Raw genomic sequence first — 57671 nt, 5'->3', positions numbered from 1 at the left:
GTCGGTTACACCAGTGACAGTCTTCAGGAAGACTCATGGCTGTGTACCTTCTAGTCTTTTCGATGTGTGGTGTTGCTGCGTGCGCTGGAGAGCTTCAGCTGCTATCGCTGTCCAGTCATCCTCGTCCCAGGCTGCGACCAACTTTTGATAGGACGCGCCGTCGTCCCGGACTGCAGCGAGTACAGCGGCGATTCGATCAGCCAATTCAATAGGCACGCCCTGGCTTTTGCGATCAGCCACGAACGCCGCGATATCGGCTTGATCAATTAAACTCAGTTCACGGGCCCGAATAATGTGGGACGCCAGCTCACCGCGCCCCGGCCAGGGTTGATCGCGTTCAACCACGGCGCACGCAGCCGCGTTTTCAAGAGATATGTCCTGCAGTAGTGCTTCATCGGACGACGTCAAATGGATAACGGGGACCGCCGCAACATCATCCGGATAAGGCACAGATTGCAACTCGCCCTTCGAATCGAGTGCGAGCCAATCGACAGCGGTTACCGGAGGAACCAGGCGGTGTCCTCTCTCATGCCCGGCGAGTAGCGGCAGCACGCGCGGGTCCCAGAAGCGCAATATGTGTCTTTGGCGATGTCGGTCGGTCTTGACGGACCCGCGAGCCAAGCACTGGGCTAACTCGGCGGGAGATCGGGTATCCGCAAGTAGCCAAGCGCATATTGATCTTCTAAACGGTGCCGTTGTCTTTTGCATCTCCTCAACGGCCAGTTCCACCGACCGATTAATGGCTCTTTCTTGTCTGATCGGATCCTGGATCGGGCACAGATAGGGTTTTTTACCCAATTCGATATCAGGATGGTTAATCGGCAAGACATATCGTCGCAGCGACGCCATTGTTGGTTCATCCGCAAACGGGTCACCAAGCGTGGGATCAACCATTAGATAGAGTTCGGCGTCGGGTCGTTCCGACTGATGAGCTCTCAGTCTCATAATCGCGAGGCCAACACACTTGTCAAAATCGACTGCCATCAGGGCTCCTTTAGGCCAGTGCGCCGCCTTTTCCGGCCGCACTCTGATTTTGTTGCGCGCAACCTCTGAGCTCCGTCTTGGCAAACGATAGCGATTCCGGCGTACCACTCCCCGGCCCGGTCAACACATGCTGCCCGGCATGGAATTTAACCGCCCCCGGTGCGGTGAGGGTGATATTCGCGCCCTTGATCTCCAGCCCGCTGCCCGCGGCGGTGAGCAGGATGTGTTTCATCGCGCTGACGTTCACGTCGGCTTGCGTGCTTGCGATGGTGACGGACTGCTCGGCGGCGAGTTTTGCTTTCGCGCTTTGCGCCTGGGCGGTGACGGGGCCGGTGGCGGCATGCAAGGCGATGCCGGTTTCCTGGTTGGGTTTGCTGCCGCCTGCGGCCCGGCCTTGGGTGTACAGGCGCAGGCCCAGCGCCACGGCGGCGACGTGGTCGTTTTGCGTGGCGATATTGATATCGCCGGCGGTGGCGGACAGGGTTTTGCCGGCGCTGACGATATGGTCGTGCGGCGTGAGCGCGGCGATGCCGGCCGGGGCACTGGCGATGAGATCGGGCCGGGCCCAGGCGGGTACGTCGCCGCTGCCGCCTAACGTGGTCTTGATCGCGGCTTCCGCATTCGGCGTGGTCGTACCGGTGCCCGATGCGGTGGCAGCGATCGATTCCTGCGTGTCTTCGAGGGCGTTCAGTGCGGGCCGGTCGGCAACCTTGGGGTCGCCTTCGACCGTGGCCTGTTGTGCGTCGGCGGCTTCGGCCAGGCTTTTGACGAGGCCATGGGCCTGGCCGAGAGCTGATTGCGCGCCGTCGGCACGCATCTGTTCGGCGCCACGTTCAGTGGTGAGCAGCACGCCCTGCCCGGCGCGCAGGCTGCCGTAGGCCTGGGTGGTCAGTTCGGCGCCGTGGCCGCGGTCGGTGCCGCGCTGGTTGTCGGTCTGGTGTTTGAGATGACCGAGTGCCAGCGAGGTGACGTACTCGGTGGTGGATAGCTGGGTGCGCAGCTGTTTCGGCGTGGCGTCGAATACAAGCTGGTTGTAGCCGCCGGTGCCCTGCCCGCTGGTGGATAGCGCCTGGGTCTTGAGACCCGACAGCACGGCGGGGTGCGCATGTTCGCCGGCTTGGCCGGCGAACCACGCAGGGGCGTTGCCGGTGACGGCACCGACCGCGCCGCTGACGCGATTGTGCTGGGCGTCTTGTTCGCCTTCGCCGTTGTAAACCGCGCCGGTGACCACGGGGCGATCGATATCGCCTTCCAGGAAACGCACGATCACTTCCTGGCCAACGCGGGGCACGAAGTGGCTGCCCCAGTTGGCGCCGGCGATGGCGGTGCTCACCCGAACCCAGGTGCCGGCGGCGTCGCTGGCGGGGGCGTTGTCGTCGCCAGCCGGATGGGCCTGCTGGTTGTGCGCACTCGCACCGCGCTGCCAGTGGAACTGGACCTTTATGCGGTGATCGCGATCGGTATGCACCGGTGCGCCGGGCGGGCCGACGACAATCGCGGTCTGGGTGCTGCGGATCGTGGGCTTGGGGTGCAGGCGTAGGCCGTGGCCGTCGGTCAGCGCGGGGCGATAGACGGTATCGGCCGGGATGGCGGTGAAGGCGTTGTGGTAGAAGTCGTCGTCTTCGTCGGCGTTCTGGGTGCTTTCGGAGACGGGCAGCTCGCCCTGTTCGTGGATGCCGCCATCCGCCCGTGCGGCACGGCCATGCCAGGCGGGCGGTGTGGCTTCGGCGCCGCCGAGTTGGCGTTCGGCCTCGGCGAGGATATCGGCGGAGAGATTGTTCTTGATGCGGTGGTGCACCCGTGTGCACAGGCTGGGCGCATCGCCTCGGGCGTGATCGACGAGCACGAAGCGCTCGCCGGGGGCGAGCTGGCGTTCCACGCCTTCGCCGTCGATCACGCTCTGACCCGCGATCCAGGCTTCGCGCTGGATATCGGCCAGGCGCTGACCGTATTCGCGGGTGGGATAGGCGTACTGGCCGGGGGTGTCGTCGGCGTCGATCGCAATCGGGCCTTGCGGGCCGGCGGCCGATACGGCGCGGGTATCGCGGGTGCGATAGTCCCAGCTGGTCATACGCAGCTGCGGGCTATGGCGCTGTTCGCGTGGCCGCCAATGCTGGATGGCGTCCTGGGTTTCGGTGGCATCGGCGCGATGAAAACGGATCGGCCGGCCGTCTTCAGGCTGAAAAGCGCTGTTGTGATCGGCGATGACCAGCGTATGCGTGCCCAGCGTATCGGCGGATCGGTCGCCGCTGTGTTCGAACCAGTAGTACAGGCCCTGGCTGGCCAGCAGGCGCTGCACGAAGGCGAGATCGGTCTCGCGATACTGGGTGGTCAGGCTACGCTCGGGATAGACGCCGCGGTCGGCCAGATCCCAGCGCCAGGCCGGCACCAGCGCGCCCTGGCCGCCGTAGTCCGAAAACACGGATTCGACGATATCGATCAGGCTGGCATTCTGGAAGACGTAGCTGTCGGTGCGGTAGGCCAGAAACGCCAGCCAGGGTTCGACCACAAGCCGGTAGCGGGCCGCGCCCTGATTGGAGCCGATGCGTTCGAAGGCGGTGATATGGCCGTGCCAGGGGCGCAGTTCAGTGCGCGATTCGGCGGTCATCAGTTCCAGCAGCACGGGCTGGCCGATGAGCTCTTCCAGAGCAATGAACGGGTCGGTCGAGAGCGCGGTAAGCTCGAAGCGATAACCCGCACCGTCGCTGATGGCTTCCAGGCCGTCGACGCGCTCGGGCAGCAATGCCGCCCCGGTACGCGGGGTATGCAGTCGCAGCAGGCGGTCCGTCTGGGTGACCCCTGGCAGCGCATTGGCGAGCATGTCGACAAGTGGATTCATGGCGAAAGAGTTCGCTGGCCAGGCCGGGTACGTACTAGCGGACGTGGATCGCCTGGGCGCGCATACCGATCCACGGCCCGTGGAAGTTTCAACAGTGCGCTCATGAGGTAGGGACTCATACCGCTACCCTCGCGGCGCAGACCAAGCCGCGGATTTCGTCGGCTACGGTTCGCATTTGCTCGGTGAACGCCTTGCGCCGGCCATCGCGGTGGCGCACCCGTGCCGGCTTGAACAGTTCGCCCATCCATACAAGGATATCGGCCGCGTACGGCGTGAGTTGTGTGCCCACTGCCAGATTATTGAGATAGCGCACCCAGTGCGGCGTATCGGCAGAGCTCGCTTTCGAAGGAGAACAGGCGACCGGGCGCAGGCTCGGCACACTATCGTGGCGCGCCCAAAACGCCGGCGCCGGGTGCGTCGCCGCACAACAAAGCGCGCCCGACAAGCCGAAGCGGCCGATAAACTGCGGTCGGTCAGTCATGCCCCCTCCCGCGCTCAAAACTGTATGTGCAGGTGCGGCGGATGACGCTCTTCAACAACGACCCGGGCGCGATTCGCACGGCAGGCCTTGATCAACGCTTCGCGCTCGCTCGAAGTGCAGCCGCGGGTACGAAGCTCCAGCGCCGTGGGGTGAAGCTGGCGCGAGACATAGACGCGTGAACGCAGCTGCTTTTCGATTACGTCGGCCATGGCCCGCACGGTTTCGCGCTCGCTCTGACGTTGCTTGCGGCCGGCAACGAAGGCCTCGTGAATCTTCATGGCAGCACGGCGCTGGCGAAAGGCATGGTACGAACCACCGCGCTTGAACCTGTCGTACATCGCCTGGGCCTGGCTTTGCGCGCTGCGCGCGCCGCTGGTTACCACCACCGGCTTGGCCACGTCGCGACTTACCGCGGAAACAAAACGCCGCGCGGCCGCCGATAACCGAACCCCTGCCAACGTCGTGTAACCCGCCATGAACTCAGCCCCGCTTGATCAAACCCATGCACAAATCGCTTGCGTCGTCTTACGCAGGCACCACGCAGGAAATACCAGAATGCCTATTGGATATTTCCTTATCTTTTCGGTGCCCGCCGAAAATCACTGAAGAATCGATAAACCCTGATTATTCAAAAGGATCGCAGTCAATCTTCAGCCTGTGTCAAACCTATCTCTTGTCGCTCGACCTCTTCATGACCGAGCTTTCAGCCGGTGAAGCCTGTCTTTATCGGCCCCACCGACTACTTCCACCGTGCCGCGAACCGCAATCAGCTCGAAGCAAGAACTAAAATCATACCAAACCCAATTTTCGCTTGCTGCTAGTACCAGCTATTCGTCGTGACGCCCATTGAACGCCCGCTCCACGCCCAATTCGCGCCGCACCAACGCCGCTTTCGGGCGTAGCGCGAATGCCTCTATCCTGCGGCCATGCGGCTCACGCCGATACCACCTTGTATGTAAATTCCCCGTTTTTCTTCGCGCCGACGCGGATTTCGGCGATTGCCTGGCCGTCCGCCATATGCGAGAGCACCGCGCCGGCGATCTCGGGCAGCAGCGTGCCGGTGAGAATGTTATCCACGTTGCGGGCGCCGGAATCCACTTCGGTGCAGCGAGTGAGCACGGCCTCGACCAGCGCGTTGCTGTACTTGAGCTTGGCGTTGTGGTTTTCGGCCACTCGCGCCACGATTCGATCCAGTTTGAGGCGGATGATCTCGACCAGCGCATCGTCGGATATCGAGTAGTACGGCACCACCTTCAGACGCCCGAGCAGCGCCGGCTTGAAGGTCTGGTACAGCTCGGGGCGCAGCGCCGCGTCGAGGCTGTCGATATCCGGCATTTCGTCGGCGGCCTTGTTGAGACAGGCCTTCGTGGTGGTCGCCGAGCCCACGTTGCTGGTGAGAATGATGATGGTGTTCTTGAAATCGATGGGCCGGCCTTCGGCGTCGTCGATCGTGCCCTTGTCGAAGACCTGATAGAACAGCTCCATGACGTCCGGGTGGGCTTTTTCCACTTCGTCGAGCAGCACCACGGAGTACGGGTTGCGGCGCACGGCCTCGGTGAGCACCCCACCCTCGCCGTAGCCCACATAGCCGGGCGGCGAGCCTTTCAGGCCGGATACGGTATGCGCTTCCTGGTATTCGCTCATGTTGATGGTGACCAGCTTGCGCTCGCCGCCATACAGAATATCGGCGAGTGCCAGGGCGGTTTCGGTCTTGCCCACGCCCGAGGGGCCGACGAACAGGAACACGCCCTTGGGCTTGCCCGGATCTTCCAGGCCGGCGCGGGCGGTGCGTACCCGCTGCGCCACCGCGGCCAGCGCATGCGACTGGCCGATCACGCGGTTTTCGAGCAGCCGCTGCAGGTCGAGCACGGTGTTGATCTCGTCCTTGATCATCTTGCCGAGCGGAATCCCCGTCCACGAGGACACGATCTCGGCCACGGCATGGGCATCCACCTGGTTGGTGACCAGAGGGGATTCGCCCTGCAGCGCGGCCAGTTCGCCCACCAGATTCTTGAGCGTTTCGCGATCCTCGGCGCTCTGGCCGGGCGCATCGGCCACGGGGGCTATCGGCGCCTCGGCTTCGTCCTCGGCCGGCTGGCCTGCGGCGTTACGCGCACTATCGCGGCCGCCTTCGAGCTTGGCGCGCAAGTCCTGAATCCGACGAACCAGGGCCTGTTCCTGGGTCCAGCGTTCGCGGTCGGCTTCCAGACTTGTTTCGATGGACTGACGCAGTTCGTACAACTCGGCCAGACGCTCTTCATGCCCGTCATCGGCCGCGGCTTCGCGCTCGAGCGCTTCGATTTCGGCCACCAGCCGATCCAGGCGCTTGCTGTCGTCTTCGATACGCGCGGGTGTGGCGCTCTGGCCGAGTGCCACCCGGGCACAGGCGGTATCCAGCACGCTCACGGCCTTGTCCGGCAGCTGGCGCCCGGTGATATAGCGGTGCGACAGCCGCGCGGCCTCGGCAATGGCCTCGTCGAGAATACGCACGTTGAAGTGGGCTTCCATGAGCGGGGCGATACCGCGCAGCATGGCCGCGGCCAGTTCGGCATCGGGCTCGTCGACCTTGACCACCTGAAAGCGGCGCGCGAGCGCGGCGTCTTTTTCGAAGTACTTCTTGTACTCGCTCCAGGTGGTAGCCGCGATGGTGCGCAGCTCGCCGCGGGCCAGCGCCGGCTTGAGCAGGTTGGCGGCATCGCTCTGCCCGGCCTGGCCGCCCGCACCGATGATGGTGTGGGCCTCGTCGATAAACAGAATGATCGGCGTAGGACTTTTCTTGACCTCGTCGATCACGCCCTTGAGACGGTTCTCGAACTCGCCTTTCACGCTGGCACCGGCCTGCAGCAGCCCGAGATCGAGCACGTGCAGGGCTACATCCTTGAGCGGCGGCGGTACGTCGCCCTCGACGATCTTGAGCGCCAGCCCTTCCACCACGGCGGTTTTGCCCACGCCGGCCTCGCCGGTGAGGATGGGGTTGTTCTGGCGGCGCCGCAGCAGAATGTCCGTGACCTGGCGAATCTCGAACTCGCGGCCGATCACCGGGTCGATGCGCCCTTCCCGTGCGCTGGCAGTAAGATTGTTCGTGTACTGATCGAGCGCGGGCGTGCGCGAGCCTTTCTTTTCGCCGCCGAGTGCCTCCGGGTCGTCCTCGGCCGCGTCGGCCGACTGGCTCTCGGTCTGGCGCAGGCTTTCTGCCGCCTCCTGGGAGCCTTCGGTGACCGCGTCGAAATCGTGCTTGAGCTCATCGACCTTGAAGCGGGCAAACTCCGCCGAGCCGCGCGAGGCGAACTGCGACAGCTCGGATTCCGTGAGCAGCGCCAACAGCAGGTGGCCGCTGCGAATGCTCGCCGTTTGCGAATCGAGCGAGGCGATCAGCCAGGCGTGCTCGAACAGCGTGGGAATATGGCGCGAAAATACCGGCGTGCGCGTGTTGCCGGTCTTGAAGCGCGCTACTTCCGCTTCCAGGTCGCTACTCAGCGCGGTCGGATCGATACGGCTATTGCGCGCCGCCCGCACCAAATCGCTGTTCGGCTGCTCCAGCAGAGCCAGAAACAGGTGCTCCAGGTCGACCTCGAAGTTGCCCCGCGCCTGGGTGATGGCGGCGGCCCGCTCGGCCGCGCGGCGGCAGGTCGGGTTGAGCTTGCTGATCAGCGTCTTGAGATTCGTTGCCATGTTCTTATTCGTCGTTGAAGCGGGTAACGGGGTGATCGGAGCAGCACGTCATATTCGATAGCCGGCATCCGCCCGCGGCGCGTCGGGCTGGCGGCTGCACAGAAAAGCATCCCAGCCCAGTCGACCGTCTTCGCGGTCGGCATCGAGCGCGGCCCCGCGGACTTCTTCCGGTGCCAGAATGAGCACCACTTCGTACTCCAGACGTACGCCGGTGAGCGCCTGGACGAGTTTCTTCAATGCCTCGGCGCTGTCGCCGCCGGGCAGCAGGCCGGTGAACTGGGCGCGCTTGAGCGGCCCGATCCATAGCCGTACACAGATATCGCACTGCATGACCCGCTCGCCGGAGAGCGCGCCTCCCCCGAGCGTGGCATTGGCCTGGCCCAGGTAGGTGCGCTGGGCGGGCGGCACGTCGTACCAGCGCGCCACGAACTGTTCGAGCCGCACCTCGACGCCGAAATAGTCGGCCACGACTCGTTCCACCATCGACGCCGACGCCGGCTTGCGCCAGAACGCGCTGGCGTAGTTGGCAATGGCCTCCTGATGAATACAGCCCGGTTCGTGGCGAAGCCGTTTTTTGAGCGGATCGAAATCCATGCCCGCGAACGAGAGCATGACCGGCAGCGCCCGATCGCGCCGGTCCAACTCGTAATGCAGTGGCAGCCGGTACTTTTTCCAGGCGGCATAGAACAGCGCGGCGCTACGGTTCGAAAAGATATCGAAAAAGGCACGCGCGGCGCGATCGCGCTGGTAGATTTCGCGGCCGATCAGGCGTTCGGTGTACTGCAGCGGCAAGGCGCCGTTGGTACCCAGCAGGCCGAAAAACGCAGGCGTAATGGCCACCTGGGCCAGGTCGCCTTCCTCGATGGCGTGGTTGCGCTGTTGTTCGTCCTCGATCACCGAGCCGTCGACGGCCAGCGCCAGCGCCTCTTTCAACTCGCTCGGCGGGAAATCCAACGACAGCGTGTTGCGAAAGCGCAGCCGCTCGGATACGAAATCCAGGCGCCGCCCGTCGCCGCGCGAGAAGTAAAGCTCGAGCAGACGCACCGCCTGGAAATAGCCGTAGCGATACGGCTCTTCCAGAAGCGATTGCGTTATGCCAGCACTGAATCGCCGCCGCGCGGATGGCATCGCAGCAAGACCTCCTCAGTGTGGCCGGACACGATCACCAGCTGGGTGAAACTGTTCGCATGCACGTAAAAACCCAGGAACCGATCGATGACCTGGGCGAATACGTTGACGCCGATACCGACAAAGCTCTCCTCGTCCACGGTCAGCGTTACCTCAAGCCCGCGCACGACGGCGGCGTGATTGCCTCGGGACAGCCACGTCGTCGTCGGCTGATAGTCCAGCGCCAGAATCCCCTCAATCTGGCGCGAAGAGATCGCCGATCGCGACAGATCGTAGATGCGCAGCACTTCCTTGAAGGTTTCCAACCCGCCCTGCACCAGCGACAGGTGATCGAGCGCCAGATGCGAAATCAGCCGCCAGTGGGCCTGGCGTCCGCGCGCGAAACGTTTACCCGGCGATGGCTTGCGCAGCATCTGGATACGCTGCACCACCGAGCCGCCTTCCAGCGTCAGGTCACCGCCCGGCCGGCCGTAGGCTAGACGCTCGGGCAGATCACGATTGGTACAGGTCAGGGCTACACTGAGCGTGTCGGTATGCGGCTTGACCGGCTCGAAGTTCAGGTCGACCAGCGTGAGTTCGTATTCGTAGCCCGGGCTGGTTCGCGCGACCAGATCGTCGCGGCTCATGACCCAGTAATGGCCGGCGCTTTCCGGGTCCGCGCCATGCTGGAGCGAGTAGAACGGCCGGAACACGGTGACCGACTCACCTTGCGGCGTCTGACGAACGCGCTTGACCGACTCGACCGATACCACTTCATAGGCGTATGCACGGCGTGCGTCCGCGACCACCGGGTAGGACGACGCCGTTTCGCTTACGCGTATCGGCTCGCCGCGTTGCGGGAACAGGTTCACCACCGGCGTACAGCCGGTAAGAAGGCTCTCCGCACTCAAGCCTTCGAGTGTACGCGCAATGCCCGAATCAGACCGCACGCCGGTCAGCAGCAGATGGAGCGTGAAGATACGGGTGTCGGACGGCAGCGCGCGTACGAGCGCCGCGAAGTCGATATCGACGAAATTGAACTTGTCCGGAAAGGCGAAGAACTCGGTCAACAGACGGAACGCGGGATGCGAACGCCGTGGATAATCGATCAGCCCTTCGCTTTCATCGAAGCCAACCGGCTTGATCGGTATCTCGTTAAGCGCAACCCATTCGCCGTGCCGATCGGCCTCGGCATAGGCCTTGAGCGCATACATGGATAGCGCATCGCGTAGCGCAGCCGAAAACGATGGCTCGCCGTCAATGAAAAGCCGCAGGTCGTCGATGCCGAGCGTCGCGGCCTTGGCCTGTTCCGAGGTGATCTGGAACGTCAACGATATCTGGCCGGTGGCATCGGCCGGGGTGCGCACCGCTCGCGGCGGCTGCGCCACAGGTACGAACGCCGCGCGCTGCAGCTCGAGCGGCCCCAGCGTGACGTCGTATGCGGTACGGAAGCGACAAGGCACATTCTTGACCGGCGCGGAGCGCAGCTCGGTACCGCGGTGGATGGTCGTCGCCTTGCTTAGCTGGCCTGCGGCACTGCCGATATCCAGCCGTGCGATAGAGCAGGCCGGGAACGGCCGCAGGTAGTGCGGATAGAGCACTTCCAGCAGCGCGTCGGTAAATTCCGGGTAGTCGTCCTCGATCTTTTTCGCAACGCGCGCGTTGAGCAGCGCGAAGGATTCGATCAGGCGCTCAACGTGCGGGTCCTGACTGACATCGCCGGACAACAGCAGCCGTCCCGCCACCTTGGGGTAACGACTGGAAAATTCTTTTGCGTATTTACGCAGGAAAGCGAGCTCACGCTCGTAAAACGGCAGCAGGTCTTCCATGGCTTACCGCTTACGTTGACGCAGCTGAGGCATGTAGCCATGGCGCGTCAAGAAATCGAACATCCGCGCACCCGTTCTCATACGAGCGCACGACGACTTTTCGATACGGTGTACTGAAGCGTCGACGGCTGCAGCATGGCGTCGAAGCTGACCGGCTCTTGGGCCGGATACATGACCAGCAGCGCGGATATGGCGAAGTGCAGCTTGCTCGACAGTTCGTGGTCGAGCTCGAGCGAGGCACGCACATTCTGCAAACGCGGCTCGTGCTTGCTGATGGCCTCTTCCAGGGAACGACAGACATAACCCCGATCGTAGGCGCTGGCGAGGCTGAGGCCGGAAAAATCGTTCAGGCCGTAATTCAATACCGAGCGCTGGCACTCCGGGTAGCCGCTAAGCGCTTCCTGTGAGTACACAAGCCGGCTGTTGAGCAAGGCTTCGAGATCCCGGGCGACCGACTCCTTGACCTGTTCGATATTGAGCAATTCCACCGTGCCGGCCGACGGCGCACGCGGGTCGTCGTCGAGCAATTTCTCGAACAGACTTGGCTCGAATCCAGTCACATCAACCCCCGGCAAAACAGACGGTGCAGAGCCCGGCACCCATGCCATAGCCGGCCCGATACGAGCGCGCATGTTCACGCTCGTTCACGGCTATGCCCTTCTCTAGTGGAAAACAACGGCTTCGCGACACGCAAAGCCGTTGCAAAGCGGGCCTCGGCGCTGCGTGCGAACACGCCGCTGCGCCGAGGCCGCCGACAACGCGACGCTCAGGAAGCGAACGTCTTGTCGTTCTTGGTCAGGCTCCAGGCGCCCTGGGAGCTACCGCCGGCACCACCGCCGATCTTCTGCTGCGTGTACTTCCACTGTACGGCGGCATACTTGAGGGCCATGGTTTCGGTCGGGATCCCTTCCGCTTCGACCGACGGCGCCATATCGGAAACGATGGCGTCCTTGAGCTGGATTTCCATGTACTTGATGCGCTGGCCTTCGCCATCCGCACGATAGAATTCGATGGTGACCTTGGAGAAGGTCGTGCCACCGGAGCAGGCCTGATAAAGCTGCGGGCTCACGACGTCCATGTCTTTCGTGAAGATCATGTCTTCGTGCTCACAACGCTCGGCGGTATGACCACCGGCGCTGGATGCCGTAGCCGACTTCGGCTGCAGAATCCGGTGATGCCAGGTATGGGCTTCCACCCAATCCTTGTGATCCTTGTCCTGCGATTCGCCCTTGATGCCCGGACGATCGAACTTGATATAAATATCCTTCACTGCGGTCCCTCCATATTTACAGGATGTCGTCTTAAGTTTCAGATTACCAACAGGAACTTACGACGCGCGCGCCGATTCGGGCAATTCAGCTACCAACCGAAGTGATACCGACAGTTCGTCTAGTTGGAAATGTGGCCTGAGAAAGGCCACCGCCCTATAAGAGCCCGGGCGCCCCGGGATCTCGGACACTTTGATCGACGCTTCCCGCAGCGGGAACTGGGCCTTGGCCTCCTGCGTCGCGTTATCGTCAAGCAATACGTACTGGGTTATCCAGTTGTTCAGGAAGTCCTCGACGTTACCCGCCGAGGCAAAGCTACCCACCTTGTCTCGCATCATCGCCTTCAGGTAATGCGATACCCGCGAAACGGCGAAAATGTACTGCAACTGTGCAGAGAGTACGGCGTTGGCGTTGGCTGCATCCGTGTTGTATTTCTTGGGCTTCTGCACCGATTGCGCGCCGAAAAACGCGGCGTAATCGGTATTCTTGCAATGCACCAGAGGGATGAGGCCGAGGTCACTCAGCTCTTTCTCACGCCGATCGGTGATCGATATTTCGGTCGGGCACTTAAGCGCGATTTCGCCATCGTCCGTCTTGAAGGTATGGGTCGGCAGGTCCTCGACCAGGCCGCCCCCTTCCACGCCACGAATGGCCGCACACCAGCCGAAGTCTTCGAACGCCGCGGTAAGGCGGGCACCGAATGCGTAGGCCGTGTTGCACCACAGGTACTTGTCGTGATCCTTGCCGTCGACGTCTTCCACGAAGTTGAAGCCGTCGACCGTGGTGCCGTCCTTGGGGTTGTAAGGCAACCGGCCGAGAAAACGCGGCAAGGTAAGGCCGACGTAGCGCGAATCTTCCGATTCCCGGAACGACTTCCACTTGGTGTATTCCACCGTGTCGAAGATCTTGGCCAGATCGCGCGGCTTGCTCATCTCGGTATACGAATCGAAGCCGAACAGCTCGGGTGCCGCCGCCGAAATGAACGGCGCATGCGCGGCCGCAGCGACGTGCGACATCTGCTCGAGAAAGTGCATGTCCTCGGGCTGACGACTGATCTCGAAGTCACCGATGATGGCGCCGAACGCAGAGCCGCCGAAGGTGCCGAATTCTTCTTCGTAGACCTTCTTGAACATCGCGCTCTGGTCGAATTCGATGGCCGCCTTGAAGTCCTTGACCAGCTCGCGCTTGGTCGCCGACATCATTCGGATCTTGATCATCGACCCGGTCGTGGTCTGGGAGACCATGTAATCAAGCCCGCGCCAGCTGCTTTCGAGCTTTTTGAACTCGGGCGCATGCATCACTTCGCTCAGCTGATCCGAAATCAGCGAGTCGAGCTCGGCAATACGGGCATCGAGGGTGGCGCCGAGGTTATCGGACACCACGACGGTGCCATTCATGACGTTGTCGACCAACTCCGAAATAATGTCGCGCGCTCGCGCATGCTCGGAGTCCGACTTGGCTACGCGGCTCTCGTCGACGATCTTGTCGAGCAGATTGACCTCTTCGGCCTGCGCCGCTTCGGTCTTGGATTCGTTACTCTGGGCGTTGGCCATTCTTAGCTTTCTCCTCGGTCATCGTCGCCGTTGTCGTCGGCCGCGGATGCCGATTTTTTCAGGGCTTCGAGCTGCTCGGTATTGCTCAGCACCTCGGCGAGCATGTCTTCGAGCTTTTCGTTACCGGCGAGCTTGTTGCGAAGATCTGCGAGCTTGCGGCGCGCGTCCACGAGCTGCTTGAGCGGCTCGACCTGCTCGACCACCGATTCCGGCGAGAAGTCATCCATGCTCTTGAAGGTCATATCGACGCCGAACTCGCCGCCTTCGTCAGAAAGGCGATTGCGCACGCGGTAAGCGGCCCTCGGCGCAAGCCCGCTCATGACCTCATCGAGGTTGTCGCGGTCGACGGAGATGAACTTGCGATCGCGAAGCTTGGGCTGCTCCACTTCGGACTGGCCGCGGAAATCACCCACGGCGCCAACCACGAAGGGCAGCTCTTTTTCTTCGATCGCGTCGCCCTTCTCTACGTCGTAGGTGAGCTGAACGCGCGGCGGCCGAACCTTCTGCAGCCGTTTTTGCACACTTTCATTTTTAGCCATGGCGAGACCCCTATTGCGGTAACGTCTGGAGCGACTCGAACGGATCGAGCGAGCCGCCGCTCGATCCCTGATTATTGCTATTACTCGAATCTGCAGGCGAAGACGCGCTGCCAGATGATGAAGAAGAACTTTTACGACTTGATGACGACGCACGAGAAGACGAGGAAGCCGAGGGCGCACGACGGGTGCGCCGCGGCGCGCTCCGCCGCTGCGGCTTGCTGTCGCCGACCAACACGTCTTCACCCAGCGTTTCACGCAGCTGCTGGGCGAGCGCCTGGGCTTCGCTTCGCACGGAACCCTCGAGCTTGCTTTCTGCGCGCAGCGCCCTGATGGCGCGCTCGGCGAGGCGCAGACTGCTGACGATGATGATGCTGTTCGCGTCCAGGTTGGACGGATCGCGATCGACGGCTTCTTTGGCGGCCACGATCGCGGTGTCGTAGCTGTTTGCGTCGAAACGGATCTGCGCGATGTTCAGCCAGGGCTCGACCGCCACAGGATTATGCTTGGCAGCCTCTCTGTACAGATCCACAGCGGCCTCATCCCTGCCGCTATCGCGAGCCTCGCTCGCATCGTCGAGCAGCTCCTGCTCCGACTTGGGCGCGCTGTCGATGTTGCCCTTGCCCGAGGTTGCACACCCTGAAAGCATCGATGCCGCGACAAGCAGCACCACAATCGACGCGAACCGCGCGCCTGCCCCGATCCCCTGATATCCACTCATTTGCAGCTGCAAATCCTAAATGCCTGACGTGGCGAGTTTTATCGACACGTGTTAAAACACCTGTGCATAACACTAACACTTTTTTTCATCTGTGCGCGACACTATTATCATCATTACGACGGTTCGCAACGAAAACGGAAATTAATGCCAATTCACCGAAAGAATGGAACGCTGTTTTGCTGCCTGATCACTTCATTGTTTGCAATCTTATTGCTCTCGGTCTCGGGTTGCAGCCTGCTCCCTGGTAGCGATGAGCCCAAGGAGGCACCGGAGCCGATCGGAAAGTTCAGCAGCGAGGGGAACGAGCCTAGAGTAAGCCTGAAACTGTTTGCGGGCAGCAACGTGAATCTCAGCCAGTACGGCGACCCACTGGCGCTGCTGGTCAAGCTTTATGTGCTCAAGGATAAGAATGCGTTCGAGCAGGCGGACTACGATACGTTCCTCGACGACGACCGGGCCCGCGAAGCGCTCGGCTCCGACCTGATCGAGGCACGCGAGACGCTGCTTGTGCCCTCGCAGACGTACGAAACCCAGGTGCCGCAGGTCGAGGAAGGCCGGTATCTCGGCGTGGTGGCGCTCTTTCGCAACCCGGCACCGGAACGCTGGCGCTTCGCATTCGATCTTGCACCGCAAAAAGCTGAGCCGGTAGTGGCCGGTCTACACGCCTGTGCAATGACAATCACCAGCGGCAGCGTTGTCGATGCGCCGGATTACGAGCTTAGCCGGCTGTCGAACGTCACCTGTTCTGACGAGTGATGCGCACGCTTGACGGGTGGTAAGACGAATGACGCATGAATGATTTACGCTACAGCTCCGTACGCGAGCACCTGAATGGGGATGTAGCAATCACCCACACTGGGGCAACGAGTCGCCTGCGTTAGCCGCCGCGACCGATGGGATAGGGACTGATGAATTGGAATAGACGTGTTTTATGGGGTGAAGGCCTCTTTTTGAGGCCGCAGCACTTTCAACGTCAGGATGCCTTCCATGACGGTCGCGTACGGGAGGTCATGGCGGATTTGCACCCCTATGCATGGGGAATCCGCGGTAGCCGGGTCGACATCGGCGCGCTTCGTAACGGCGTATTCCGGCTGGAATCGTTTTCGGCGGTTTTCCCCGATGGAGAAACCGTGGCCGCCCCCGAGAGCGATCCCCTGCCGGAAGCTATCGGCCTGGATGCCCTGCCCGACAACGCGTCAAGCGTCGTAATCCACGCAGCTATCCCCCGCTTCAAGGATCATGGCGGCAATCTCGGCGGCGACGGCAACGGGCTGTCGCGCTACGTGAAAACAAACGCACAGACCGCGGACCTGTTCACCGATGCCAGCGAGGCCGAGATCGCATTCCTGGGCAAGTCGGTGCGGCTACTCACCGACGACAAACCCCGCGACGAGTTCGTTTCCCTGCCGATCGCTCGGGTCGAGCGCGCCTCGACCGGCGGCTTCGAGCTCGACAAGAGCTTCATGCCCCCGTGTCTCAATATCGAGGCATCGCCGCTGCTTCAACAGCAGCTGCGCAGTTTGCTCGACGCACTCCAGGCGAAGGTTGAAGCGCTGTACGGGCATCACCGCGAACCCAGCAAGCATGTGATTGAATTCCGATCGGGCGATATCGCATCGTTCTGGTTGTTGCACACGGCGAGCACATCGTTTGCGCGGCTGTCGCATTTTCTGCATCACCCACGGCTTTTTCCCGAGCGTCTCTACCAGCAGATGCTCGAGTTGGCGGGCTCGCTCATGACCTTCTCGAAGGTCTATACGCTCAATGACCTGCCGGCCTATAGCCACGATGAGCCCGGCACGTGTTTCGAGGCGCTCATGCGCATCAACCGCGAGCTGCTGGAAGCGGTCATCTCCGAGCGCTACTTCAAGATCGCGCTCACCGAGCAGCGGCCGTCCTACTATCTGGGCCAGCTTGCATCCGACCGAATCGACGAACGCACCGAGCTTTACCTGTCCGTGGGTGCGGATATGCCGGCGACCGAGCTGATCGAGGTGGTGCCGGTACGATTCAAGGTCGGCGCGCCGGACGATGTGGAAAAATGCGTGCTCTCGGCGCTGCCGGGCGTGAAACTCGTGCATACCCCGCAGGCGCCGGCCGCCGTGCCGGTACGAAGCGGGCAGTATTACTTCGCGCTTCAGGCCCAGGGGCCACTCTATGAGCGCATGCTCAAGGCAGGCTCGGTGATGATCTATGTGCCTAACGGGGTGTCGGACCTCAAGCTCGAACTCATCGCGGTCACGCCATGAACAGCTCCACGAACGGCAACCGGCCTAGCATGTTCAATAGCCCGAGCAGCAGCGCGGATACGGCATACCACGGCGTGGAGCACGACGGCAACAAGACGCTGGTCGATCTGCTCTATAACGGCTTCTATCTGCTTTTCGCGTTGCGCAACGGCCAGCTGCCGCAGGACGCGGCGGCGTTTGCAAATGCGGTCGAACGCTACCTCGACGAGTTCGAGCGCTCCGCCAAAAAGCTGAATAAATCCACCGAGGATATCTACGCGGCAAAATACGCGCTTTGTGCCGCGGTGGACGAAACCGTGCTCGCCGAAGCGGCGGATATCCGTGACGAATGGGGCCGACGCCCTCTACAGCTTGAGCTTTTCGGCGACCAGCTGGCCGGCGAACATTTCTTCGACCGCCTCGAAGAACTGCGTGCGCAGGGGCGCTCCCGCATTGAGGCGCTGGAAGTCTTCTATATGTGCCTGCTGCTCGGTTTCAAGGGCAAATTCGCGCTCGAGGGTTCGGAAAAGCTGGGCTACCTGACCGCCCGCCTCGGCGATGAAATCGCAAACATGAAAGGCCGACGCTCAGGTTTTGCGCCGCACTGGGAGCCACCGGATTCCGTGGCCCACACGCTCAAGCGCGAAGTACCCGCCTGGGTAGTCGCAAGCGTGTGCGCACTGGTGGGTGCCGTAGCACTTGTCGGTCTTAATGCGAGCCTTTCGAGCAGTAGCGAGCACCGACTTGCGCAATACAACGACGTCGTCCAGCTGCCACCTTCGGCCGCCCATTTGACCATCACGCTGCCCTAGACATCGGCAGGTAATCACATGGCACAGTCCGATCTCGCCATCAGCAAAATCCGCCAGGCCTTCCAGGCCGTCTATAGCCAGCACGGCCGGCTTCTGGCGGTGGAAACACCCCTCGGCGAAGAAGCCTTCGTAGTCGAACGCATGCACGGGCGCGAAGCCATCAGCGAGTGCTTCGAGTTCGTCATCGACTGTACCGCCCCCTCGGCCCATTTCGAACTCAAGACCCTCATCGGCCAGCCCATGACCCTGCGCCTGGCCCAGGCCAGTGGCAGCCCCCGCGCCTGGCACGGCTATATCACCCAGGCCGGTTTTCTCGGCGCCGATGGCGGGCTGGCCCGCTATCGGCTGCATCTGCAGCCCTGGCTTTCGTTTCTATCGCGTCGGCGTAACTGTCTCGTCTTTCAGGATCTCGACGCGCTCGAGATCATCGAACGCATCTTTGCCGATTACCCCCAGGCCGACTACGCCGTCGATGTCAGCCAGACACTGGCGAAACGTCCGCGCTGTACCCAGTACCGAGAAACCGATCTGGCTTTTGTTGAACGCCTGCTCGCCGAAGAAGGCCTCAGCTTTCATTTTCGTCACGATCCGAACGCCTCGGCGGCCGATACCGAACACGGCGCCAGTCACGGCCCGCAGCTGCGCATTTTTGATCGCCAGGCCGACGCGCCGGATGTAGAGCCGGCTACGATCCGGTTTCATCGTATTTCTGCCGCTGAAACCGAAGATGCCATCACCGTATTCAGCGCCCGGCGGGCGCTGGCCCCCAATACCGCCACCTTGTCAGCCTGGGATGCCTTCAAGCTCAAAGCCCACGCCGCACAAAGCGAGCAGGCCGCCCCCGATCTACCGGCGCTGGAACTCTACGACGGCAGTCGCAGCAGCTGGCGTCATCAGGATGAGGCCGGCATCACTCAAAGCGTCGATAACGCCCTTGCCGCCGCGCGTCTAAAAAGCATCAGCGCCTCGGGCACGGCCAGTGCGCGGCAACTGGCCGCGGGCTGTGCCTTTACGCTCACTGACCATGCCAGTGACGACGGCCGCTATGTGCTCTGTGCGGTCGAGCATCGTGCGGCCAACAATCTGGGTGCGCATCTCGCCCATCTGCTGGGTACGACCGATATTGAGTTCGGCAGTTATCGCAACGCCTTTGTCTGTGTACCCGATACCACGGCCGTGGTGCCCACCTTCATCGCCGCGCCCCAGGCCGCCGGCCCGGAAAGCGCCCTTGTCGTGGGCGTGGCCGATGAAACCCTGACCAGCAACCGTGATCATCGCGTCAAGATCCAGTTCCCCTGGCAACGCGGCGAGCAACCCACGCCGGGCGGTCTGCGTGAAACCCATAGCAGCGCCAACCCGCAGGGCAATGCCCCGGGCGATGAACGGGCCGGCACCTGGGTGCGGGTGGCCGAAGGTCTGGCCGGGCCCAACTGGGGGGATCATTTCACTCCGCGTATTGGCAGTGAAGTGCTGGTGGATTTTCTCGACGGCGATTTCGACCAGCCGATCATTACCGGCCAGTTCTATAACGGCAGTGATGCCCCACCCTTTGCCGCCGGCGCGAACAGCAACGCGAACCACCCCGGCACGCTCTCCGGCACCCACGATCGCGCCCTGGATGGCAGCGGCCATAACCAGTGGATGCATGACGATGCCCCGGGTCAGCTCAGAACGCGCCTGGCCACCACCCAGGCCGACAGCGCCCTCAATCTGGGTTACTTGATCGATCAACAAGGCGCACACCGCGGTGCCTATCGTGGCCAGGGTACGGAACTGACCACGAAAGGCTGGGCCGCGCTGCGCGCGCCCGAAGGCCTGCTCGTATCCAGCAGCGCGCGTCCGCGCGCCACGTCCACCGCCCAGGACGTGACCGAAGCGGTCGGCCAACTCAAGGCCGCCCAGGAACGCGCGACGAGCCTCTCGGATGCGGCCAGTGCACAGAACGCGGCCGGACTCAACGCCAATACGGCGCAAGCCGATTTTACCCAAGCGATCGACCCCAACGCGGACGGCGTTTATACCGCTCCCGTTGGTGGCCAGGATCATCGCAAGGCGGCATCCGGGAAAAGATCGGGCGGCGATCCCGCCGAGCGCTTTGCACAACCCTTCGTGTTCGTCGACAGCCCCAGCACCGTGGCTTTCACCACCCCGGCCTCGCAGCTGCACTATGCCGGCCAGAACACCCATGTCACCACCCAGGGTGAAACCCAGCACACGGCGGGTGCGACTTACAGCAGCGTGGCCGGTGGTACCACCAGCCTCTACACCCACGACGGCGGCGCCCAGGCCGTGGCCGCCAATGGCCCACTGTCCCTACAAGCCCACGACGACACGCTGGAGATCCTGGCCGACGACAGCGTGACCGTGACCAGCAGCACCGACACCGTCAACGTCTTCGCCCAGAGCAAGATCGTGCTGACCTCCGGACAGTCCACCGTGACGCTTGAAGGCGGCAATATCACCTTCGCCTGTCCGGGGACGTTTACCGTTAAAGGTGGGGCGCATGGGTTTGTGGGGCCGCTAAGCGAGAAGGCAGCCATCCGCCAGCTGCCGGAAGGTACAGTCAAATTAACGCCCGCTCGAATGGTTGATTTCTCCGGCTAGGGGGATAACGCATGAGTGACCAACCGCCTGTGCGAGACTGGTCTTACCCTTTTGAAACGACCGATAACGGCAGCCCCGAAGACCAAGCAACAATTTATTACCGCGCTCTCGCACAGGCGTCGACCGGATTCTTCCCGGTCGGCAGCAACGGGTTATGGCACGGCGGCATCCATTTTGATTCGGCCACCGGCGGCGCCCTTCAGCAGGGTAACGGTGTTCGTTGCATTGCAGACGGCGAGGTTGTCGCGTACAGGATCGATTCTGAGTACCCCGCCATAGAATACGAGAACGGCCCAAAAAACGCCGAATACTCAACCGGCTTCGTCCTGGTCCGCCACAAGCTTCAACTACCGGCGCAGAATGCAGACAATGGCGCTGCGCTAAGCGGAGACCAACCCTCGGGTAGCAGCGAGCAGGACACGGCAGCAGGCAAACCCAATAGCACGCTCGTGTTTTACAGCCTGTACATGCACCTTCTGAACCTTGCCGCTTACAAGTATGAAGAGGCGATGGCGCCGATAGCGGCTGACAGCGACACCCAGTCCAAAGAACCCCCGACTTTTCTGACGTCCTATACGGTCGGCCAAGCCGCGCGAGACCAGTTGAACGGACGAATTGGCCTGAACCTTCGTGACGAAAGTCACCAGATAAAAGGCTTGGCGATTTCGGGAGCCAAGCTGGTGCTAGGCCCAGCGAAACGCGACTGGCCAGGCTACTTCCCCGTGCTTCGCATCAATACCGGCGCCACCGAACCAGCAGAGCTAAGTCCGGCTGGCCTATTTGCTTATAAAGACGAGCTAGAAGGTCCTAATCTAGATGCTACCGCCGACACGATAGTGAACCTGGACGATCCGGTGCCGATCTCAGCCGGCGAACTCGTCGGCTACCCGGGTTCCTACCAGCGCTACACCGACCAGCAACCCGCCCCGCTGGTACATATCGAAGTTTTCAGCACCGACGATGTACCCGCGTTCGTAAAAACGAGCCGAGAACGCGCGCCCGAGTTGAATCAACGCCGCACCGATAGTGCCCAGAACACGACGCGACAATCGAATGCGTCAGATAAGGAGAAACCCTCACCATGGGCGTGGGATGGGTTCTCGTTTGTAGAAGAAAGCACGTCGCTCGACCAGCAAATGGCGCGCAGCCTCATCGCTAATCGCGGCGCTCGCCCCGAAGAAGAACGGGACTATAATGCCGTCGCGAATACCACCGATGGCAGCGCCTTGTTCAAAAAAATTCGCGAAGACATCGATCTCGATAATGACGGCCAATTGAGCAAGGAGGAGATAAAGTCTGCTCTTTCCAATCCCGCCACTGCGAAATCCCTATCCCACCTGATCGTCAAATTCGAGAGTGAATGGGGCGGCAGCATGGGCAAATGGGACGCTCTCGACCGCTACATGACGGGGCTTAACGAAACCGACTGGGCCAAGGAAAAGCAAAGAATTCAACGGCTCCAGTGGTGGGATGGAGTGACAGAGCTTTCGGCGCCAAACGCTTGGCACTTTCACCCGATCGGATTAATCGCGAACTTTCCAAAGACGTGCTCCTGCGGCCAAGACATCACGGAAGCCGATCTCGATCTAATTCTTCCTGATGACGTGAAAGCTAACGGCCTGTTTTACCGGGCGCACGACAGATCTGTCAGAAGTTACGACAAGTCGCGATTCCTCACGCAGCTAAATAGATTTTTGCGTTCGTACGAGATTAATACCTGTGCCAGAAAAGCGCATTTCCTGTCGCAAATGATACATGAGTGTGATGAATTAAGAACAAATGAGGAATATCGGAACAGCGATGGTTCGATGCCGCGTGGTTGGTCGAACTATAATGGCGGGGCCAACTATCATGGGCGGGGCTTAATCCAGCTCACCCATAGATCGAACTATGCATCATATGGCAACGCGGTGGGCAACCCCGATATCGCGTCTCAGCCGGATATCGTTAGCCATTCAATCTTAGAGACTACTCGATCGGGATGCTGGTACTGGCGTAGTGGTAGCGGCTGGGGCGATATAAACCCGAAAGCGGATTCCAACGACTTTTTTGCGATAACCGTTGCAGTAAACGGCGGGTTTAGGCATGTAGCGAATAGATTTATTGCGCTAAATAAACTAGCGAGGATTTTTCAGGCTGATAACTGCCAAACAAATCCCGGGCTGAATTTTTCGAATTACGAAATCGAATCGAGTAGTTTGACCAACTCCAATTGGTACAAGAGCCACCGATCAATTGCCGAGCGAGCACAGAACTCAATAGACTCCGCCGAGTACAACACTAATGATGATTAAGAACCTTCCTAAATACGCGCATTTTGTCTTTCTAACACTTTGCTTTGCGTTTAACATTGCCTATGGCGCCACGTTCGAGGGCATATTTTCCAGTGGCGAGAAATACCGCGCTAATTACTCGATTGAGACTAAAACACGACCGAACGAGCCTGCGACAAAATTACTTACTGTTAAAGTCGACTTAGAAAGCGGTCAAGAACTTTCCTATTCCTACGAGGCTTCGGACTTTCCTGCCGTTCACGCCAATCCACTCGGCTTCATTTCAATTGTTGTTAACCAAGGCGGGATGGAAGGATCACGAACTTATAACTACTTATTTTTGTCTGGTAGCAAGCTGGTTTCGGCGGGCGAGGTAGAAACCCTTCTTCATCTGGGGTCTGTTGAAGACATACTAATACAGAAAAATGAAGAGATAAGCGAGTCAGCTATAAGGGAATTTATGTCAAGCGTCGCGAACGAGCGCTCGGAAGAATTCTCGAATCCCGATCACGCATATCCGAACGCAATGTTGATTATTCTTGGCAAGAGTTATACCGAAGACCTTCGGTTCGACGCCGCTCACTCTCTGCTCGATAACAAAGAGATAAAGGAAGATCCAGTTCTCTTGACTCGCCTCAAGTCGTCTTTTTGCAATTAGCCCACTGCGTTGGGTGAGCCGCCATAAGCTTGCTCAATTAAGCCAACGATCAGCCCAGTTAACCGGATTACAGCGCTCTAAAAAGCTTTTACTCATACTCCCGCCGTAAGCCCGATGTTCTATTCTAAGGTCCATATTCGGCCCCCTGCGGGTTCGAACGAAATGGTGCCGAACGAAGAAAAAGCGGCGGACCTATTGCTCCTAGGCAAGGCTGGCGCATCCTGCGCTTTGACGCTTTCCGTGCACCTGTCGTGTTATACAACCCTGACTAGCTCACTGCGCTTCAGCATCCAAGCCGACTGGGACTTGCCGCCGAAGGCGGGAGTATTAGCAATAGCCGAGAACTTCATTTACCGACGCCGCTTCTCGGCTGGTGCCGAGCGATTTAATCGGTAGAGGTCGCCATCTGACCTGCGATGAGCGTTGCCCCACACTCGGTCTTATCGCCATGGCGGGCAACCGGTTGGCCGTCGACCATCACGGTTGGATCGCCGCTGACGATTCGGTTCGTGCCCATGCCGCGTGACACGCATTCGCTTCTCGGGCATGTCACTTCGTCGCCGATCCGGGCGACCGGCTTGCCGCCGGTGATTGAGGTAGGCGCCCCGCTTATGACCGTGCCGCCGTGATCGGTCTTGTCGCCTACAACGATGAATGGTCGAGACATGCTGTCCTCCATGTTCGTACGATTTGCCGTGTGTGAATCAGCGACGATGCTTGCTTGGGTCGTCATACCGCGTGCCGTGGAGCTCGACATGGCCGAAATCCTGGAAAGACCAGTTGCCGCCCCATGTGAGCCCGTACTTCTCGGCAAGCTTGCCATAGAGGTTGTAACCACGCTGTGTCCAATCATCTTCGATGGCAATGACAAGTTTGCCATTGCGAAGGAAGGCGGAGTCGGCAGCAAGACCGAATTGGTGATAGCTCTGATAAGGCCCGGCATTCGTCACATAACCGCTTTTCGACTTGAGCCGCTGCTGACGTTCCGGGCTTCGATAGCCTTCGATAAGCACCATCCGGTAGCCGTATTTGTCGCGCATCTCCTTGTAGACCTGTAACAGTATCTGCGCGAATTCGGGCTTAAGACGGTCCCATTTTCGGTTCGCGAGGCGCAGATCAGGCCGTACGGATTCGACCTCGCGTGTGGTGAACACCTCGGGCGGTAAAGGTTGCGGCGGCGCGAGGCGCTCGCCGCGAAGCAGGCTGGCTACGAGCGGGTTCGACTCGCGCTCGGCTTCGCGATAGTTGTTGAAGTCGAGTAAGCCTTGCATTTGGACAACTACCAGCACGGGAAAGGTCAATAACAGGACCACGGCAAGTGCGATCCATCGGTGCCGCGAGAACCAGCGCGCTAGCCGCCCCCCGTTGCGCATCGCCCTGCCCGTGCCGCTACGAGCGCCTCGGGCCGCAGACTGCCCGCTCGAAGCAAACCGGTTTGCCGCCGCCCGCAATCCATCGCCAAGCGCACGTCGCCCCTCAGGGAAGATGATCAAGAACAGTGCGAAAAGCGCTGCAAGGAAATAAAGGGCAATCCAGATAATCGTCACGTCAGCTTTCGCGCCATTTCAGTCGTGCACATGTCCGTATAGCCCAATTTCGCCCCGGCATCGCTCATTACCGCCTGGCCGCTTCCCATCGCCCGATAAAGCCAGCGCCCACCTCGCTGCTGCCTTCACCAGCAACCAAAACCGTGCGTGGGTGACAAATTTTTCGATTATTTGGCACTATGCAGCTATCGCCATCTTACGCAAGGACGAGACGTGCCTGTACAGATGCCCTACAGCCTGCTCGGCGAGAATAATGCCGAGGATCCGGATCATGCGCGATACGGTGGATTCCTTGCCCGAATGGAACCGTCATCCGCAAAACCGTCTGCGATAACGCATCTACGCTGGCTGGGCCTTGGGATACTGATCGGCTGCACCCTGCTTACGGTGTACCAGTTCATCTTCGTGTCGGATGCGCCCGAGGCTCAGACGGCTGCGAATCGGTCGGCCACCTCCGAAGGCGCCTCGACAGCGACGGGCAATGCCACGTTTGCGACAGACGACAGCCGCGCCGGCAATGATCGCGCCTCCCCCAACGAACGTGCAGACGGCCCTGCGCAAACGGCAGTGATCACTCAAGGGCGCACCGCAAGCCCTGAGTTTGCCGATTCCATGAGCATGATGGCGCCTGATGGCACGAGCGCGTCCGACGCTCGCGCATCTGACGGCACCACGGCATCGGCGGCCTCGGAAGCCGATGGCGCAAACGATGCGCACGGCAGCATCGGCGACGATTACCCAACGGCATTGCTTGCCGGCTCGCTACAGTTATCCGAGCCCTCGCTGCAGAGCAGCAGCCCGCGAAGGTCTTCGAACGTCTCTAACGATGATCCGGATGTCGCAATCTTGCAGCTACTGCTACAGCGCATCGATAAGAAGGAGTAAGCACGCTGCGAACTCAATACTCGGCGCCAGTGCGTCTACGGCGAAGGCGACAACCGATCACGGCGCCCACAGGAATTGTAATCAGAATAAGACAAGATGACGCCCGAACAGGGCTTTGCTACTTCGGCAGCCTAGGTGTTAACGGCTCGGCGAGCTGTTTTTTATAAGAAGACAGGGGCGGTTAAGACCTGCGACGCGCTCTTTTGATGCACGTCGCCCGATACGCGATATTCCGGGGAAAAGCGCGCAACGATGTTACGCAAGTTTTTTAAGGGGTTTTTGTTGCTGGCGCTGGTTTTCCTGGCGATCTGGCTGGTGGTGATCGCCTACTGGCGCATGACCGGCACGGACCCGAACGGCGCCGATCTCGCCCTGTACCTTGTCGCCCTGCCGATCGCGGTGATTGCGGTGTTCTTCGGCGCGAAAGCGCTGGTCAAGCGCGTGCGAAACAAAGGCGCCGAAGACGACACGGCCAGCGCGAATAGCGGCGATACACAGAAGCCGACCGAAGCCTCCCGGCCCGAAGACGCGCTGTATCTATGCCTGCTGGACAGCGCATTGCGACTGCCCGTAGGCAGTAGCGGCGAAGACGCCCTCGCGGTATTGGCGGAAGGCAAGACGCGCCCCGGCCTGGACGATGTGCTGGTCGACGACCAGGGCTTCCCGGTGTTTGCAACGCGGGTCGAAGATGTCGTTGACGAGGGGCTCGAGCAAGCACTCGACTTACCCGGCGAACACAAAGACACGCCCCTGCATTGGGCCCCGGCGCAAATGCGGGCGCTGGCGATGGGGCGTGACGTGCTCGACGACCTCCTTACGGGCCAGCTCCCGCAGATACTCGCCGAGTTGCAAGCGCCCGCCGACAGCACAGAGGAAAACCACTCGCGAGACCGCGCTATCCCGGCCCCGCCGCCGCTACAGCTGCGCTTGTTACTACCGGCGCATTGGTCGGTGGCCCATCGTGAATCCGCCAGCGCCTGGTTTCGCGAACACGTCGAGCGACAGGAACTGCATCCGCAGCTTACCGTGATAGCGAAACACGCCATCCAGCGCGCCGGCGCAGCGGGTTTTGGCGATCTGAACGACCTCGCCTTCGCGGCCGACAACGAAGACCGGGATACCCTCTGCGTCATTCTGGCCTGTGACTCGCTCATCGGTGAGACCGAGATCGCGCGGCTCGACGGTGAAGGGCGGCTGTTCAGCCAGTCCAATCCAGGCGGTATGGTGCCGGGCGAAGGCGCCGCTGGGCTTGTTGCCGCATCTCCCGGCTTAATTGCCGGCATGGCGCATGCGGATTATGCCCGGGTGCACCGCGCCGCGGTGGGCGACCGGCAGACGCGCACCGGCGAAAAGTCGCGCCGCAGCGAAGATCAGGCACTACTCGGCAAGCTTGGCGCCAAAGCGCTTGCCAACGCACGGCGCGCGCCCGAGGATATCGGTTTCGTTATCAGCGACGGCGGTATCAATTCGACACAGGCCCGCGAACGCGCGCAGCTGATCAGCGGTCAGCTCGACCATCTGGACCCAACCGCCGAGTGCCCGAATATCGGCACGGCCTGTGGCGATCTCGGCATCGTCGGTACGTTGGCGGCGATTGGTTTGAGCCATAGCGCGGTGCGAACCACGGGCGGGCCCGTGCTGGCCGTAAGCTTGTGGCACCCGTTACAGCGGGCCGCCGCGGTGCTGCAACCGCCGGCCGAGCCGGAGTCCGCCAGCGACGACCCAGAACCCGCCGCCACGCCGGCGTGACCCTTTTTCTAACGTTTTCGAGCACAGCCCATGGCACGCGTTAAACGATTCTTTACAGACCCGCGCACCCTGATCGGGATCGGCGTTCTCGCCCTGGCCATATTCGTGCTTCTGGTGGCCGACTCCTGGCGTACCGCGGCGTTGCTGATCGAATCCTTGATCATCGTGGGCCTGCTGGTCTGGGGCACGGTATGGCTGTGGCGCCGTCATAAATCGAAAAAGGCGGCGAACGAATTCGGCGACATGCTGGAAAAAGACGCCGACAAGGCAGTCAGCAACTCCAGTGGCAAAAAGCGCGAAGAGATCGCCGCGCTACGCGATCGCCTGCAATCGGCGATCAAGACGATCAAATCCTCGAAAATCGGCCATACCTCCGGCCGTGCCGCGCTCTACGAGCTGCCCTGGTACATGGTGATCGGCAATCCGGCCGCCGGTAAGAGCACCGCGATCATCAACTCCGGGCTGCAGTTCCCGCTCGAAGAGGAATCGGGCAAGGTCATCCACGGCGTTGGCGGCACACGCAACTGCGACTGGTTCTTTACCACCGAGGGTATTCTGCTGGATACCGCCGGGCGCTTTTCGGTGCATGAAGAAGATCGCAGCGAATGGCTGGGGTTCGTCGATCTGCTCAAGCGCTATCGCCCGAAGGCACCGCTCAACGGCATCATCATCGCGGTCAACGTACTGGACCTGACCGAGCGCGGCCCCGAGTTCGCGATCAATCTCGCCAAGCAGCTGCGCCAGCGGGTTCAGGAACTCACCGAGCGGCTGGAGATCTTCGCGCCGGTCTATGTGCTGTTCACCAAGGCCGACGTGATCGCCGGCTTCAACGAATTTTTCGCCGAAGCCGACCCGGGCGAGCGCGAGCGAGTATGGGGCGTGACCCTGCCCTACGATATCGACAGCAACCGCAACGCGGTGGCGATGTTCGACGAACGCTTCGACGAACTCTATCGGGGCCTCAAGGAGATGAGCCTCGCGCAGATGTCGATGAACCGCGGTCAGCCGATGGCCCCGGGCGTATTCACCTTTCCGCTGGAGTTCGCCTCGATCAAGCCTGCGATCGGCGCCTTCATCAACACCCTGTTCGAAGAGAACCCGTACCAGTTCAATCCGGTCTTTCGCGGCTTCTACTTCACCAGCGCGATTCAGGAAGGCCAGCCGGTCGAACACTCCAGCGAACGCGTGGCCCAGCGCTTCGGGCTGCAGGCCGCCGAGCACAAACCCGCGGTCGGCAAGGCCGCCAGCGGGTTTTTCCTGTCGGACCTGTTCCGACGCGTGATCTTCGCCGACAGCCGACTGGTGCGTCAGTACACAAGCCCGGCCAAAAACCGTTTTCGCTACGCCGTCTTCTTCAGCGCGGTTGCCATCCTCGGGCTGTGTTTCGCCGGCTGGACATGGTCTTACTTCGGCAATCAGCAGCTGCTGGCCGAGGTCAACAACGACCTCCAGCAGGCCGTTGCCGTACAGAACGGCCAGCTCGATCTGGCCTCGCGTTTCGAAGCGCTCAACATTCTCCAGCAGCGTATCGACCAGCTCGAGAGCTACGAAAACGACCGCCCGTGGTCGCTCGGGCTTGGGCTGTATCACGGCGACGCCATGCTCGACAAACTGCGCAGCGAGTACTTCAAGGGTACGCGCGCGCTGTTGCTCGACCCGGTCAAGGAAAAGCTCGAGACATTCCTCGTCCAAGTCAACCAGAACGCCGACCAGCTTGACGAAAGCAGCCCACAGGCCGCCGCGGATGCTACCAATGCGAGCAGCGGCACCTACGAACGCGCCGACCCGACCGACGTCAAGGATGCCTACAACGCGCTCAAGACCTATCTCATGCTGGGCGACAAATCCCGCGTCGACACCAAGCATCTCTACGACCAGCTCACCCGCTTCTGGCGCGGCTGGCTCGAGGCCAATCGCGGCGGCATGCCGCGCGAACAGATGATTCGCGATGCCGAACAGGTGATCTCGTTCTACCTCGGCCATGTCAGCGCGCCCGACTGGCCCATGATCGAGAACCGCCTGAGCCTCGCCGCCGATACCCGCGAGGAACTGCGCAGCGTGATGGCCGGCCTGCCGGCACGTGAGCGCGTCTATGCCGACATCAAGGCCCGCGCGTCGACGCGTTTCCCGCCGGTAACCGTCGCCGGCATCCTGGGCGACCAGGCCGGCGACGATGGCGAACAGGCAGAGACCGATTCGAGCACGATCATCGAAGGCAGCTATGCCGTCTCCGGTACGTTCTCGCGCCAGGCATGGGAGCAGTTCATCAAGGGGGCGTTCGAAAACGCGGCGACCCAGGAGCTCCAGAGCGAAGACTGGGTGTTGCGCACCAGCCAGAGTAACGATCTGACGCTGCAGGGCAGCCCCGAGGAGATCGAAAGCAGCCTGATCAAGAAATACAAGGCCGAATACGTCGAAGAATGGCGCAAGTTCATTCAGGGGCTGACCATCAACAGCTTCGACAGCTTTGAGCAGGCCGCCGAGAAGCTCAATCAGCTGGGTGACCCGTCAGCCTCGCCGCTGCGGCGCATGCTCGGCGCGATCTATCTGCAGACCGCCTGGGACAACAAGAGCCCGATGGTCGAAGACGAGCAGGCCGAAGCCGTGCAAGGCGGGATCGTCGACTGGTTCAAACGCGTGATCCTGCGGCGTACACCGCATCAGGCAAATCGCGCCGCATACTACGTGGACAGTGCCGATATCGGCGATATCGAAGCCGGCGACGCCGGTTCGCCAGGCGCCGGGCCCAAGCTCGGCGCGGTCGGCGCCGAGTTCTCCGGTATTGCCCAGCTGGTGAAAAAGCGGGATTCCAACGAATCGCTGCTCAACAGCTATATCGATTCCCTGTCGAAAGTCCGCACGCGCTTCAATCAGATCGAAAACGAAGGCGATACGGGCCCGGGCAGCGTCGAACTCATGGTGCAGACCCTCAAGGGTGAAGGCTCCGAGCTGGCATCGGCCCTGCAGTACGTCGAAGACCAGATGCTGCCGGCGATTCCCGAGCAACAGCGGGGCACCATCCGTCCACTGCTGGTACGCCCGCTGGTTCAGGCCTATGCCGCCGTGGTCGATCCGGCTCAGGAAGAGGTCAACCGCCAGTGGCAGGCCGGTGTTTACGATACGTATCGCGAAACGCTGGCACCGAAGTATCCCTTCACGTCCGATGCCACGGTCGAAGCCTCGGGCGGCGAAATCGCCCAGGTATTCGGGCCCGATGGCGCCATCGCGAAGTTCGCCGACGAAAACCTCAAGACGTTGGTCATTCGCCGTGGCAACACGCTCACGCCACGCACCTGGGCCGACATCGGCCTGAGTCTGACCCCGGCGTTCACCCAGAACTTTTCGCAATGGGTCTCGCCGCTCGGTGCTCAAGGCATGCCGCAGCCTTCCGACGGCGGTAGCGCCGTGCAGCAGACGGTGTTCCAGATCCAGCCGCTGCCCGCGCCCGGCGTACGCGAGTATTCGATCGTGCTCGACGGGCAGCGTTTGAAATACCGCAATACGCCGCCCCAGTGGTCGAACTTCGTGTGGCCCAATCCGGAAGGTACACCGGGAGTACGCGTTGAAGCGACAACCTTCGATGGCCAGAACGTGGAGTTGATCAACTTCCCGGGCCGATTCGGCTTGCAGAAGATGATCAAGTCCGCAGCGCGCGAACGCAAAGGCGACAATATCTTCCGGCTGTCCTGGTCGGAAGGCAATCTGGTGGTCGCGGTCAATCTGCGTATCATCAGCAACCCGCAGAGCGGCGGCCGGAACAAGGGCATCGCAGCTCTACGCCTGCCCGATACCATCGTGGGTGCCGACAGTGAGTCCACCGCGATGACGCAAACGGCGGGCGATAGCGAAGAAAAGACACCGGAGCCAAGCTCTGCCCAAGCGGGTGCCACCCCCAGCGAACCCGCCTCGCAGGCCACCTCTGCCGCGACGCAGGACAGCCCATGAGCAAGATAGCAGCCACCCGTGTCGCCTACTTCGGCAAAGTGCCTTCACGCGGCGACTTCATCAAATCCGGCGAGAACCATCGCCTGCTGTCGACGCTCGACGGCTGGCTCGACGGCACCATGGAGCGCGTGTCGGGCGACCCGCACTGGAAAACCACCTACGATGCGGCCGCGCCTCTGCATTTCGCGTTCCTGGGCTCGCGCCGGCGCCTGGCCGTGGCGGGTCATGTCGTCAACAGCCGCGATCAGTCGGGGCGGCGGTTCCCGTTTCTGACCGCGAGCACCCTGCAGGTCGAACAGCCGCTGGCCTTTGCGGCGCGCAGTCCGCTGGCACTCAGCCGGCTGTGGGCCCGCATGCAGAGCCTGACGAACGAACTGATCAACAGCACCGACTGTAGCGCGCTGCTGGGCGACTACGGCGACATCGAGGTCGAAGTCGAAACCGATGCCCGTGCCTACGATGCCCATATGAAGGATTTTCTCGAAATCCAGACGTTGGGCGCGCTGGAAGGCGCGCTGCGGGATTCGGGCCATCCGGTGGACCTCCGGAACCTGCTGCCGGCACTCGGGCTGTTATTGCAGCCGGTGATGGCCAGCGGGGCTTCGCGGTTGGATAAGGGCCTCGCGCTACCGCTACCCGACGACCCGGTCTATCGCTACCCGGTCGCCGCGCTCTGGCTCGACCTGATCACACCGTTTCTGGCACGCGCCGAGTTCGAACTATCGGTATTCATTCACGCCGTCGAAACGAAGGCGCGGATGTTGCTGGGCTTCAACGGCGCCCCTGAAATCACCCTGCACTCCGCGCTGGATCCGAAAACCGGCGCCCAGCAGAACATCACGCTCGACGATCCGGACTGGGTGGAAGCACAAACCCGCTCTGACTACGGCCTGCAGAAACTCGCCAACTATCTGGCCCAGCCGAGTGTCACGATGCGCAGTGCCCGCTCCGTCTATCGCGATGTCTTTCTCGGGGATTAGGCCATGATCAAACAACTCTGTGTCGCCCTCGCCCTGGTCAGCGCGACTGCAGTCGTCCAGGCGCAGACGCAAAATCAAGACTCCAGCACGTCGGAGGCGAACGCGCCGCGCGCACGGGTATCCGGTACCGCGCCCACCAACCAGGTGGTGGTGACCGGCGTCGTGCCCAACGAAAACACCAAGGCGGTTGTGCTCAAGCGGCTGCGCGCCATCTACGGCGACGATCGGGTCATCGACGAAGTCACCATCGGCGATGTGGTAGCCCCGCCAAACTGGGAGACCTATCTCGATCGCATGCTTGTTTCGGATTTGAGCAACGTGTCGCGTGGCAAGCTGGTGATCAAGGGCAATGACGCCCAGATCAGCGGTGACGTCGTCAACGAGGCACAGCGCCAGGACATCGTCAGCAAGATGGCCACCCAGCTCAACCCCAGCTATTCGATCGAAAACAACCTGGCGATTGGCGCGTCGGAGCAGAAAATTCTCGACGACGCGCTGGCCAATCGCACCATCGAGTTCGAAAGCGGCAGTGCCACCCTCACCCCGAAGGGCCTACAGATCGTCGACGAAATGGCAGGCCCGATCCGCAAACTTGAAAACAAGCGGGTGGAAATCATCGGCCATACCGACAATAGCGGTTCGCGTCTGGCCAATCTCGCGCTGAGTGCCAACCGTGCCGAAGCGGTCAAGGCCGCGCTGGTCGACAAGGGCATCCCAGCGAAATCGCTGATCACGCTGGGCGCCGGTTCGCAGCGCCCGATCGCCAGCAACGACACGGCGGCCGGGCGCGCGCGCAATCGTCGTATCGAGTTCCGAATTCGCAACGCCGATAACAACGACGACGCCGAGTAATCGGCGGATACGCCGCCGAGGCTGGTTACCCAGCCCCAAGCGAGGGCTGGGCTTCCCGTGCTCGCGTGCTAAACAGGCGGGCGTCTTCGCGAATGCCGTACCAAAGGCACGGCGGCTCACGATGGATGGGGCCAATCAGCCCGCGGCCGTGGCGCGGCCTCGCGTAGCCGGCTGCCCTTATTCGAACGAGTCGTTATCCTCGCCGCGACGCATGCGGGACAGGCCCAGCAGTTCCTCCATGTGGGCAAGCTCGCCCTCGTCACGAATGACGTTGCGTAACCAGGAATGGAGCGGCATCTCGCCCCAGTTCGCTGCGGTGTCGGCGAGATAGGCAACCGGGCTATGCGGCTCGGTGCGCCGGAAGAAGTCGGCCACGAGACGCAGCTGCGACAAGGCCTGAGCGCGCGTCTGTATCTGCGTGGGTACAGCGCTGCGTGCCGGCGCGGCAGGTTCCTGCGGTGCGTCTGATGCCTGTGCGGGCGCTGCCTCACTTGCCGACGCGGCGGGCGCAGATTTTTTCGGCGGCTGGCGGGTAGCGCCGGCCGCATCGGCGAAACCTTCCACCAGCGAATAGACTTCGTCGAGCGTCTCATGCACGCGGGCGAAACCGGGCGCATCGCCGTTGAGCTTTTCGTCGAGCGTGCTCTCCAGTTCACGCACGGCTGAGCGGCACTCGTCCACGTCCTCGACGAGGTCGGCATAGAATGAGCCCGAGGTGTCACGACGCGCGGATTCGAACTGGGCGAGGCGGTTCGCGGCCTCGGCATTTTCTTCGGCGTCATCCTCGCTGCCGCGTGTCTGCTGTACCGCCCGCCGTGCGGCTTCGAGATCGGCCAGGCTGAAACGCCCAATATCGGATGACGTCACCGGCTGCTGCTTCATCAGTGGCACCGATAATTGCAACAACCGGGCAAGATTGTTGATCCGGGCCTCTTCGTCGCCGTCTTCCTCGTCGGGTAGCGGGTGCAGGCTGTCCCAATCGGTCGCGCACAGCTGCGAGAGCACACGATAACCGCTCGCGATGCCCGAAAAACCGTTCAAATGCGCCCACGCCTCGGTCAGCCAGACACAGACGCGAATATCCTTGGTCTTTTCCGAGAGCAGCTGCGTACACAGGGTATCGACACGCGGCCAGTCAGCGGCCTTGAGGTCCTTGATCCAGTCGCCCTGCTCGAGGCTCGGATCATCGGCCCGGCGCGCCTCGACAATCGCATCGAACTCCGGCGATAAGGACATATCCTCGCCGCAGGGATCGTCTTCGGTAATTGGCGCCGTCAGTGCTGCAAGATTGGGCATGAAAACTTCCCTTGAATGCTAAGAACGTCCATATACTCCAAGGCCACGGCGTATTAATCAATGCTTCCATAACGATTCACGCCGGTTAAGCGGCGCACAACGGGAAATTGGCCCGGAACCCCCGAAAACCAAGTCCGTTGGCGTTTCAAAAAATAATCCCATGCCCGCTGCCGCCCGAGACGCCCTGCCCCCCGAGCTCACGGCCTTGTTCACGGCCGAAAGCCGGCTGTATCGCCGCGGGTGTGTCGTCGCTCATGGTCGAACGCTGGCAGGGCTTCGAAGAACTCTCGTCGGCGCATCCCACCCAGATCGTGGCCCTGTCGCCCGATGCCCAACTGGCCGCCCATCTGGGCGCGACGAAGGCGAACCAGTCCTCGATCGATCCCGAAGCCAGCCCGCTGGCCGCGCTGCTCAAGACCGCGAAAGGACAGGTCGACGCCGCCGACTGGCAACAGGCCACGGCCAATGCGGACAACAAGAACACGGCGCTGAGCGATACCAAACGCCCCCACCCCGCCGATCCGGTCCTGCGGGCCGCGGCTATGCGGCGCTGGCAGTGTTGCCCATCGGGTTCGTTCCGTCTGCCGTTACGTTCGGCTTGGGGGATAGCACTTTTTCGCGCTGCCTTGCACCGATACCGGACGGCTTACGGATATCAGCGGGGCTATTGATTACGGTCAAACTTTTGCTGCCGCGCTCACTGGTCGCTTGGATAATGTTCTAACCCATTCTCGACCCCGGTTAATTATCACCCCCACCTCCTGGAACTGATCACAGCCACCGCTCCTATGGATAAGGCAGGCCGGCACGTCTTCGCGCGCCCACCTAACCACGCCGGCCTAACAGTCCGTTAATCGCAGTCGATAGATGGCGCGCGACGAGATAACAATGGCGTGCTGTCTTGCCCGCTCGCCAAACTGCACGCATAAAAAAGGGCGCCCGTTGGGGCGCCCTTTTCACAACACAGCCGCCGAGGACAGCCGTTGCAGCCTATCAACCTTCGTCGGACGCTTCTTCCGGGGCCTTCTCGGCAAGTTCCTTCATCGACAGACGCACGCGGCCCTGACGGTCGACTTCCAGCACCTTGACCTTCACGGTCTGGCCTTCGGAGAGTTCGTCGCTGACCTTTTCGACGCGATGATCGGCGATCTGGGAGATATGCACGAGGCCATCGCGGCCCGGTACCAGATTGACGAACGCGCCGAAGTCCACGATACGCACGACCTTGCCTTCATAGACCTGGCCGGCTTCGATATCGCGGGTGATGTCCTCGATCCGCTTGATCGCCATATCGGCGGCGGATTTATCGACTGCGGCGACATGGATGGTGCCGTCGTCTTCGATATCGATGGAAGCACCGGTTTCTTCGGTGATCGAGCGAATCGTCGCACCACCCTTGCCGATGACGTCGCGAATCTTGTCGGAATCGATCTTGATCGTGAAGATGCGCGGCGCCCACTCGGAGACTTCCTGGCGCGGCTTGTCGATGGCCTCGCCCATGACACCGAGGATGTGCAGCCGGCCTTCCTTGGCCTGCTCGAGGGCGGCTTCCATGATCTCGCGGGTGATACCGGCGATCTTGATGTCCATCTGCAGCGCGGTGATGCCGTCGTTGGAGCCGGCCACCTTGAAGTCCATGTCGCCGAGATGATCTTCGTCACCGAGGATATCGGTAAGCACGGCGAACTTGTCGCCTTCCTTGATCAGGCCCATGGCCACGCCGGCCACGGGCGCCTTGATCGGCACGCCCGCGTCCATGAGCGCGAGGCTGGTGCCACAGACCGACGCCATCGACGAGGAGCCGTTGGATTCGGTGACTTCCGAGACCACGCGCATGACGTAGGGGAATTCCTTCTCCAGATCCGGCAGTACGCCCATGATGGCACGCTTGGCCAGCTTGCCGTGGCCGATTTCACGACGCTTGGGGCTGCCCATGAAGCCGGTCTCGCCCACGCTGTAGGGCGGGAAGTTGTAGTGCAGCATGAACGGGTCGTCGTACTTGCCTTCGACCGCGTCGATCATCTGCGCGTCGCGACCGGTGCCGAGCGTGGTGACGACCAGTGCCTGGGTTTCACCACGCGTGAACAGCGCCGAGCCGTGGGTACGCGGCAGTACGCCGGTCTTGATGTCCAGCGCGCGCACGGTGCGCGTGTCGCGGCCGTCGATACGCGGCTGGCCTTCGAGAATGCGCGAACGCACGGTGGTCTTTTCCAGCGAGCCGAGAGCGGCCTTCACGTCGTCGCGGCTCCAGCCTTCCTCGCCTTCTTCGACGGCCAGCTCGGCGACTACGGCGTCCTTGATTTCGCCCAGGCGGGCACCGCGGTCCTGCTTGTCGGCGATCTGATACGCCTCGACGACGTCGTTCTTGGCGACACGCTCGACGGCTTCCGCCAGGGATTCATCCTTGGCCGGGGCCTGCCAGTCCCATTTCGGCTTGCCGGCTTCGGCGACCATCGCTTCGATGGCCTGGATGGCGGCCTGGATCTGTTCATGACCGAACAGCACCGCGCCCAGCATGATTTCCTCCGACAGCTCCTTGGCTTCGGATTCCACCATCAGCACGGCGTCGGAGGTGCCGGCGACAACCAGGTTCAGATCGCTCGTCTTGAGCTGGGTGGCGCTCGGGTTGAGCACATATTCGCCGTTGGCATAGCCAACGCGCGCACCGCCAATCGGGCCCGCGAACGGCAGGCCGGCAAGGCTGAGCGCGGCGGATGCGCCGATCATGGCGGGGATATCGGCATCGATCTCGGGATCAACCGACATGACCGTGGCCACGATCTGGACTTCGTTGTAGAAGCCTTTCGGAAACAGCGGACGAATCGGACGGTCGATCAGGCGGCAGGTAAGCGTTTCCTTTTCACCCGGGCGCCCTTCACGCTTGAAGAAGCCGCCGGGGATCTTGCCGCCGGCATAGGTGCGTTCCTGATAGTTGACGGTCAGCGGGAAGAAGGCGGCGTTGGGCGCGGCTTCCTTCTTGCCGACAGCGGTGACGAGCACCACGGTGTCGCCCATGCTCACCTTCACGGCGCCATCGGCCTGACGCGCGATCTCACCCGTTTCGAGGGTGACCGCATGTTCGCCGAACTGGAAGGTCTGTTTACTGGTTACGGTGACGTTGCTCACTAGAATTATCCTGTGTCTTTCAAACAAAAAAGCGCCCGGCTCGGTTAACCGAGGGGCGCTTTCATAGGCTGGGATCTGATGATCGCGCTTAGCGACGCAGACCCAGCTCGCTGATCAGAGCCTTGTAACGCGAAGCATCGCGGCGCTTGATGTAGTCAAGCAGCTTGCGGCGCTGGTTGACCATCTTCAGCAGACCGCGACGGGAATGATGATCACCCTTGTGCGCGTTGAAATGATCGCCCAGCTGGGTGATGCGGGTGGTCAGCAACGCAACTTGCACTTCCGGGGAACCGGTATCGCCGGTACCACGGCTGTATTTGTTGATGACTTCGGCTTTTTCTTCGGTCGACAGGGCCATGTTTACTCCTGGCTAACAATACAAACACCGCAGCCCCGCCTGGCTGGAGCAACCCGGCCTTTTCCAAACAGCAAGCCGGGAGGAGACTTTCGTCTCTCATCCCCACGAAACGGTTTGGAAAAAGCCCGTGCGCTCCGGTCACCGGGCAGCAGCCGCATGTGCCGCGAGGCGCATATTCTATCGGCTTGTGGCCTCGCTGTACAACAGCTTTCGGCCGACATCGCAATGCGTGCCTGGGCCCGGGAAGAGCCCCGACCCCGGGGTCTATCGCTGCGGGCGGGCGAACAACCGCCTGGGGGCCAGCATGCCGCGCTCGTCGATATAGCCCAGGCCGAGGATCTGGCCCGCGTCGTCCTGGATACACAGCGTCTGCGCGTTCACCGTACCCGCGGGGCAGGCCACCGGGCGGCCGTGGTTCATGGCCGCGGCACTCGATTGATCGAGCACCACGTTGGGCCAGTCTGCCACCGCGACCGATAGCGGCAGCAGCCACTCGTCGAGAGACTCGCCCGCCGCGGCTCGCTCTTCGATATCGGCCAGCGGGGTCATACCCAGTTCCGTACCCAGGCGCCCGATCGCGGTACGATGGAGGCTGCCCACATGGGCCACGCTTTGCCAGGCTGCGGCGATATCCTCGACCAGCGTTCGGATATACGTGCCGCTCGATACGCGCGTTTCCAGCGTAAAACTGTGCGCACCACAATCGATGAGCTGGATCGAGTGCACGGTGATAGCGCGCGGCTCGCGCTCGACCGTCTCGCCGGCCCGTGCATGCTCGTAAAGACGTTTGCCGTCTTTCTTGAGCGCGGAGTACATCGGCGGAATCTGCTGCTGGGGGCCGACAAAGCGCGCCAGTATCGATTCCAGCGTCTCGCGATCGGGCATCGCCACGTCGCTGCGCGCCACGACATCGCCCTCGCCATCGCCGGTGGCGGTCTGAGCACCGTGCAGTGCGGTTACGCGATAAGTCTTGTCGGCAGCCAGGAGATAGGAAGAAACCTTAGTCGCCTCGCCCAGGCAGACGGGCAGCAGGCCGCTTGCGAGCGGGTCGAGGCTGCCGGTATGCCCAGCCTTGCGGGCATCGAAGGCACGACGCACGCGTTGCAGCGCTGCATTCGAAGAACAACCCAGCGGTTTGTCGAGCAGCACGACGCCGTCGATATCCTGCCCGCGCTTACGACGCCCCATGCGCCTCGCTATCGTCGGCGGCGCTGTCTTCCTCGGCCAACGGGTCGCCGTGGCGACGATCTTCTGCCACCGCCGAATTGATGACCTCGCGCATATGCTGGGCATCGCGCTCGGTGGTGTCTTCGATAAAGCGCAGTTCCGGCATCACGCGCAGGCGCAGCCGCTTGCCGAGGGCACGCTTGAGAAAGCCGCGTGCCGCGTTGAGGCCTTCGATCGCCTTGCTCGACTCTTCCGGCGGCGCCGTGACGTCGAAGCTGCCGACGAACACCTTCGCATGGGCCAGATCGGGCGACACCTCAACCGAGGTTATCGCCACCAGTCGAACGCGCGGATCCTTGACCTCGGTGGTGATCAGGATGCCGAGCTCGCGCTTGAGCTCTTCGGCCACCCGATGCTTGCGAGAGAATTCGCGTGCCATGTCTGCGCCTATCCGCAGCCGGCCTAGGCCGGCTCTGCCGTCTGCACAGCGCGCTGCACTTCGGTGCGCTCGTAGACCTCGATCTGGTCACCGGGCTTGATGTCGTTGTAGTTCTTGACACCGATACCGCATTCGGTACCCGCCGGCACGCGATTGACGTCGTCCTTGTGGCGACGCAGCGATTCGAGTTCGCCTTCGTAGACCACGACGTTGTCACGCAGTACGCGAATCGGCTGGCCACGCACGACGTTGCCATCGGCGACCAGGCAGCCCGCGATCGCACCCAGCTTGGAGGAACGGAACACGTCGCGCACCTCGGCCAGCCCGATGATCTCTTCGCGAACTTCCGTACCCAGCAGACCGCTGACCGCGTCGGTGACGTCCTGAATCGCTTCGTAGATAACGCTGTAATAACGCACGTCCACGCCCGATTCCTGGATGACCTTGCGGGCCTTGGCGTCGGCACGCACGTTGAAGCCGATGATGATCGCCTTCGACGCCAGTGCGAGCTCGACATCGGACTCGCTGATGCCGCCCACGCCGCTGGAGATGATCCGGATCTTGACCTCTTCCGAGGGGATCTTGCCCAGCGACTCGACCAGCGCTTCCACGCTGCCCTGCACGTCGCCCTTGATGAGCAGGTTGAGATCCTTGGTTTCCGAGGGACCGTTTTCGCCGATCGCCGAGAACACTTCTTCCAGGCGCGCGGCCTGCTGCTGGGCCAGCTTGTTCTCGCGTTCGCGCTCGTCGCGCTGCGAGGCGATTTCCTTAGCCCGCTTCTCGTTCGCGACCACGAACGCATCGTCGCCGGCTTCCGGCGTGCCGGACAGGCCCAGCACCTCGACCGGGATCGACGGCCCGGCCGATTTCACCTGTTCGCCCAGCTCGTTGAACATGGCACGAACGCGGCCGAAATGCGGGCCAGCGAGAATGGCGTCGCCGCGCTTGAGGGTACCGGCCTTCACCAGAATGGTCGCGACCGGGCCACGACCCTTCTCCAGGCTGGATTCGATGACCGTGCCACGGGCCGGCACGTCCACCGGCGCCTTGAACTCGGCCACTTCCGCTTGCAGCAGGATCGCATCAAGCAGATCGTCGATGCCTTCACCCGTATGCGAGGACACCGGCACCACCATGGTGTCGCCGCCCCAGTCTTCGGGGATGATGTCTTCCGCGGACAGGCCACTCTTTACCTTGTCGATATCGGCGGCCTGAACGTCCATCTTGGTGACCGCGACCACGATCGGCACCCCGGCAGCGCGGGCGTGCTGGATCGATTCCTTGGTCTGCGGCATGACGCCGTCGTCGGCCGCCACGATCAGAATCGCGATATCGGTGATCTCGGCACCGCGAGCGCGCATGCGGGTGAACGCGGCGTGGCCCGGGGTATCGATGAAGGTGATCGCACCCTTGTCGTGCTTCACGTGATAGGCGCCGATATGCTGGGTAATACCGCCGGCCTCGCCCGCCTGTACCTTGGTACGGCGGATATAGTCGAGCAGCGAGGTCTTGCCGTGGTCGACATGGCCCATGATGGTCACGACCGGGGCGCGGGTGACGCCTTCGACTTCCTCTTCCTCGGCACGTACTTCGTCAATCAGCGTTTCTTCCGCCGTTTCCGACTTCACCGGTTTCGGGTTGTGGCCCATCTCCTCGACCAGCAGATACGCCGTATCCTGATCGACGGTCTGGTTGATGGTGGCCATCACGCCCAGCTTCATCATCCGCTTGAGCAGCTCGCCGCCCTTGACGGCCATGCGCTGGGCCAATTCGGCCACGGTGATGAGCTCGGGAATCTCGACATCGCGCACCACCGGTGCGGTGGGCCGCTCGAAGCCGTGCTCGGTCGCCACGTTGACCTTGCTGGCGCTACGCGTGACCCGCTTCTTCTTGCTCTTGCGCCGACCTTCCTTGCCTTCGGCAACGTGCAATTCCTTGCGCTTGCCGCGGTTTTTCTCGCGCTCGGCGTCTTCTTCGGTACGGCCGTGGCTCTGGGCCGCGCGCCGCAGGTTTTCCTGTGCGCGCGAACGCGCATCATCGACCTTGACCGTGCGCTTGGCACGCTCTTTCTCGAGGGCTTCGCGGTCGGCCTTTTCCTTGGCTTCACGCTGGGCATTGATCTCGGCTTCGCGCTTGGCGCGCTCCTCTGCCTGCTGGCGCAGCGCTTCTTCCTGTTCGCGCTGGGCCTTGGCCTCGGCCTCGACACGCTCGGCCTCTTCGCGGGCGGCCTGCTCGGCAGCCTCCTGTGCCACACGGTCCTGCTCGGCCTTTTCGGCTTCGGCACGCGCCTGCTGCTCAGCATCCTGGGCCGGCGGCTGCTCCGGCGCGGATTCCGGCTGCTGTTCCTGGCGATAGGTGCGCCGCTTGCGCACTTCCACGCTGACCGTACGGCCCGAGGTTGCGCCGCGGCCGGTGTTGACCTTCAGCTCCGAGGTCGAACGCCGACGGGTCGAAACACCGCTCTTGCGGGTGCCGAGTTTGCCACCCGACCGAGACGCGCCGCCGCTTTCACGAAGATGCCGCAGCAACTTGAGCTTGTCGTCGTCGCTGATGCCGTCGCTCTCCGTAGAAGCGGAGACACCGGCTTCGGCCAAGCGCGTGATCAGTCGCTCCACCGGAATACCGACTTCCGATGCCAGCTGTTTGACTGTCGTTTGCGCCATATTCTGCTTACTCCATGGGGCCCGCGCTGGTGCGTTGCCGCGCCGGGCGTCCGTTTGTTCAGGACAATTCTATTCGGCGTCGGCCTGCTCGTCAGCAAACCAGTGCGCCCGAGCAGCCATGATCAGCTTGCCGGCCGTTGCCTCATCTATTTCGACCATCTCGACGAGTTCGTCTGCGCCCAGCTCGGCGAGGTCATCGCGCGAGAGGATACCGTTTTCACCCAGGCGGGCGGCAAGTTCCTCGTCGACACCGTCGACTTCGTACAGGTCGTCGTCGACCTCGGCGCCGCCTTCCACGCTGGAAATCGCCTTGGAGAGCAGGTAATCGCGGGCGCGATTACGCAGTTCTTCGCCGATGTCCTCGTCGAACTCTTCGATTTCGGCGAGCTCTTCGAGCGGCACGTAGGCGATTTCTTCGGTGGTCGTGAAGCCTTCCTGGACCAGAATGACGGCAACCTCGTCGTCGACGTCGAGCTGCTCGCGAAACATGGTCTGCAGCGCCTCGCCTTCGGCCTCGCTCTTCGCATCCGCGTCTTCCACGGTCATGACGTTGAGCTTCCAGCCGGTCAGTTCCGAGGCCAGACGAATGTTCTGGCCACCGCGACCGATCGCCTTGGCCAGCACGTCTTCAGCGACGGCCAGATCCATGCTGTTGGAATCTTCGTCCAGCACGATGGATTCGACTTCCGCCGGCGCCATCGCATTGATCACGAACTGGGCGGGGTTTTCGTTCCACATGATGATATCGATGCGTTCGCCGGCGAGCTCGTTCGACACACTCTGTACGCGCGAACCCCGCATGCCGACGCAGGCACCCACCGGATCGATACGACGATCCTTGGCCTGTACCGAAATCTTGGCGCGAAGACCCGGATCCCGCGCACCGCCGCGCAGTTCGATCAAGCCCTGGCCAATCTCCGGCACTTCCAGCTTGAACAGTTCCAGCAGGAATTCGGGCTTGGTACGAGAAACGAAAAGCTGCGGGCCGCGCTGCTCGGGGCGTACGTCATAAAGATAGCCGCGCACGCGATCGCCCGGACGCATCGGCTCGCGCGGGATCATCTGATCTCGCGGGATGATGGCTTCTGCGTTGCCGCCCAGATCGAGAATCACCGCGCCGCGCTCCATGCGCTTGACCAGACCCGTAATCAGCTCGCCTACGCGATGCTTGTACTGGTCGACGATCTGGGCGCGCTCGGCCTCGCGCACCTTCTGCACGATGACCTGTTTTGCGGCCTGAGCTGCGATACGGCCGAACTCGACCGATTCCATCGGCTCTTCGATGAACTCGCCGGCCTGGATCTCGGGATGATTCTCACGCGCGGTTTCTAGCGAAATCTCGCGATCCGGCGCTTCGATGAAGACCGGCTCGCCGTCCTCGCCCTCGGCGCCCGGCTCTATGACCTGCCAGCGCCGGAATGTTTCGTAGTGACCGGTCTTGCGGTCGACCTCGACCCGCACCGCGATTTCGCCGCCGTGCTTCTTGCGCGTAGCGGAGGAAAGCGCGGCTTCGATTGCTTCGAAGATGATCTCTCGATCAACGCCTTTCTCGTTTGAAACCGCCTCGGCGACCAATAGGACATTCTTGTTCATCGCTGCCACCCGAAATCGTTCGTGTTGCGTTTGACCGGCAAAACCGCTTCGACAAAGCCCCTATTCTTCAAAGACGGGCTCCAGCCTGGCTTTCGCCATATCACCTGTCGCGAGGCTGTATGTCTGGTCGTCACAGCCCAAATCAACCGTGTCGCCGTTCACCGCCAGGATCGTACCGCGCAGCTTTCGCTTGCCGCCGACCGGCGCAAACATGTTCACGCGCGCACGTTCACCAATGAAGCGACGAAAATGCTCTCCGGTAACGAGCGGTCGATCCAGACCCGGCGACGAGACTTCCAGCTGATACTGGCCGCTGCCTTCGTCCTCGACATCCAGGGCCGCGCTTACTTCGTGGCTGACCGTCTCGCAGTCCTCCAGCGCGATGCCCTCGGACGAATCGATATACACACGCAGCACGCGATTGCGCCCCGCGCCGACCGATTCGAGGTGCCAGAGCTCGTAGCCCAGATCGTTGATGATCGGTTCGAGCAATTCGTGAAGACGTTGCGACATAAAGCGCCAATAAAAAAAGCCCCGCATCGGGGGCTTTTAATCCAACCAAGATGTGGTAGCGGGGGCAGGATTCGAACCTGCGACCTTCGGGTTATGAGCCCGACGAGCTGCCAGACTGCTCCACCCCGCACCCGATGGCGCGAAACTATAATGACTTGGCCTTCATAATGCAAGGCCCTGATTTGTCACTACAGCTTCTAGGAAAATCGACTAGCGAATGCGTAACTCAATACGCCTAAACTAGCGCTGGCTTTCGAATGCCCGAAGCACGTCCTGACGAGTGATCATACCAGCGAGGCGTCCTTGCAGCATCACTGGCAACGTCTCCGTCGACGCGTCCCGGAGTATCCGAGCGGCGCTAACAATACTATCTTCCGCATCGACTGTCACGACTTTTTTCGACATCAGCGCTTCGATGGTACCCGCCGCATCGGCGTGATAGCCCGCCTCGAGCGCGATCCCGAGCAGATCCTTCTCCGACAAAAAACCAACGATGTTGCCGAGCCGATCGGTGACCGGCGCACCGGAGACGTCTTTCTCCAGCAGCAGATGCACCGCGCGCAGCGCGTCGGCATCGGGACGGAAGGTGACCATCACCTCCCGCATATAGTCCTTTACGACCAGCGATGGGGCCGACATCAGTGCGACTGCGCCTTGTCGGTGGTCGGGCAATTCCCGCCCTTGCTGCAGGCACAGTCGCCGCCGCCGACGCCGCCGCAGCTGCCCTTGATCTCGCGTCCGGTAACCATGACCCCGATGGCCATGCCGGCGACGACCAACGCCATCACGGCAAAGGCCACGAGGGTGAGTATCAGCAACTGTGTCATTTCGACTCCTCGATATAGGGTTCGAATGCCTTGGAATAGGTTTCAGTATACGCCGGTGCGTCGCCGCTCACGAATAACGCGGCCAGATCGTGTTCATTCGCATAACGAAGCCCGGCCTCTTCACCCATCACCAGCAGCGCGGTCGCCATCGCATCGGCCCGCGTGGCGTCTTGTGCAATCACGGTGACAGCGCGCACATCGTGGGCGACCGGACGCCCCGTGCGCGGGTCGATGGTATGCGAAAACCGGCGACCGTCGATTTCGAAATAGTCGCGATAGTCGCCGGAGGTGGTCATGCCGGCGTCAGCCAGGCCCACGATGCGCTCGATTTCGCGTGCGCCGGCCTTGGGCTTCTCCACACCGATACGCCAGGGCGAGCGCCCGGTCTTGTTGCCTTTCGCGTACAGCTCGCCGCCCAGTTCGGCGAGGTAGCGCTTCGCGCCCAGCTCGTCCAGACGTTGGGCCATGAGATCGACCGTGTAGCCCTGCGCCAGACCCGCCAGATCGAGCGTTACGTTGGCGGCGCGCTTTCTTAGTGCGGGCGGTTCATCGCGTACTTCGACAAGCCCGAGACCGGTCTTTTCGCGGGCGGCCGCCAGTTCATCCGCGGTCGGCAAACGACTGGGCTCGCTCGCGCCCGCGCCAAACCCCCAGACCTTGAGTATGGGGGCCAGCGTCACATCAAAAGCACCGCCGGTATCGCGCCCGATCGCGAGCGCGCGCTGGGTCACCTGCGCGAACTCCGGCGATACGGGCACCCACTCGCCTTGCGGCGCCGCGTTGAAGCGCGCGATTTCCGAATCGTCCCGCCAGGTGGACATCTGCGCGTCGATGTTTTCGATCAACTCGTCCATCGCCGCCTTTACGCGGGCCCTGTCCAGCTCGGACGGCGGATCCATGACCGTCACGCTGTAGGTCGTGCCCTGTGCGGGGCCGCTGACGCGAATCGGTTCGCGCTGCTCGCCTGTACAGGCAGCAACAAGAACCGCCAAAGCCAGCAGGACCGCCAGCGCCGAGCGGCGCGCGCGCCGGCGCAGCCCCGGGGTGACGGTATGGGAATGAACGATGTTCGCTTGCATATCTTTTCCTTCACGTCCGCGTGAGCGAGGGCGGCGCGCGACGACTCGGCAATCAGCCAATAAAAACCCCGCGCGGCCAGGCCTTACGCGGGGTCGTTCGCAGGCAACGATGCCGGGAATTAACCCCCGAAATCGTCCAGCATGATGTTTTCCGGCTCGACGCCCAGATCCTCGAGCATGCTGATGACCGACGCATTCATGATAGGCGGGCCGCACAGATAGTATTCGCAATCTTCCGGGGCCGGATGATCCTTGAGATAGCGCTCGTAGAGCACGTTATGGATAAACCCGGTCTCACCGGTCCATTCGTCCTCTTCCTTGGCGTCGGACAAGGCCACGGTCCAGGTGAAGTTATCGTTCTCTTCGGCCAGCGTGTCGAAGTCGTTCACGTAGAACATCTCGCGTTTCGAACGCGCGCCATACCAGAACGACATCTTGCGATTGGTCTTGAGGCGTCCGAGCTGGTCGAATATATGCGAACGCATCGGGGCCATACCGGCGCCACCGCCCACGAACACCATCTCTGCGTCGGTGTCCTTGGCAAAGAATTCACCGAAGGGCCCGGAAATGAGCACCTCATCGCCTGGCTTGAGGCTGAAGATGTAGGAGCTCATTTCGCCCGGCTTGACGTCGGGATTGCGCGGCGGCGGCGTGGCGATCCGGACGTTGAGCATGATGATGCCCTCTTCTTCCGGATAGTTCGCCATCGAGTAGGCGCGCGTTACCGTCTCGTCGACCTTCGACACATACCGCCACAGATTGTGGGTGTCCCAGTCCTCGTGGAAACGCTCGTCGATCACGAAATCCTTGTAGGCGACTTCGTGCGGCGGACAGGTGATCTGGATATAGCCACCGGCGCGGAAATTGACGTGTTCGCCCTGGGGCAGTTCAAGCACCAGTTCCTTGATGAAGGTTGCGACGTTGTCGTTCGAGCGTACCTTGCACTTCCACTGTTTGACGCCGAAGACTTCCTCCGGAACCTTGATCTTCATGTCCTGCTTGACGGTCACCTGACAGGACAGCCGATCACCCTCGCGCGCTTCGCGCTTGTTGATGTGGCTTTCCTCGGTGGGCAGGATCGCGCCGCCGCCTTCGAGCACCTTGACCCGACACTGCGCGCAGGTACCGCCGCCACCACAGGCAGAGGATACATAAAGCTTGGAGTCGGCCAGCGCGCCCAGCAGCTTCGTGCCCACCGCGGCCTTGATGGTCTTTTCGCCGTTAATCTCGATATTGACGTTGCCGCTGGCTACAAGACGCGACTTCGCCAGCAGGATCACCGCGACGAGAAACAACACGACGCCGGTGAACACCCCGACGCCAAGACTGATTTGCGCTACTTCACCCATGAGTTCTCACGTTCTCCGAAGTCGCGTGTCTAGAGCTGAATACCGGAAAAGGCCATGAAGCCAAGCGACATCAAGCCCACGGTAATGAAGGTGATGCCCAGGCCCTGCAGACCGTCCGGTACATCGGAATACTTGAGCTTTTCGCGCACCCCGGCCAGCGCGGCAATGGCCAGCGCCCAGCCGATGCCACTGCCCAGGCCATAGGTCAGACTTTCACCGAAGCCGTAGTCGCGCTCGACCATGAACAGCGAACCGCCCATGATCGCGCAGTTCACCGTAATCAGCGGCAGGAAGATGCCGAGTGCGGCGTAGAGCGCCGGCACGAATCGATCCAGAAACATCTCCAGAATCTGAACCATGGCGGCGATCACGCCGATATAGCTGATCAGCCCCAGAAAGCTCAGGTCCGTATTCGGCAAGCCGGCCCAGGCCAGCGCGCCTTCCTTGAGCAGATGCTGATAGATCAGGTTATTGACCGGAACGGTCAGCCCCTGCACCACGATCACCGCCACACCCAGGCCGATTGCTGTCGAAATCTTCTTCGACAGCGCCAGGAAGGTGCACATACCGAGAAAGAAGGCGAGCGCCAGGTTCTCGATAAAGACCGATTTGATCAGGATACTGAGATAGTTTTCCACGTCGAATGCCTCGTCGGTCTGCCGCTAGACGACTTCGGTGCGATGCACCTGGTGGATCTGATAATCCGCTTCTTCATTCTGTTCCGGCTTCCAGCTACGCAGGCCCCAGATCAGAAAACCGATAATGAAGAACGCGCTCGGCGGCAACAGCATGATGCCCAGCGGCACGTACCAGCCGCCCGCGCTCGCCAGCGGAAGAATCTGATACCCAAGCAGCGAGCCGGCGCCGAACAGCTCACGGATGACGCCCACCAGCAACAGGATCAGGCTGTAGCCGAGACCGTTGCCCAGCCCGTCGAGAAACGCCAGACCCGGCGGCTCCTTCATGGCGAATGCTTCCGCACGTCCCATGACGATGCAGTTGGTGATGATCAGGCCCACGAAAACCGACATCGACTTGGCCAGGTCATAGGCAAAGGCCTTGAGCAGCTGGTCGACCACGATCACCAGCGAGGCGATGATCGTCATCTGCACGATGATGCGAATGCTTGAGGGAATATGGTTGCGGATGAGGCTGATCGAAAAGTTCGAACAGGCCGTCACCGCGGTCAGCGCGGCACACATCAGCAGCGCCGTTGCCACCTGGTTGGTCACGGCAAGTGCGCTACAAATCCCGAGGATCTGCAGGGCGATCGGATTGTTGTTGACCAACGGTTCGGTCAACACCTTCATAGCCTGACTCTGTGCCATGTCTATCCCTCCGCCGACAGCTTGCCGCTGCGAATCTTGTCGAGGAACGGCTCAAAACCGTTCTCGCCCAGCCAGTAATGAATCGTATTCGACACGCCGCGGCTGGTCAGCGTCGCGCCCGACAGACCGTCGACCTTGTACTGGGCGTTCGGGGTGCCCTGACCGACACTGCCCTTGATCACGCTCAGCTCGACGTCGCCGTTGTCGTCGTAGACCTTCTTGCCGTCCCATTTGGCACGCCAGCGCGGGTTCTCCACCTCGGCGCCCAGACCCGGGGTTTCGCCCTGCTCATAGTACTTGATGCCCTGCACGGTGTTTGCGTCGGGCTCGAGTGCCAGAAAGCCATACATCGTCGACCAGAGGCCATAGCCATGAATCGGTAGCACGACGGTCTTGAGCTGGCCCTGGTCATCCTTGACCAGATACACCTCGGCATACTTCGAGCGCTGCTTGATATCGGCGATATCCTGCGAACGCGGAATCTTGATGCTGGTGTCCGGGTCCGATGCGGCACGCCGCTGGTCGAAGTTGCTCGACTCCATGTCGGGCACGTACTCGCCGGTGGACAGATCCACCACGCGGGCTTCGATGCGGTCACGAAACACTTCGTTCACGTCGACGTCGGGGCCGCTGGGCAGCCCGGCGACTTCCAGAATATTACTGCGGCGGTCTGCCTTGGCGTTCACCGTCTGCATGGGCTTGAGGAACGTCGCAGCCGACGCCACGAGAACAGAGCAAACCAAGCAGACCGCGAGCGCGACCACGACCACGTAGCCGACACCGTCACGCGAAAATCCGACAATACCAACCATGATCTACTCCGCGGCGACCGTGTCGACCGGCTTGCCGCGCCGGCTGCCATTGGCGCTGGCCAGCCGCTTCTGGCGCCGTCGCACGTTCGCCTGCACCACAAAATAGTCGATCAGCGGGGCAAAGATGTTCGCGAACAGAATCGCAAGCATGATGCCTTCCGGGAACGCCGGGTTGACCACCCGTACCAGCCCGGTCATCACGCCGATCAGCGCGCCGTAAATCACCCGCCCGGTATTGGTCATCGAGGCGCTGACGGGATCGGTGGCCATGAACACGGCGCCGAAGGCAAAACCGCCGATCACCAGATGCCAGTACCAGGGCATGCCGAACATCAGGTTGGTTTCACTGCCGATCAGGTTGAACAGCAGCGTGATACCGACGAGGCCGCCGACGCAGCCCGCCATGATGCGCCAGGACGCCACGCGGGTGTAGAGCAGAAATGCCGCACCGAGAAGGATCGCCAGCGTGGAGGTCGACCCCAGCGAGCCCTGAATATCGCCGGCAAACGCATCCCACCAGGTAATCTGACTGGTGATCGCGTTCATGCCGTCGCTGGCGCCAAGGCCCAGCGGTGTGGCCGCGGACCAGCCGTCGACGGCGGTCCAGACACTGTCGCCCGACATATAGGCCGGAAACGCAAAGAACAGGAAAGCACGACCGGTAAGCGCCGGGTTGAGAAAATTCTTGCCCGTGCCGCCGAAGACTTCCTTGCCTACGACAATGCCGAAGGTGATACCCAGCGCGGCCTGCCAGAGCGGAATCGCCGGCGGTAGCGTCAGCGTGTAGAGAATCGACGTGGCAAAGAAGCCTTCGTTGATCTCGTGATTGCGAACCGCGGCGAAAAGCGCTTCCCAGAGGCCGCCGACCACGAAGGTCACGAAATAGACGGGGGCGAAATACCAGAAGCCGAGAACGAAATTGTCCCAGAAACTTTCGGGGCTGTGATCCACGCCGAACCAGCTCAGGGGCACCTGGCGCCAGTTGTCGACGCTGTCGAGGCCCATCTGGGCCATGGCCATATTGGCCTGAAAACCGGTGTTCCAGCAGGCCATGAACATGCAGGGGAACGTCGCAAGCCACACGTAGATCATCACGCGCTTGAGATCGATCCCGTCGCGCACGTGGGGTGCAGTGCGGGTGGTATCCGCTGGCGAATAAAAGAACGTATCCACCATTTCGTAGAGCGCATAGAAACGCTCGAACCGTCCGCCCTTGGCGAACAGCGGGTGCAAGCGATCCAGCCCTTCTCTCAAACCCGCCATGGAATCAACCCTCGCGTTCGATGATGTCGAGATTCGCACGCAGGTGCGGCCCGAAATCGTACTTGGCCACGTCGACGAACGTCAGCAGCGCCAGATCCTCTTCATCCAGCTCGGTGGCACCGAGCGCCTGGGCGCTGTCGGTATCCTGCACCAGCAATGCGCGCAGCAGCTGCGTGGGCAAAATATCGAGCGGCATCACTTCTTCGTAGTTGCCGATCGGCACCATCGCTCGGGCACTGCCGTTCTGCGACGTATTGAACTTGTAACTCGACGGCTTGAGCAGGCTCGACAGAAACACGTTGATTTTCGAGAAACGATCGCGGCCCGGCGCCAACCAGCCCATGAACGGCCGTTCCCGGCTTTCCGGCAACAGCGTCAGCTGGGTGTCGTAACGGCCGATGAACGAACCCCATTCGGCTGCCCGGCGTCCGGACAGAACCGACCCGGAAATCGCGCGAACCTCATCGCCTTGCAGCTCGTCGTGCAGCAACTCATCCGTGCTCGCACCCATACGCGTGCGCAGCAGGCGCGGATTCGATGCAGCCGGCCCGCACAGCGCCACCACGCGCTCGACGTTGATACGCCCGCTGGTGAATAACGCGCCGACGGCCATGACGTCTTGATAACCGAGATGCCAGACGCAGCTGTCGACGCCAACCGGGTCGAGAAAATGCACGTGGGTACCGACCAGCCCGGCCGGATGCTTGCCTTCGAACTCGGCGGTAACGAACTGGCTACCGCCCGGCTGCGGAATGTCCGCGCCCGGCGCCTTGCAGATATAGACCGAGCCCTCGGTCAGACGCGACAACACGCGCAGGCCGTTGACGAAATCCGAGCGCCGCTGATTGACGATGACCGCCGGATCCGCCGCCAGCGGATTGGTATCAATCGCGGTGATGAATATCGAGCGCGGCCGCGTGCCCGGCGCGGGCACCTTGCTGAACGGACGGGTACGCAGCGCAGTCCATAGACCGGACTCGATCAGCGTTGTCTCGACGCGCCCGGCATCGAGCTCGCCCAGTTTTTCCGGGCTGTATGATTCGAAAGTGATTTCGTCGTCAGCGCCGGCTTCGCCGTCGAGCCGAATGACGACCGACTGGAGCACGCGCTTGGCGCCGCGATTGATCGCGACCACCTCGCCCGCACCTGGCGCGGTATAGATGACCCCAGGGGTTTTCTTGTCTTCGAACAGCGGCTGACCGAGCTTGACGCGATCGCCCTCGCTGACCGCCATTGTCGGCTTCATGCCGTGATAGTCGGTGCCGACGACCGCGACGCGACTTACCGGCGACGCATCCTGAATGACCTGCCTCGGAGCGCCGCCGATTGGCAGATCCAGGCCCTTTCTGATCGTGACTCGCATATCGCCGCTGGCGTGCCTCTCACGTCGCTGACAAATTGTATGGTGCCGACGGCCGGACTCGAACCGGCACAGCTCTCGCTACTGCCCCCTCAAGACAGCGTGTCTACCAATTCCACCACGTCGGCATGATCGTGGGCCCGTGCGCGCCCTACTCGGGCACCTGCGCACTGGGCTCGGACGTATCGGCGTCATCGCCGCTATCGCCCGGAACTTGCGGCGCCGCCGAACCATTATCGGCAGGCGCACCCTGATTTTCGTTATCGGCGTCGGTGTTTGAACCTTCACCGGTAACGACCTCGTCGCCGGCCACGCCATTGTTGTTGCCATCCGACAACAACGACGATCCCGGCGCCTGCTGCTGAACCTGATCGGTCACACTGCCCGTGGGCGTGCTTGCACCGTTGATCAGATAGGCCAGCGTCAGGCTGATGGCAAAGAACACCGTCGCCAGCGAAGCGGTTGCGCGGGTCATGAAGTTCGCCGAGCCCTTGGCCCCGAAAACCGTACCCGATGCGCCGCTACCAAAGGCAGCGCCCGCGTCTGCACCCTTGCCATGCTGCACGAGGATCAGCCCGATAAGAGCCAATGCAACAACGACCTGGATGACGACCAGTATTGTATAAACCATGCCAGAGCCTGTGAACGGGCGCGAGCCTAACCGCTCGCGCGCGCGATGTCCAAGAATGAATCGGCCTTGAGCGAAGCGCCGCCAATCAGCGCGCCGTCGACGTCCGCCCCGGCGAATAGCGCCGCGGCATTGTCCGGCTTTACGCTGCCGCCGTAAAGCAGCAGAACCGATTCCGCCATTGTAGCATCGTTGTTGGCGATTTGCCCGCGCAAAAATGCGTGGACGTCCTGTGCCTGTTCCGGCGTGGCCGAGCGACCGGTCCCGATCGCCCAGATCGGTTCGTATGCGATAACCGCCTCGGCAAGCGTGGCCCGATCGCACTGCTCGAACAGGGCTGCGAGCTGCGCGGCCAGCACCGTTTCGGTCTGATCGGCTTCACGCTGTTCCAGCGTCTCGCCTACGCACACGATCGGCTTGAGACCGGCCGCGACGGCGGCGCTGGCCTTGGCTGCGACGACCGCATCGGTTTCACCATACAGTGCGCGTCGCTCCGAATGACCCACGATGACATAACGACATCCAATATCGGCCAGCATCCCGCCGTTGACTTCGCCGGTGAATGCGCCGGCATCGACTTCCGCGGCCACGTTCTGTGCGCCGAGTGCGACCGGCGAATCCGCCAGACCCGCGGCCAGACGCTCGATATAGACGAACGGCACGCACACCAGCATTTCGGCGGCGATCGAGCCGGCGTCCGCGCTCAGCGCACGCGCGAATGCGTCCACCTGGGCGGCGTCGCCGTTCATTTTCCAGTTGCCTGCGATCAGCATCCTACGGCTCATCGAATACCCTCTATCATCATTTTATGCATTGTCTTCAGGCCGCTGCGGCCTGACGAACGCTTTCTGCAAGCCGGTTGGCGCAGTCTTCCACGGCACCCGCGTCGGTGCCTTCGACCATCACGCGCAACAGCGGCTCGGTGCCCGAGGGGCGCAATAATACGCGACCTTCGTCGCCCAGCGTATTTTCCACGTCCCGCACGGCGTCAACCACCTGCGTGTTCTGCATCAAGCTGTCTGCGCTGCCGCGTGTGATGCGTACGTTGATCAACGTTTGCGGGCACTTACCGACCGGCGTCACCAGCGTGCGCAGGCTCGAACCCGTGCTCACCATCGCCGCCAGCACCTGCAGGGCCGAGACGATGCCGTCCCCCGTGGTGGCCCGATCCAGACAAAGGATATGGCCCGAGGATTCCCCGCCCACGTTCGCGCCCAGCGCGCGCAGACGCTCGAAGACATAGCGGTCGCCCACCTTGGCTCGTTCGAATGCGACGCCATCGCGCTTGAACGCCAGCGCAAGCCCCAGATTGCTCATCAAGGTGCCGACCACCGGCCCCTGCAGCTCACCGGCTTCGCGGCGGGCATTGGCGATGACATAGAGCAGCTGATCGCCGTCCACGATATTGCCTTCGTGGTCGACCATGATGCAGCGGTCGCCGTCGCCGTCGAGCGCGACACCCACATCGGCGCCGTGGGCGCGTACCGCCTCGGACAGGCCTTTCGGATGAGTCGAACCAACGTCGCGATTGATATTGAGCCCGTCAGGCGAGGCCCCGATTACCGTCACCTGTGCGCCGAGCTCACGAAACACATCCGGTGCGACGTGATAGGTCGCGCCGTGGGCACAGTCGAGCACGATCTTCATGCCCGACAGACCGCCGTTTTCGAAGCGCGCCGTGGATTTACAGAACTCGATATAGCGCCCGGGCGCGCTTTCCACGCGGCGCGCACGACCGAGCCGATCAGAATCCACACAAACCAGCGGCTGCTCGAGTTCGGCCTCGATTTCGGCCTCGACCTCGTCAGCCAGTTTCTGGCCGTAGTGAGAGAAGAACTTGAAACCGTTGTCGGAAAACGGGTTGTGCGACGCACTGATGACCACGCCCGCGCCCGCACGAAACGTGCGTGCCAGATAGGCGATCGCTGGCGTGGGCAGCGGCCCCACCAGCAGGACATCCACACCGGCGGAAGCGAAGCCGGCCTCGAGAGCGGATTCGAACATATAGCCGGACAGACGGGTGTCCTTGCCGATGAGTACCTGAGGCCGCTCACCGGCGCTTTCCGGCACCCCGCGCTCACCCAGCCGGCGAACCAGCACACGGCCGGCCGCCCAACCAAGTTTGAGCGCGAAGTCCGGTGTAAGTGGCGCCTGCCCCACTTCCCCACGAATGCCGTCCGTCCCGAAATATCGCTGAGCCACGATCGTGCCTTCCTTGTTGAACCGGTGAATCAGTTATCGACCAACGCCGCGGCGAGCATGAGCGCCTCGACGGTATGAGCCACATCGTGGCTGCGGATGATACCCGTGCCCTGTGTCGCCGCCCAGAATGCGGCCGTGATGCTGGCATGAATACGACTTTCCATGCCGTCATGGCCGTGCAGTTTCGCGAACATGGATTTACGCGACACGCCCATGAGGACGGGCAATCCGTCGTCGACGAAGCAGCGCAGTCGGCGCATCAGCTCAAGGTTGTGCGCCAGCGTCTTACCGAAGCCGAAGCCGGGGTCTACGCAGAGGCGGCTGTCGTCGATGCCCGCGCTCCGGCAGGCGGCCACCCGCTCGGCTAGAAAGGCCCGCACATCGGCGACGACATCACCATAAACCGGCGCGGTCTGCATGGTGCGAGGTTCGCCCTGCATGTGCATCAGGCAAACCGCGGCCTCGCTGTCACGCGCCGCATCGATCGCCCCGGGGGCGCGCAGAGCCATGACGTCGTTAATCATGTCGGCTCCGGCGGCGCAGGCCGCCCGCATCACTTGCGGCTTGATCGTATCGATGGAGATGAACACATCGCTTTGTGCCCGCAGAGCCTCGATCACTGGCAGCACGCGCGCCATTTCTTCGCGCTCGTCGACCGGGTTCGCGCCGGGCCGCGTGGATTCGCCGCCGATGTCGATCATCGCAGCACCCTGCTCGACCAGCGTCAGGGCATGATCCACCGCCCGCGCCGTCTCGACATAGGCACCGCCGTCGGAAAAGGAATCCGGCGTGACGTTGAGAATGCCCATGACCACGGGCCTGGCCAGATCCAGGCGCCTGTAACGACTACTCAAATACACCCGTCGCTCCGTACAGCAACGAAACCCCGAAAACGATTGCGCATGACGCCCGCTACAACGAAAAAGCCGGCAGACAATGCCTGCCGGCTTTCTCAATCCCGATCGGGATCAGGACTCACGATGATGAGCCGGGCTCGGCACACCCTTGTCGCCCTTGTCCTGCTTGTCGGACGAGGCATCGGAGTCCGGCGTGCTCGCGGTCGGCGCATTGCCGCCGCCCGAGTTCGGCGTATCCGAATCGTCCCAGCTTTCCGGCGGACCGGGCTCGCGGCCCTGCATGATCTCGTCGATCTGCTTGCGATCGATGGTTTCATACTTCATCAGCGCATCCGACATGAGATGCAGCTTGTCCATATGATCCTCGAGGATCTGCTTGGCGCGCTCGTAGCAACCGTCGATGATGGAACGGATTTCCTTGTCGATGGCGTGCGCCGTTTCGTCGGAAATACCGCTGGACTGCGTCGCAGCCTTGCCCAGGAAGGGCTGGTTGTCTTCCGTATCGTAGGCAATCGGCCCGAGTCGGTCGGACAGGCCCCACTTGGTGACCATGTTGCGGGCGATTTCGGTTACCCGTTCGATGTCGTTCGAGGCGCCCGTGGTGACCGCTTCCTTGCCGAAGATGATCTCCTCGGCCAGACGCCCACCGTAGAGCGTGCAGATCTGGCTGATCAGCCGCTGCTTGGAATAGCTGTAGCGATCCTCTTCCGGCAGGAACATGGTCACGCCCAGCGCACGACCGCGCGGCACGATGGTGACCTTGTGCACCGGATCATGCTGGGGCACGGTCAGGCCGATAATCGCGTGGCCGGCCTCGTGATAGGCGGTCAGGCGCTTTTCGTCCTCGGTCATGACCATGGACTTGCGCTCGGCGCCCATCATGATCTTGTCCTTGGCGCGCTCGAAATCCTCCTGGACCACGAGCTTCTTGTTCGCACGCGCGGCGAACAGTGCCGCCTCGTTGACGAGGTTGGCCAGATCCGCACCGGAAAAGCCCGGGCAGCCACGGGCGATGACCGAGGCCTTCACGTTGTCGTGAATGGGCACATTCTTCATGTGCACTTTCAGGATCTGTTCGCGCCCGCGCACGTCCGGCAGCGGGACCACCACCTGACGGTCGAAACGACCGGGGCGCAGCAGCGCGGGGTCGAGCACGTCGGGGCGGTTGGTGGCCGCGATCACGATCACGCCCTCGCTGCCTTCGAAGCCGTCCATCTCGACCAGCAGCTGGTTGAGCGTCTGTTCACGCTCGTCGTGCCCGCCGCCCAGGCCGGCACCACGCTGGCGA

The 57671-nt window shown here is 61.9% G+C and carries 48 protein-coding genes, 2 tRNA genes and 1 pseudogene (2 of these 51 only partly in view); 12 read left to right on the top strand and 39 right to left on the bottom strand.

Translation table 11 applies throughout. The features are described from left to right. The 13 genes from CMN27_RS13775 to CMN27_RS13715 all read right to left on the bottom strand — a co-directional run. A protein-coding gene (locus CMN27_RS13775) for a T6SS effector BTH_I2691 family protein (protein WP_293627313.1) crosses the window boundary here: on the bottom strand, nt 1-37 show its 5' portion. 3050 nt of this gene lie to the left of the window's left edge; the window shows 37 of its 3087 coding nt (coding positions 1-37); it begins with the start codon at nt 35-37; the stop codon falls past the left edge of the window. Continuing rightward, nucleotides 34-984: a hypothetical protein gene (locus tag CMN27_RS13770; protein ID WP_293627312.1), complete on the bottom strand. Its 951-nt coding sequence runs from the start codon at nt 982-984 to the stop codon at nt 34-36. Before CMN27_RS13770 ends, CMN27_RS13775 begins: the two co-directional genes overlap by 4 nt. 10 nt (nt 985-994) lie before the next feature. Continuing rightward, entirely contained in the window at nt 995-3823 is a 2829-nt protein-coding gene (gene tssI / locus CMN27_RS13765; protein WP_293627311.1) for a type VI secretion system Vgr family protein, read from the bottom strand. Nucleotides 3824-3938: 115 nt separating this feature from the next. Continuing rightward, a complete protein-coding gene (locus CMN27_RS13760) occupies nt 3939-4304 on the bottom strand; it encodes a hypothetical protein (protein WP_293627309.1) in 366 nt (121 codons plus the stop codon). A gap of 14 nt (nt 4305-4318) precedes the next feature. Beyond that, nucleotides 4319-4780, bottom strand: a complete 462-nt coding sequence (locus CMN27_RS13755; RefSeq protein WP_293627307.1) for a hypothetical protein — start codon at nt 4778-4780, stop codon at nt 4319-4321. A 457-nt stretch (nt 4781-5237) separates the two neighbouring features. Continuing rightward, the gene (gene tssH / locus CMN27_RS13750) at nt 5238-7976 is read right to left on the bottom strand and encodes a type VI secretion system ATPase TssH (RefSeq protein ID WP_293627305.1); all 2739 of its coding nucleotides are present in this window, start codon (nt 7974-7976) and stop codon (nt 5238-5240) included. A gap of 48 nt (nt 7977-8024) precedes the next feature. After that, complete coding sequence (gene tssG, locus CMN27_RS13745) at nt 8025-9104, bottom strand: type VI secretion system baseplate subunit TssG (protein WP_293627303.1); 1080 nt, start codon at nt 9102-9104, stop codon at nt 8025-8027. Next, complete coding sequence (tssF, locus tag CMN27_RS13740; protein ID WP_293627301.1) at nt 9068-10912, bottom strand: type VI secretion system baseplate subunit TssF; 1845 nt, start codon at nt 10910-10912, stop codon at nt 9068-9070. Before tssF ends, tssG begins: the two co-directional genes overlap by 37 nt. Nucleotides 10913-10989: 77 nt before the next feature. After that, the gene (tssE, locus tag CMN27_RS13735) at nt 10990-11472 is read right to left on the bottom strand and encodes a type VI secretion system baseplate subunit TssE (RefSeq protein WP_293627299.1); all 483 of its coding nucleotides are present in this window, start codon (nt 11470-11472) and stop codon (nt 10990-10992) included. A gap of 206 nt (nt 11473-11678) precedes the next feature. Then, a complete protein-coding gene (locus tag CMN27_RS13730) occupies nt 11679-12182 on the bottom strand; it encodes a type VI secretion system tube protein Hcp (protein WP_293627297.1) in 504 nt (167 codons plus the stop codon). A gap of 57 nt (nt 12183-12239) precedes the next feature. After that, complete coding sequence (gene tssC, locus CMN27_RS13725) at nt 12240-13733, bottom strand: type VI secretion system contractile sheath large subunit (RefSeq protein WP_293627295.1); 1494 nt, start codon at nt 13731-13733, stop codon at nt 12240-12242. Between the two features lie 2 nt (nt 13734-13735). Next, nucleotides 13736-14272: a type VI secretion system contractile sheath small subunit gene (gene tssB, locus CMN27_RS13720; RefSeq protein WP_293627294.1), complete on the bottom strand. Its 537-nt coding sequence runs from the start codon at nt 14270-14272 to the stop codon at nt 13736-13738. Nucleotides 14273-14282: 10 nt separating this feature from the next. Further along, complete coding sequence (locus tag CMN27_RS13715; RefSeq protein ID WP_293627293.1) at nt 14283-14990, bottom strand: hypothetical protein; 708 nt, start codon at nt 14988-14990, stop codon at nt 14283-14285. A gap of 144 nt (nt 14991-15134) precedes the next feature. Here CMN27_RS13715 and tssJ point away from each other — a divergent pair, with 144 nt between their 5' ends. The 6 genes from tssJ (at nt 15135) to CMN27_RS13685 (ending at nt 23565) form a co-directional block, all read left to right on the top strand. Then, nucleotides 15135-15746, top strand: coding sequence for a type VI secretion system lipoprotein TssJ (tssJ, locus tag CMN27_RS13710; RefSeq protein ID WP_293627292.1), 612 nt, complete (start codon nt 15135-15137; stop codon nt 15744-15746). Between the two features lie 152 nt (nt 15747-15898). Further along, entirely contained in the window at nt 15899-17239 is a 1341-nt protein-coding gene (tssK, locus tag CMN27_RS13705) for a type VI secretion system baseplate subunit TssK (protein ID WP_293627291.1), read from the top strand. A 74-nt stretch (nt 17240-17313) separates the two neighbouring features. After that, complete coding sequence (gene icmH / locus CMN27_RS13700) at nt 17314-18030, top strand: type IVB secretion system protein IcmH/DotU (protein WP_293627290.1); 717 nt, start codon at nt 17314-17316, stop codon at nt 18028-18030. A gap of 18 nt (nt 18031-18048) precedes the next feature. Continuing rightward, nucleotides 18049-20634, top strand: a complete 2586-nt coding sequence (gene tssI, locus CMN27_RS13695; protein ID WP_293627289.1) for a type VI secretion system Vgr family protein — start codon at nt 18049-18051, stop codon at nt 20632-20634. Between the two features lie 11 nt (nt 20635-20645). Further along, the gene (locus CMN27_RS13690; protein WP_293627288.1) at nt 20646-22928 is read left to right on the top strand and encodes a glycoside hydrolase family 19 protein; all 2283 of its coding nucleotides are present in this window, start codon (nt 20646-20648) and stop codon (nt 22926-22928) included. Then, on the top strand, nt 22918-23565 hold the full coding sequence (locus tag CMN27_RS13685; RefSeq protein WP_293627287.1) for a hypothetical protein: 648 nt from the start codon (nt 22918-22920) through the stop codon (nt 23563-23565). The genes CMN27_RS13690 and CMN27_RS13685 overlap by 11 nt, the downstream gene beginning before the upstream one ends. A 385-nt stretch (nt 23566-23950) precedes the next feature. On the opposite strand, the gene CMN27_RS13680 is transcribed toward CMN27_RS13685, so the two are convergent. Next, the gene (locus CMN27_RS13680) at nt 23951-24232 is read right to left on the bottom strand and encodes a PAAR domain-containing protein (RefSeq protein WP_366515458.1); all 282 of its coding nucleotides are present in this window, start codon (nt 24230-24232) and stop codon (nt 23951-23953) included. A 37-nt stretch (nt 24233-24269) separates the two neighbouring features. Further along, the gene (locus CMN27_RS13675) at nt 24270-25112 is read right to left on the bottom strand and encodes a M15 family metallopeptidase (protein ID WP_293627284.1); all 843 of its coding nucleotides are present in this window, start codon (nt 25110-25112) and stop codon (nt 24270-24272) included. Between the two features lie 213 nt (nt 25113-25325). Here CMN27_RS13675 and CMN27_RS13670 point away from each other — a divergent pair, with 213 nt between their 5' ends. The 5 genes from CMN27_RS13670 to CMN27_RS13650 all read left to right on the top strand — a co-directional run bounded on the left by CMN27_RS13670 (nt 25326) and on the right by CMN27_RS13650 (nt 33523). After that, nucleotides 25326-25997 (top strand): hypothetical protein, encoded by a 672-nt coding sequence (locus CMN27_RS13670; protein WP_293627282.1) that lies wholly within the window; start codon nt 25326-25328, stop codon nt 25995-25997. A 252-nt stretch (nt 25998-26249) separates the two neighbouring features. Continuing rightward, nucleotides 26250-27746 (top strand): hypothetical protein, encoded by a 1497-nt coding sequence (locus CMN27_RS13665; RefSeq protein WP_293627280.1) that lies wholly within the window; start codon nt 26250-26252, stop codon nt 27744-27746. Nucleotides 27747-27776: 30 nt separating this feature from the next. Next, nucleotides 27777-31691, top strand: coding sequence for a type VI secretion system membrane subunit TssM (gene tssM / locus CMN27_RS13660; RefSeq protein WP_293627278.1), 3915 nt, complete (start codon nt 27777-27779; stop codon nt 31689-31691). Then, on the top strand, nt 31688-32671 hold the full coding sequence (gene tagF / locus CMN27_RS13655) for a type VI secretion system-associated protein TagF (RefSeq protein ID WP_293627276.1): 984 nt from the start codon (nt 31688-31690) through the stop codon (nt 32669-32671). Before tssM ends, tagF begins: the two co-directional genes overlap by 4 nt. Before the next feature lie 3 nt (nt 32672-32674). Next, nucleotides 32675-33523, top strand: a complete 849-nt coding sequence (locus CMN27_RS13650) for an OmpA family protein (protein WP_293627274.1) — start codon at nt 32675-32677, stop codon at nt 33521-33523. A gap of 177 nt (nt 33524-33700) precedes the next feature. Here the strand turns inward: CMN27_RS13650 and tssA are convergent, their stop codons facing one another. Next, complete coding sequence (gene tssA / locus CMN27_RS13645) at nt 33701-34819, bottom strand: type VI secretion system protein TssA (protein ID WP_293627272.1); 1119 nt, start codon at nt 34817-34819, stop codon at nt 33701-33703. A 254-nt stretch (nt 34820-35073) separates the two neighbouring features. Between tssA and CMN27_RS13640 the strand changes: the two genes are divergently transcribed. Beyond that, nucleotides 35074-35490 carry a hypothetical protein gene (locus CMN27_RS13640; RefSeq protein ID WP_293627270.1) on the top strand — a complete coding sequence of 139 codons (417 nt, stop codon included), beginning with the start codon at nt 35074-35076 and terminating at the stop codon, nt 35488-35490. A 322-nt stretch (nt 35491-35812) separates the two neighbouring features. Here CMN27_RS13640 and pnp read toward each other — a convergent pair whose 3' ends face one another. The 23 genes and pseudogenes from pnp to ftsH form a co-directional block, all read right to left on the bottom strand. After that, entirely contained in the window at nt 35813-37945 is a 2133-nt protein-coding gene (gene pnp / locus CMN27_RS13635) for a polyribonucleotide nucleotidyltransferase (protein WP_293627268.1), read from the bottom strand. Nucleotides 37946-38033: 88 nt separating this feature from the next. Continuing rightward, the gene (gene rpsO / locus CMN27_RS13630) at nt 38034-38303 is read right to left on the bottom strand and encodes a 30S ribosomal protein S15 (protein WP_293627266.1); all 270 of its coding nucleotides are present in this window, start codon (nt 38301-38303) and stop codon (nt 38034-38036) included. A gap of 264 nt (nt 38304-38567) precedes the next feature. Further along, nucleotides 38568-39491, bottom strand: a complete 924-nt coding sequence (gene truB, locus CMN27_RS13625; protein WP_293627264.1) for a tRNA pseudouridine(55) synthase TruB — start codon at nt 39489-39491, stop codon at nt 38568-38570. After that, nucleotides 39478-39909, bottom strand: a complete 432-nt coding sequence (rbfA, locus tag CMN27_RS13620) for a 30S ribosome-binding factor RbfA (protein WP_293627262.1) — start codon at nt 39907-39909, stop codon at nt 39478-39480. The genes truB and rbfA overlap by 14 nt, the downstream gene beginning before the upstream one ends. Nucleotides 39910-39932: 23 nt before the next feature. Continuing rightward, nucleotides 39933-42572, bottom strand: coding sequence for a translation initiation factor IF-2 (infB, locus tag CMN27_RS13615; RefSeq protein WP_293627260.1), 2640 nt, complete (start codon nt 42570-42572; stop codon nt 39933-39935). A 69-nt stretch (nt 42573-42641) separates the two neighbouring features. Next, nucleotides 42642-44165, bottom strand: a complete 1524-nt coding sequence (gene nusA, locus CMN27_RS13610) for a transcription termination factor NusA (RefSeq protein ID WP_293627258.1) — start codon at nt 44163-44165, stop codon at nt 42642-42644. Between the two features lie 60 nt (nt 44166-44225). Next, nucleotides 44226-44678, bottom strand: coding sequence for a ribosome maturation factor RimP (rimP, locus tag CMN27_RS13605; protein ID WP_293627326.1), 453 nt, complete (start codon nt 44676-44678; stop codon nt 44226-44228). 53 nt (nt 44679-44731) lie between these two features. Then, a tRNA-Met gene (locus CMN27_RS13600) sits at nt 44732-44808 on the bottom strand. A 110-nt stretch (nt 44809-44918) separates the two neighbouring features. Next, nucleotides 44919-45317, bottom strand: coding sequence for a CBS domain-containing protein (locus CMN27_RS13595; RefSeq protein WP_293627256.1), 399 nt, complete (start codon nt 45315-45317; stop codon nt 44919-44921). Then, nucleotides 45317-45505, bottom strand: a complete 189-nt coding sequence (locus CMN27_RS13590; RefSeq protein ID WP_293627254.1) for a hypothetical protein — start codon at nt 45503-45505, stop codon at nt 45317-45319. The genes CMN27_RS13595 and CMN27_RS13590 overlap by 1 nt, the downstream gene beginning before the upstream one ends. Continuing rightward, nucleotides 45502-46584: an FAD:protein FMN transferase gene (locus CMN27_RS13585; protein ID WP_293627252.1), complete on the bottom strand. Its 1083-nt coding sequence runs from the start codon at nt 46582-46584 to the stop codon at nt 45502-45504. Before CMN27_RS13585 ends, CMN27_RS13590 begins: the two co-directional genes overlap by 4 nt. A 119-nt stretch (nt 46585-46703) precedes the next feature. Further along, on the bottom strand, nt 46704-47933 hold the full coding sequence (gene nqrF, locus CMN27_RS13580; RefSeq protein WP_293627250.1) for an NADH:ubiquinone reductase (Na(+)-transporting) subunit F: 1230 nt from the start codon (nt 47931-47933) through the stop codon (nt 46704-46706). Between the two features lie 29 nt (nt 47934-47962). Next, nucleotides 47963-48571: an NADH:ubiquinone reductase (Na(+)-transporting) subunit E gene (gene nqrE, locus CMN27_RS13575; protein WP_293627248.1), complete on the bottom strand. Its 609-nt coding sequence runs from the start codon at nt 48569-48571 to the stop codon at nt 47963-47965. A 24-nt stretch (nt 48572-48595) separates the two neighbouring features. Next, nucleotides 48596-49261: an NADH:ubiquinone reductase (Na(+)-transporting) subunit D gene (locus CMN27_RS13570; protein ID WP_293627246.1), complete on the bottom strand. Its 666-nt coding sequence runs from the start codon at nt 49259-49261 to the stop codon at nt 48596-48598. A 2-nt stretch (nt 49262-49263) separates the two neighbouring features. Continuing rightward, on the bottom strand, nt 49264-50073 hold the full coding sequence (locus tag CMN27_RS13565) for a Na(+)-translocating NADH-quinone reductase subunit C (protein ID WP_293627244.1): 810 nt from the start codon (nt 50071-50073) through the stop codon (nt 49264-49266). Between the two features lie 3 nt (nt 50074-50076). After that, a complete protein-coding gene (locus CMN27_RS13560) occupies nt 50077-51336 on the bottom strand; it encodes an NADH:ubiquinone reductase (Na(+)-transporting) subunit B (protein WP_293627242.1) in 1260 nt (419 codons plus the stop codon). Nucleotides 51337-51340: 4 nt separating this feature from the next. Next, complete coding sequence (locus CMN27_RS13555) at nt 51341-52699, bottom strand: Na(+)-translocating NADH-quinone reductase subunit A (RefSeq protein ID WP_293627240.1); 1359 nt, start codon at nt 52697-52699, stop codon at nt 51341-51343. 40 nt (nt 52700-52739) lie between these two features. Next, nucleotides 52740-52824: transfer RNA gene (locus tag CMN27_RS13550), tRNA-Leu, on the bottom strand. Nucleotides 52825-53057: 233 nt separating this feature from the next. Then, a pseudogene (gene secG / locus CMN27_RS17480) lies at nt 53058-53327 on the bottom strand (preprotein translocase subunit SecG); the annotation flags it as partial. Between the two features lie 26 nt (nt 53328-53353). Beyond that, on the bottom strand, nt 53354-54109 hold the full coding sequence (gene tpiA, locus CMN27_RS13540) for a triose-phosphate isomerase (RefSeq protein WP_293627236.1): 756 nt from the start codon (nt 54107-54109) through the stop codon (nt 53354-53356). Nucleotides 54110-54143: 34 nt separating this feature from the next. Continuing rightward, nucleotides 54144-55526, bottom strand: a complete 1383-nt coding sequence (glmM, locus tag CMN27_RS13535; RefSeq protein ID WP_293627234.1) for a phosphoglucosamine mutase — start codon at nt 55524-55526, stop codon at nt 54144-54146. A gap of 29 nt (nt 55527-55555) precedes the next feature. Next, the gene (gene folP / locus CMN27_RS13530; protein WP_293627324.1) at nt 55556-56335 is read right to left on the bottom strand and encodes a dihydropteroate synthase; all 780 of its coding nucleotides are present in this window, start codon (nt 56333-56335) and stop codon (nt 55556-55558) included. A 159-nt stretch (nt 56336-56494) separates the two neighbouring features. Beyond that, nucleotides 56495-57671: the 3' portion of an ATP-dependent zinc metalloprotease FtsH gene (ftsH, locus tag CMN27_RS13525; protein WP_293627232.1), read on the bottom strand. 785 nt of this gene lie beyond the right edge of the window; 1177 of the gene's 1962 nt are visible here — the last part of the coding sequence; the start codon falls outside the window, past its right edge; the stop codon is at nt 56495-56497.

The sequence above is a fragment of the Salinisphaera sp. genome (assembly GCF_002729955.1).
GTDB lineage: Bacteria > Pseudomonadota > Gammaproteobacteria > Nevskiales > Salinisphaeraceae > Salinisphaera.
This window is presented reverse-complemented; position numbering and strand designations above follow the sequence as displayed.

What these genes read in the sequence shown, in the direction of transcription:
- CMN27_RS13770 (WP_293627312.1), bottom strand. Translation starts at nt 984, where the DNA reads ATGGCAGTCGATTTTGACAAGTGTGTTGGCCTCGCGATTATGAGACTG.
- tssI (WP_293627311.1), bottom strand. Translation starts at nt 3,823, where the DNA reads ATGAATCCACTTGTCGACATGCTCGCCAATGCGCTGCCAGGGGTCACC.
- CMN27_RS13760 (WP_293627309.1), bottom strand. Translation starts at nt 4,304, where the DNA reads ATGACTGACCGACCGCAGTTTATCGGCCGCTTCGGCTTGTCGGGCGCG.
- CMN27_RS13755 (WP_293627307.1), bottom strand. Translation starts at nt 4,780, where the DNA reads ATGGCGGGTTACACGACGTTGGCAGGGGTTCGGTTATCGGCGGCCGCG.
- tssH (WP_293627305.1), bottom strand. Translation starts at nt 7,976, where the DNA reads ATGGCAACGAATCTCAAGACGCTGATCAGCAAGCTCAACCCGACCTGC.
- tssG (WP_293627303.1), bottom strand. Translation starts at nt 9,104, where the DNA reads ATGCCATCCGCGCGGCGGCGATTCAGTGCTGGCATAACGCAATCGCTT.
- tssF (WP_293627301.1), bottom strand. Translation starts at nt 10,912, where the DNA reads ATGGAAGACCTGCTGCCGTTTTACGAGCGTGAGCTCGCTTTCCTGCGT.
- tssC (WP_293627295.1), bottom strand. Translation starts at nt 13,733, where the DNA reads ATGGCCAACGCCCAGAGTAACGAATCCAAGACCGAAGCGGCGCAGGCC.
- tssB (WP_293627294.1), bottom strand. Translation starts at nt 14,272, where the DNA reads ATGGCTAAAAATGAAAGTGTGCAAAAACGGCTGCAGAAGGTTCGGCCG.
- CMN27_RS13715 (WP_293627293.1), bottom strand. Translation starts at nt 14,990, where the DNA reads ATGAGTGGATATCAGGGGATCGGGGCAGGCGCGCGGTTCGCGTCGATT.
- tssJ (WP_293627292.1), top strand. Translation starts at nt 15,135, where the DNA reads ATGCCAATTCACCGAAAGAATGGAACGCTGTTTTGCTGCCTGATCACT.
- tssK (WP_293627291.1), top strand. Translation starts at nt 15,899, where the DNA reads ATGAATTGGAATAGACGTGTTTTATGGGGTGAAGGCCTCTTTTTGAGG.
- tssI (WP_293627289.1), top strand. Translation starts at nt 18,049, where the DNA reads ATGGCACAGTCCGATCTCGCCATCAGCAAAATCCGCCAGGCCTTCCAG.
- CMN27_RS13690 (WP_293627288.1), top strand. Translation starts at nt 20,646, where the DNA reads ATGAGTGACCAACCGCCTGTGCGAGACTGGTCTTACCCTTTTGAAACG.
- CMN27_RS13685 (WP_293627287.1), top strand. Translation starts at nt 22,918, where the DNA reads ATGATGATTAAGAACCTTCCTAAATACGCGCATTTTGTCTTTCTAACA.
- CMN27_RS13680 (WP_366515458.1), bottom strand. Translation starts at nt 24,232, where the DNA reads ATGTCTCGACCATTCATCGTTGTAGGCGACAAGACCGATCACGGCGGC.
- CMN27_RS13665 (WP_293627280.1), top strand. Translation starts at nt 26,250, where the DNA reads ATGTTACGCAAGTTTTTTAAGGGGTTTTTGTTGCTGGCGCTGGTTTTC.
- tssM (WP_293627278.1), top strand. Translation starts at nt 27,777, where the DNA reads ATGGCACGCGTTAAACGATTCTTTACAGACCCGCGCACCCTGATCGGG.
- tagF (WP_293627276.1), top strand. Translation starts at nt 31,688, where the DNA reads ATGAGCAAGATAGCAGCCACCCGTGTCGCCTACTTCGGCAAAGTGCCT.
- CMN27_RS13650 (WP_293627274.1), top strand. Translation starts at nt 32,675, where the DNA reads ATGATCAAACAACTCTGTGTCGCCCTCGCCCTGGTCAGCGCGACTGCA.
- tssA (WP_293627272.1), bottom strand. Translation starts at nt 34,819, where the DNA reads ATGCCCAATCTTGCAGCACTGACGGCGCCAATTACCGAAGACGATCCC.
- CMN27_RS13640 (WP_293627270.1), top strand. Translation starts at nt 35,074, where the DNA reads ATGGTCGAACGCTGGCAGGGCTTCGAAGAACTCTCGTCGGCGCATCCC.
- rpsO (WP_293627266.1), bottom strand. Translation starts at nt 38,303, where the DNA reads ATGGCCCTGTCGACCGAAGAAAAAGCCGAAGTCATCAACAAATACAGC.
- truB (WP_293627264.1), bottom strand. Translation starts at nt 39,491, where the DNA reads ATGGGGCGTCGTAAGCGCGGGCAGGATATCGACGGCGTCGTGCTGCTC.
- rbfA (WP_293627262.1), bottom strand. Translation starts at nt 39,909, where the DNA reads ATGGCACGCGAATTCTCTCGCAAGCATCGGGTGGCCGAAGAGCTCAAG.
- infB (WP_293627260.1), bottom strand. Translation starts at nt 42,572, where the DNA reads ATGGCGCAAACGACAGTCAAACAGCTGGCATCGGAAGTCGGTATTCCG.
- nusA (WP_293627258.1), bottom strand. Translation starts at nt 44,165, where the DNA reads ATGAACAAGAATGTCCTATTGGTCGCCGAGGCGGTTTCAAACGAGAAA.
- rimP (WP_293627326.1), bottom strand. Translation starts at nt 44,678, where the DNA reads ATGTCGCAACGTCTTCACGAATTGCTCGAACCGATCATCAACGATCTG.
- CMN27_RS13595 (WP_293627256.1), bottom strand. Translation starts at nt 45,317, where the DNA reads ATGTCGGCCCCATCGCTGGTCGTAAAGGACTATATGCGGGAGGTGATG.
- CMN27_RS13590 (WP_293627254.1), bottom strand. Translation starts at nt 45,505, where the DNA reads ATGACACAGTTGCTGATACTCACCCTCGTGGCCTTTGCCGTGATGGCG.
- CMN27_RS13585 (WP_293627252.1), bottom strand. Translation starts at nt 46,584, where the DNA reads ATGCAAGCGAACATCGTTCATTCCCATACCGTCACCCCGGGGCTGCGC.
- nqrF (WP_293627250.1), bottom strand. Translation starts at nt 47,933, where the DNA reads ATGGGTGAAGTAGCGCAAATCAGTCTTGGCGTCGGGGTGTTCACCGGC.
- CMN27_RS13570 (WP_293627246.1), bottom strand. Translation starts at nt 49,261, where the DNA reads ATGGCACAGAGTCAGGCTATGAAGGTGTTGACCGAACCGTTGGTCAAC.
- CMN27_RS13565 (WP_293627244.1), bottom strand. Translation starts at nt 50,073, where the DNA reads ATGGTTGGTATTGTCGGATTTTCGCGTGACGGTGTCGGCTACGTGGTC.
- CMN27_RS13560 (WP_293627242.1), bottom strand. Translation starts at nt 51,336, where the DNA reads ATGGCGGGTTTGAGAGAAGGGCTGGATCGCTTGCACCCGCTGTTCGCC.
- CMN27_RS13555 (WP_293627240.1), bottom strand. Translation starts at nt 52,699, where the DNA reads ATGCGAGTCACGATCAGAAAGGGCCTGGATCTGCCAATCGGCGGCGCT.
- tpiA (WP_293627236.1), bottom strand. Translation starts at nt 54,109, where the DNA reads ATGAGCCGTAGGATGCTGATCGCAGGCAACTGGAAAATGAACGGCGAC.
- folP (WP_293627324.1), bottom strand. Translation starts at nt 56,335, where the DNA reads ATGGGCATTCTCAACGTCACGCCGGATTCCTTTTCCGACGGCGGTGCC.